This window comes from Alkalicoccus daliensis (genome assembly GCF_900103955.1).
GTDB classification, from domain to species: Bacteria; Bacillota; Bacilli; order Bacillales; family Salisediminibacteriaceae; genus Alkalicoccus; species Alkalicoccus daliensis.
Genome location: NZ_FNIL01000016.1, coordinates 1 through 57,671 on the forward strand (window position 1 = coordinate 1; position 57,671 = coordinate 57,671).

Consider the following 57,671-nt stretch of genomic DNA (forward strand, 5'->3'; position numbering starts at 1 on the left):
CAAAGGGAAGAACGGAGCGGAAACCGGCGGACGCCTGTGGAAGAACGAGCTGGGAAGATCCCACAGCGCAGCGAGGAAGCTGAGGAGCTCGTCCACGGCAAGCCTGCCGAGTTGCAGCGAAGTTTTCTCCTATCAACAATGAGTATGACTCTTACGTGAAAAAAGTGATTTTATTTTTTAGTTATTAATTTCCAGTTATTCTTGTGCTCAAAAAGCTGTGAGTAAAGGTTTGAACAGCTAAAGTAATTTGGTTAAATTTAGAAAATTTGTTAAATAAACTTTACTTTCACTAGGTTTGCGTAAGAGCCATGAGCATTAACAGAGCTTTTTATTAAATTGTATCTACGCTATTTTGTCAGTTCCATAAATGTTTCTACATCCTGCTTGATAAAATCGATCGCTTCCTGCCAGAATTCCGGCTTCGTAAGATCCACCTGCAAATGCTTCTCTGCCAGAGTCTCTACATCAAGACGCCCGGTATCCCGCAGTAATTCTGTATACTTCGCTTCAAACGACTCTCCTTCTTGAGCCGCTTTTGCATAAATTCCCATACTGAATAAATAACCGAAGGTATAGGGAAAGTTGTAAAACGGAACGCCGGTAATGTGGAAATGAAGCTTTGACGCCCAGAATGTAGGCGAGTACTCACTTAACGCATTATTGTAGGCTTCTTTCTGCGCTTCCGTCATCAGCTTATTCAAGCGATCCTTACTAACCAGTCCTTCTTTTCGTTCTTCATAAAACCGTGTTTCAAACAAAAAGCGGGAATGAATATTCATAAAGAAAGCGATGCTGCGGTTCAGCTTGTCATCGAGCAGCTGAATTTTTTCTTCTTTTGTTTCTGCCTGCTTCACCGAAGCGTCTGATACGATCATTTCTGCAAATGTAGAAGCTGTTTCAGCAACGTTCATTGCATAGCCCTGCGAAAGATACGGCAGATCATTCATTTTGTGCTGGTGATAAGCATGGCCCAGCTCGTGTGCCAGCGTTGCCACGTTGGAAGCCGAACCGTCGTACGTCATAAATATACGTGACTGTTCACGAATCGGAAAACTTGTACAGAAGCCGCCGGGACGTTTTCCTTCCCGATTTTCCGCTTCAATCCACTGATTGTCAAAAGCATGCTGCGCAAATTCTGCCATATCCGGACTGAATTTCCGGAACTGCGTTACAATCATATCTGCGGCATCATCAAAGCTCACTTCAGGAACTTTTTTAGAAACCGGAGCTCCGACATCATATATCGCCAGTTTATCTAATCCCAGCAGCGCTGCTTTCCGGTGAAGGTATTCTGTAAACACATCTTTATTTTTTGTAATGGTATCCCACATTACATCCAGCGTCTCCTGCTTCATCCGGTTAATCATCAGCGGTTCTTTTAAAACGCTGTCCCATCCTCGTGCTTCATATGTCTCCAGCCGGAACCCTGCCAGATGGTTTAAAGAACTCGTAAACAATTCTGCTTCGTTTTCCCAGGCCTGCTCAAACTGCTGGAAAACATGCTTGCGCACGCTGCGGTTTTTATCGGATAACTTATTTTCCGCCTGCCCTACTGAGTATTTTTTCTTTCTGCCTTTTTCGCGGATTTCCACTTCCATCCGTCCAACGATCGTATTATACAGCTCGCCCCACGCCTGGTACCCATCCACAGAAAGTTTTTGAATCAGCTGCTCTTTGTCTGCGGACAGCTTTTCTTTTGCATTTTTTCTTCGTTCCTCGAGATTAAATACAATTTTCTGCATGCTTTTCTGGTTGATAAAGTCTTCCCAGACAGCGTCAGTAAACTGCAGCAGCTGTTCATCCACCGCTGAAATCAGCTGACGGTACTGCGAAGCAACCCGCTTGGTTTTTCCCCCGAGCAGCTTTGCCTCTTCGTCTTTCACATCCTGGGCTGTTAAACAGCTGACGAATGCGTTTACTTCCCTGACTTTCATTCCGATCGTCTGCAGCCTTTCCACTACTGCCGCCCATTCTGTCACATCCGGCGCATCTTTTTTCGCAGCCTGCGCTACCTTTGCTTTCATCGTAGAAAGATCTGTTTCTGTATTCACTAAAAACTGACGGAACTGATTCGAGGCGCTTCCTCCTGGAAAGACCGAGTCAAGATTCCATGTAAGGCTGTATTTCTGTTCTTTCGAAGTGCTGTCTTCTGCTGCTTTTTCATCCTGATGCAGCGCCGAGTGAATTCGATGCAGATCTTCATTTTCGTATATATGGAATCCCTTGCTTTGAATTTTAGCAATAGTGCGCATTGCTTCTGCTACAGTTGCGGCTTCAATTGGCTTGAATTTGCGCAGGGAGCCCTTCATCCATCCACGCAGAGGTTTAGAGATTATTTCTGCAGACTTTTCCCCGAGCCGGAACTCGTAACGGTCTCCGGTGATAAGGGAAGGACGGATAATGTGCAGGGAAGGAAGTTCAAGCGCCATTAAAGCTTCTTCCATACTTCCCTTTACCTGGTTATAGAAAAATCTGGCATCCCGGTCTGCACCCATTGCTGAAATTACTAGTACTCGTTCGCTATGATATTTTTTTGCCATTTCCGCTATTTTCAGTGGATATAAGTAGTCAACCTGCATAAATCCTTCCCTCGATTTCACCTGTTTCATGGTGGTGCCCAAGGTAATAAAAACATCGTCTTTCCCTTCAAAGATTTTTTCTTCTTTTTCCATTTCATCAAAGGAGACTACGTGTTCTGTTACTTTTGCATGGTCATAGAATGGTGTTCTTCGTCTTGTAAGAAGGTGCACTTCTTCATACTCGCTGCTTTGCAGCAGCTGTTCTGTCAACTGTCTTCCAATCAGGCCTGTTGCCCCTGCTACTAATGCTTTTTTCACAACTTGCCACCTCTGCTCTCTTCGTTTAAGTTTATGGTATCATTTTTGGAACGGAAACTTTGGAAATCCGCTTTCTATTATCCTTTTACTTTATACCACTTTATCTTAACGGATTATCGAACTGCACTGCCCCCTTACCGGGTTTATCATTACTGCAATGGAGATTGTTTCATTGTCTTGTTATTCATAATAGACCTGTGTCATTTTTGAAAATAATATTTGATCAGCACCTGTGTGCCTGCATCTTCATATCCCGCTTCAGACATCCTCGTATACAGCGACTCTGCCAGTGCAAGGCCGGGAAGATTCAAATTCATTTCTTTTGCTGACTCAATCGCAATACGCATATCTTTTATAAAGTGTTTTACGTAGAATCCGGGTTCGAAATCCTCCTCCAGCATTCTGCGTCCCAGTTTTGAAAGGGAAAAGCTTCCGGCGGCACCAGTTTCAATTGTATTAATCACCTGTGCTGTGTCCAAGCCGGCTGCTTTTGCATAGGCAAGTGACTCACTTACCCCCATCATCGTGCTCGCAATGGCAATTTGATTTGCCATCTTGGTAAACTGGCCTGCGCCGGCATCTCCAAGAAGCTGAATATTCTCTCCCATTATTTTAAAAAGCGGCTCTGCAAGCGTAAAGGCTTTCTTGCTGCCGCCGCTCATGATTGCCAAGGCTGCATTTTTCGCCCCGATATCGCCTCCGGAAACCGGTGCGTCCAATGCGAACAATTTTCTTTTTTCGGCTTCTGCTGCTATTTTCACTGCCAGATCCGGTCTTGATGTAGTCATATCAATCAGCAGTGTTCCTTCCCGTGCATTCGATAAAATTCCTTCTTCCCCGAAATACACTTCCTCTACGTCTTTAGGATACCCAACCATTGTAATTACTGCATCACATCTGCCGGCAAGAGCTGCCGGTGTTTCATGCCATTCGGCACCTTTTTCCAACAGGTCTTCTGCTTTTGCCCTGGTGCGTGTATACAAATGAATATGATAGCCTTTTTCAAGCAGATGGCCTGCCATGCTTTTTCCCATTACTCCTGTGCCGATAAAGCCAATGTGTTTCATACAGCATTCCTCCTAAAAGATTTCGTCGGGATGTGAGCCAAATCGTCGTTCCTCGTTTAATTCGCTGAGTTTCTTCTGGTCTTCTTCTGTAAGAGAAAAATCAAATATATCTGCATTTTCCTGAATACGTGCGGGAGTAACCGACTTGGGAATGGTCACTACCCCCTGCTGCAGATCCCAGCGCAGAATAATCTGGGCCGGTGTTTTTCCATACTTTTTAGCTAGTTCCAGCAGGAATGGGTCATCCAGTTTTCTTCCCCTGGTAAGCGGACTCCATGCTTCCAGCTGAATGTGATTTTCATTGCAGTACGCATGCAGGTCCAGCTGTGTCAGCCACGGATGATATTCCACCTGATTCACCATCGGAACAATAGTGCTGTGTGGAAGCAGTGCTTCCAGATGATGCGGCAGAAAATTACTGACACCGATCGCCCGTACTTTTCCTTCTTCATAAATCTTTTCCAGCGCACGCCATGTTTCCTGGAACGTTTCTTTTATCGGCCAGTGAATTAAGTATAAATCAATTATCTCCAGCCCGAGTTTATGCCTGCTTCGTTCAAAAGCTTCCAGCGTACTTTCATATCCCTGTTCATCGTTCCAGACCTTCGTTGTAATAAATAATGTTTCACGTGGAACACCAGAGTCACGGATGGCCCTTCCAACAGCTTCTTCGTTTCCGTAAAAGGAAGCAGTATCCACACTTCTGTAGCCAACCTTAAGAGCTTCCTTCACAGCGGTTTCTACTTCTTGATCATCTGTAACTTTATACACACCCAGCCCTACCTGCGGCATTTTCACTCCATTATGCAGGGTAACAGTATCCTGAATTGAATTCATATCTATATTCCTCCTGAAATTATTTCCACTCTACGGGAAGTTCCCAGTCAATCGGAGCATCTCCCCATGCTTCCAGCTGTTGGTTAATTTTGGAAAATGGCCTGCTTCCGAAAAAACCACGGTTTGCGGAAAACGGACTCGGGTGCGGTGAGGAAAAAATCACGTGCTTTTCCTGATCCACTCTTTCGGCTTTTTCCTGCGCCGGCTTTCCCCACAGCAGAAAGATCACAGGTTTTTCCCGTTCATTTAACCGGTCAATCACTTCATTTGTAAATTCCTCCCACCCCTTTCCCTTATGGGAGTGCGGCTGTCCTGCACGGACAGTAAGAACAGAATTCAGCATCAGCACGCCTTCGTCTGCCCACTTCTGCAAAAAGCCATGCTTTGGAATTTCAAATCCTAAATCTGCATGAAGCTCCTTATAAATATTCACGAGCGACGGTGGAACTTTCACACCTGGACGAACGGAAAAACTTAATCCGTGCGCCTGATCCGGTCCATGATAAGGGTCCTGACCGAGCAGCACAACTTTTGTATCTTCATAGGCAGTGGAATGAAAGGCATTCATTACATTGTCTTTCGGCGGGTAAACAGTCTGTTCCTTATATTCCTGTTTTAAAAAGGCACGCAGCTCATGAAAATAAGTTTTTTCCATTTCATTCGTGATTTTATCTTTCCAGTCGTTTTCAAATGGCTGTTTCATTCAAATCTTTCCTTTCAGTTTTGGTCCTGCTAAGTATCTTTCCCTATTACAGCAGAAAAGAAAACTCTCTTCCTGTATTAATAGCTTTCCTCTTATAAACTATTCCTGAAAGCCTGAATTAATTAACTAAGAAAAAATATTCAGGAAAATAGAATGTGTACTTCCCTATTTAGAGGGAATACATTATAATAAAAGGGACTATTGAATCTTAAAATTAATTTTTTATAAGGTATTTAGGACTATTAAAACATTCAATATATTTATACAGGAGGATATTATGGCTAAATTACTGATAACAGACGACGCTGCATTTATGCGGATGACTTTAAAGAAAATGGTGACTGATGCTGGATTTGAAGTAGTAGCAGAAGCTGAAAATGGACTGGAAGCCGTGGATCTTTATAAAGAGCACCGGCCCGATATTGTGACAATGGACATTACGATGCCCGAGATGAATGGAATTGAAGCCCTGCAGAAAATTCGTGAATACGATCCGGAAGCGAAAGTGATTATGTGTTCTGCGATGGGACAGCAGAATATGGTAGTGGATGCGATTCAAAAAGGAGCTTCTGACTTCCTTGTGAAACCATTTGATGAATCAAGGATTAAAGAATCCCTCGAAAAAACACTCAGTAAATAATTTTCTTGTGATATGCAGAGGAAAAAGCCCGGCATCCTTCCAGCTGCGAGCTCTTTCTTCAAATTGCAGGAAGAGAGCTCATCATCCGGGCTCTCTTCTTTTTAATATGTGCCCGCGTTATGCCAGCAGTTTCTTACGATAGCTCCCAGGAACTCCATGTGATTCTTCCTTCTCCTCCGCTGATCTGCACTGTCGGAATTTCCGGATCCGGAAAAAATCTTGCAGACATAACACTTTCACCATCGTTAATAAATACTTCTATCGAAGAATGATCCAGATAGATATGCAGCCTGCTCAGCTGTGCCACACTGCAGGAACGCGTTTCTGTTGCGCCATCGCGAAAACGGGGACGCGAGAGCTGCAGTAATTTTTTCTCCGGATCATAATATAAAGAAATTTCTTCGCGGATAGACAGCTTCAGTTCTTCTGCTTCCTCACAGTCAATTTCAATTTCCGAGGCAGGTGTAAGGGCCACCTCTGCCCCGAATGCCGTATTTACTTTCATCTGCAGCGGCTCATCTCCGCGCAGTTTCTTTAATTCAGGCACTGGCTGCTGGTAAACTTTATTATTTTTTACTTCCAGCATCCGGGGAATGGTTAAACAATGAACCCATTCATTCTGCACAGTCGGCTGGAATTCCTCATCTGAATCCGGCACACCCATCCAGCCTACGAGAATCCGTCTCCCCGTATCATCCACTGTCGTCTGCGGAGCATAAAACTCAAATCCCTGATCAAGCTCCTGGAAATCACCATGAGAAAAACTCCCTGCTTCCAAGTCAGCTTCTCCCAGAAAATATCCGGATTGGTATACATTTTCAAAATCGTGTCCTTTAGTTTCCAGTCCCTGTGGAGAAACTACGAGGATATCTCTGCCGTTGAGTGAGAATAAATCAGGGCATTCCCACATATACCCGAAATCTCCGAGACCATTCAGTCCGGATCCTGCAAACGGGCCTGCATACTTCCACTGTTTGAAGTCTGCAGATTTATATAGCAGCACCTGTCCCTTTAATTCTTCTGTCTGCGCGCCGATCACAAAGTAATAGACACCATTTTCTTTCCATACCTTTGGGTCACGGAAGTGGGCAGTGTACCCTTCCGGCAGTGAATCTACTACAGGTCCTTTTTTCTCGAAACTTATTCCGTCGCTGCTTACTGCAAGACACTGATAAGACTCCCGCTCATCGTTTTCATCCTTTACGTTTCCTGTATACAGCAGTGCTAACTCGCCGTCTTTTTCTATGGCACTCCCGGAATAACAGCCATTTTTTTCATACCACTCGCTGGGTGCAAGCGCAATTTTTTCTTCGTTCCATGAAACGAGATCTTCTGATGTATAATGCCCCCAGAATTTATGTGTATGGTCCGGGCTGAAAGGATTCCACTGGAAAAACATGTGGTAGGTCCCCTTCCACTGCACCCACCCGTTTGGATCGTTTAAAAGCCCAACCGGCGGCATGAGATGATACGTCTGCCGATAAGGGTCCGCCTGCACTTTTGCTCCTTTTTGGACTACTGCCTGATATGCCTGGTCGTGAAGCTGCTTTTCATTTTCAGTCACTGCCTTGCCCTCCCTGTGCTCTGCGTTCTTTTACTTCTTCCAACGTAGGAAGTGCTGTCATAGCGCCTTTAGTTGAAGCGGCCAGTCCTCCGGACACTGCTGCAAACGAAGCCATTTCCGCTGCCTCTTCTGGAGAGATCCCTCGTATTGATCCTTTGCGAAGGTGCAGCTGATAAAGAAATCCGGATACATATGCATCTCCTGCCCCTGTCGTGTCGACTGCATTTACTTTCATCGCAGCAACCTGTACCGGCGCTTCTCCCTGGATGAAAATATAGCTTCCTTCTGCTCCCATGGTTATCAGAATGAGCGGAATATTGTAGGCATCAAGTCTTCCTACCCCTTTTTCAATATCTTTTTCTCCGGTAATGAACTCGAGCTCTTCTTCTGATATTTTTAACACATCCGCTTCTCCAAGCATACTGCTGATCTCCTGTTTTGCCAGCGCTGCAGACTCCCACAGCCCAAGCCGCAGGTTCGGGTCATAGGAAACGAGCAGTCCATGTTCTTTTGCAAGGGACACCGCGCGTTTCGTTGCTGATTTTGCGGGCTCGCTGATCAAACTGATCGATCCGAAATGCAGGAGGTTATGTTCTTTAAATAACTCTTCTTCTATTTCTTTCTCTTCCAGAAAGCGGTCTGCACTTGGATCAATATAGAATTCAAAGCTTCTTTCTCCGCCTTCTCCAAGTGTGACAAATACAACTCCTGTGCGAGTATCTTTCGTAAAAAGCATGCGGGTCGTATCCACTCCATAGCTGTCGAGCGTTTCTTTCAGGAAGCGGCCCAGTACGTCGTCTCCCACCTTTCCTAAAAAGGTGCTTTTCGCCCCAAGTCTTGCAAGCCCTACTGCTACGTTCGCCGGAGCACCACCGGGACTTTTTTGAAATGTTTCATTGTTATCGTCCAGCGGAATAAAATCTATTAATGCTTCTCCTAAACTGATAATTCCCTGTGTCATATAAATCTCTCCTCGTCTCCCAAAGTCAACCGCTGTGCAGTTATCGCAATCTACGATAAAGAAAAAGGCTACCTGTACACCATGATGGTGGTATAAGGTAACCTGTTATTATTCTTTGTTCAATTATACGTTTTCCTTGCTTAAGCGACAAGTGTCAGACGTGAAAACGGCTTGTTTTCGTCTGAAGGTCTGCACTCAAATCATTTAATTGTTCTGAGTTGCTGCCTACTTGTTCCACTGCCTTTGTCTGCTCGGAAGCCGAAGCAGAAACTTCTTCTGCAGTAGCTGCGGCATTTTCCGCTACTTCTGCAACATTTGCGATAGAAGCAGTAATATTATCTTTATATGAATTCACTGTTTCCAGATCAGAGGTTAAAGCACTGATTACACCGCGCAGAGATTCGATAGAAGTAATAATGGAGCCGAGTGATTCCCTCGTATCCTGGACTGCCTGCTGCTGTTCCTCCTGCATACTGTTTGCGCTCGTAATAGATGCTGCCACCTGCTCAGTTTCAGTTTCCACTTCTGCAAGGGTACTGTTTATTTTAGTTGTTGCAGCAAGAGACTGTTCTGCCAGCTTACGTACCTCATCCGCTACCACCGCAAAACCTTTGCCATGTTCTCCTGCTCTTGCAGCTTCTATACTTGCATTCAGTGCAAGCAGATTCGTCTGATCTGCAAATTCAGAAATGGTTTTTACGACAATGCCGATATCCCCGACCTTCTCCGTAAGTGCTGTCACCGCCTGATTTACCTCCCGGAAAACTTCTGAAGAAGCTTCGGTACGGTCCTCCAGCGTCTGCACCTGTTCACTGCCTTTCATATTCGCATCACGAATGGAATCAGATAACGTGTTCATTTCTTTAGTCTGATTGTTCGCCTGCTCCAGCTGATCAGCGAGCTGCTGCATCTGACGGTTCATTTCATCTATATCCTCTGCCTGTTTCGCAGCACCTTCAGCAACCCCATTTACCGCAAGAGACATATCGTCACTGGTAGCCACGGTTTCTTCTGAAATCGCGCTCAGCTCCTCCGACATGGCTCTGGAATTATTCGCAGAAGTCTGAATCGAACCGATTAACGCTCTCAGTTCTGCCGTCATATGATTGACAGAAGATCCGAGCTGGCCGATCTCATCTTTGCCTTTTATGGAAAGGTTATGTGTTAAATCCCCATCAGCCATCCGGCTGACATGCTCATTCACTTCTCTGATAGGTTTTGCCAGCTTTCCTGCAGCGATATAAGCAGCCGCCAGGGCAAGCAGCACAGCCAGCAGCCCTACAATGATAAACGTGTTGCGTGTACTGCTGAGTTCCTGGTATAGATCACTGTCGTTATAATGAGATAATACTGTCCAGCCAAAGTTATCTACTTCCTGGTAGTAAGCAGTCTGTCCATTCCCTTCAAGGGAACCGCTTCCTTCAGCTCCTGCCGCACCTTGCAGATAGGAGTTTTCATCTACGGTCTCACCCAGCAGCGACACATCTGTATGCGCAATATATGTGCCGGTGCTGTCCAGCAGGGCAAGCTCTCCGTTGTAGCCTATCTCGGATTCTTCCAGCGCAAGCACCATGTTATTCAGCGATAAATCCATAGCCTGTACACCAAGCACTCCGGTATTACCGGTGACAGTTTTTGCAACGGTAATAATTAATTCCTCTGTATCTATGTCTATGTACGGATCTGTCCATATGACTTCCCCTTCGGAAGCTAAAGCATCTTCATACCAAGGTCTCGTACGCGGATCAAAATCTTCCGGGAGATCGATTACCGGAGTGGTAAGCATCTCTCCTTCCTGCGTACCTACATAAATTAACTGTGCTCCCTCTTCCCTTGTCATGAAGGTTTCATGCGTAGCTGCGACTCCTGCCCACTCCGCAGGGTCTTCCTCTTCCAGAAAAGCAGCCGTTCTTTCATCTTCTGCAAGTAAATCAGTTGCCATAGAGTATTTGTCCATATATTCCTGAATAAATCGTTCTACATCTTCTACAGTAGCAGAAGCATTTTCATCTACCGACTGCGCAATGCCGTCACTTAATTGAAAATAAATAACAAGTGATGTTACCAGCATGGTCAGTACAATAAGTACCCCTGCAAATAATACGAGTTTTCCTTTAATCGATTGTACCACTTTATCTCCCCCAGATTTCCTATATGTACTCTTTTTCCTATGTCTATTATCATATTAAATTTTATAGAAAACAATGATTTTTTTGACTATTACCATTATTTTTATATTTTAAGGATTTTGTTAAGGCTTACAAACCAGATACTATATGCTCATTTCCAGCTGAAGCTTTTCATAAGTAATATCGGATCTGCACATAAATTTTTCATAGGTACATTCTTTTTTCTTTGACTCTGTTAGAGCTGGTGTTGATATAAGAAAGTACGCCTGCGGCTCCTTTTTCTTCGCTTGCCGCGGAGAAATCCTTCAGCTATCCCTTCCTTTCGTCCGGGATGATCTTCACGCTTTCTTTTTCCGCAGGCGTCTCGAAAAATCGCCTTGCCTTCTATATTCTTTAAAAAAGAAAGAGTAATTTATAAAAGCTGCCTTCCTTCTGTTTATTAAATGTAAGACGAAGCGAAAACTGGCGGACGTTCTTTCTGCCAAAATTAGTCGAGAACAAGCCCTTGGGTAAGCCGCTCCGAAAGTGAAGCAGTATGATTACTTCTTTTTAGCAATATTTTTATTTTCAGGGTAGCTTTTTCTTTTAAAATCCAATTTGAAGAAGTATTTTTATGGCCTGAACAAACGAAGCAGGTGTAAGCCGGCAGAGGAGTTCGAGCGATTATGTTGAAATGACACGCCTTCCTGCTACAATTAGAACTAGAGAAGAAAGGATGATCTGCAGATGAAAAAAGTTTATATTTTACATGAAAACCGCGAATGGACACAGCCATTGCTTGATGCATTAACTGAGCTGGATGTTCCTCATGAAGACTGGCACCTGCATGAAGGTATTGTTCCGCTGGATGAAGAGCCGCCGGATGGTATTTTTTACAATCGGATGAGTGCTTCTTCACATTCCCGCGGCCACCGATACGCACCTGAATTAACAGAAGCAGTATTGAGCTGGCTGGAGCGGCATGACCGTGTAGTACTGAATGGCACCCGGGCACTTTATCTGGAAGTAAGTAAAGTAGCTCAGTATGAAGCTTTGAAAAAGCATGGTATTCCTGTGCCCCAGACCATTGCTGCCGTAGGAGAAAATCAATTATTACAAGCAGCAGAAAAGATGGAAACACCTTTTATTACGAAGCATAACCGGGCTGGTAAAGGACTCGGTGTGCAGCGGTTCAACAGCGTCAATTCTTTGAAAGAAACGCTTGCATCCGGCGGTGTAGATCCCTCCATAGACGGTGTCATGCTCCTGCAGCAGTATATTGATGCTCCTGCTTCCACTATTACAAGATGCGAATTTATTAACGGGAAATTTATGTATGCAGTTCAAGTGGACACCTCAGAAGGGTTTGAGCTTTGTCCGGCTGACGCCTGCCAAATCGGCGACCAGTTCTGCCCCACCGATTCACCCGAGACAAAAAGCCGTCCTAAGTTTGAAATTCTGCCTGATTTTCAAAGCCCGTTAATTCAAAAATACGAAGCGTTTCTGAAAGAAAATCAGATTACTTTCGCCGGAATTGAACAGATTACAGATGCTGAAGGAAGAACTTACACGTATGATGTGAACACAAATACAAATTACAATAAAGATGCTGAAGCGGCCTACGGAGTTTACGGGATGAAAGAAATGGCGAAAGCTCTTCAGTCCTATGCCGGCCGTTCCGCGATTCGAAGTTAGAAAGGAGCACTTATTTTGGAAAAAATAAATCCTTCCCTTGTACAGGAAGAATTAAATAAACTGGCTGGGGAACCGCTTTATATACACCTGGAAACGACAAACGGAGCGTATGCAAGCCACAATGATAAGTCTATGCTTTCTGCAGGCGCTTTTATCCGCAATGTTAAGCTGCAGTATAAAATCGGGAAAATTACCGGCCCGGGACCTTACCGTGTTGGTCTTGAAACTGAAATGGGATGGCTTTACAGTGAAGGGTTAACGGAATGGGAAATAGATGAGGAAGGAAGATTGCTGCTTGCTGGACATGATGCTGTCGGCCGGCTTGCTATTGCCCTCGAATTAAGCAAAACACCTTTTCGCAAATAGACGATTGGAGGAAGTTTCTTATGGAAGAAAAGCACGTACTAGTTATTTTCCCTCATCCGGATGATGAAGCTTTTGGTGTTGCCGGCACTATCCTCTCTCATACAGACGCCGGGACCCCGGTGACTTATGTATGTCTCACACTGGGAGAAATGGGGAGAAACATGGGCAGGCCCGTAATGGCCAATAGAGAAACACTTCCGGATATCCGGCGGGAAGAACTGGAAGAAGCAGCAAGACTGCTTGGAATCGATGATCTGCGTAAATTCGGCATGCGGGATAAAACGGTAGAATTTACAGATCAAGATGCTTTGGCGAAAAGATTTCAGGAAGTTATTGAAGAAATAGAACCTACGACGATCATTACGTTTTATCCAGGATACGCTGTGCATCCCGATCATGACGCTACCGGCGCTGCAGTAGTCCAGGCCGTCCGTCAGCTGAAAAAAGAAAACCGTCCGCGTATTCATGCTATCGCTTTTGCAGAGGGAAGTGAGGAAGAAATAGGAGATCCGGACGTAGTTACGGATGTCCGTCAGTACAGAGACCGGAAGCTGGACGTTATTGGAGCACACGCTTCTCAAACTGCCGGTCTGATGGAACAAGTGCGTGGACACATGGAAGCACAGGATGAAACGATTGAGTATATGCTGCAGACAGAACGATTCTGGACTTATCCAATAGAGGAGTAGCCATTCAGAACTCCCCCCTGCAGCAAATTCATCTTATGATTTAAAACGAAAGAGAGCTGGGGATTACTCCCCTGCTCTCTTTTACATTTCTACTTCCAGTCTTGCTTCATTTGTTCTTTTGCCGAATTCTTCCCGCACTTTTGCCGGAGATGCAATTATAAAGTGAATACACCTTTTTTCGAAGGCCTGTTTATAAAGCAGTTCCATATATCCGCCTTCCACATCAAAAGAATGTACATCTTTCCACTCTGTAATAAAAGTTGTTTTATGCATATGCGGCACAAACAGTATATACGACTCCGTCATTACCAGAAATCCTTTCCAGTCAGCACGCGGCATAATAGCAGGAAGCATCGCCTGCGCGCCTTCTTTTGTCAGCTTTTCTGCTTTGTATTTGGAGAGTTGATACATTGCCGTATCCCACCCAAATGTAATCAGCAGAGCCACAATAATGCTTATAAGCGACCACCATAGCTGTGTTTCCACAAGCACTACTGGAACTAATATTCCCAGCACTAACAGCGTGACTACGTACCGCAGGTATCTTCCGATAAAGGGATTGTTATAGCGCAGCATCTTCTCACCACCCGTCATAATAAAGTAATATTCACTATTACCCTAATTCACAGGAGATTAAACTTATTTTTTCTAAAAAAAGGAAAGCAAAAAGGAGAATGGTTATAAGTACTCACTTACAAACATCCTCCTTTTGATTACATTTCCTCTTCGTTAAAGAAACGCATGAGATCTCCATAGATTATCTGATCCGAATAGTAAAGCTCATCTTCTCCTCGCTCTGCGGCTTCTACGCATTCCCCAAGTTCCAGTTCTTCCCCGGACTCGGCATCGTAACAGAGTTCCCCAGTATAAACCACTTCATCTGTTACCACACTTCCATTACGAAGCACCGCAAAATCTTCACGCTCTTCTGCGAGCAAATCACTCCCGAACATAATATGTTTATCCTGAGATAAACCTAACAGATTCACAAGGGTAGGCATAATATCTATATGTCCTCCCACTGTCTCAATTGTTTCTGCTTCCTCTTCCATGCCGGGAATATGAATAATTAAAGGCACCCGGTCCAATTTTACAGTTTCATATGGATCAATTTCTTTATCCAAAAAACTTCCAAGTTCTTCGTAATGACTTTCCGCAATTCCGTAGTGATCCCCATATAATATAAACATGGTATTTTCATAAAGACCCGCTTCCTCAAATCGGTTGAATAAAAGGCGCACCGCTTCATCTGTATATCTGACAGCAGGAAAGTACCGATTCACAATATCACTTTCTGTTTCTGCAGGATCAATAAAATAGTCTTCCGGGTCCAGTTCATAGGGAAAATGATTTGTCAGTGTTAAAAAAGTAGCGTAAAAAGGCTGTTCCATATCTTCAATATGGGGCATAGACTGTTCAATAAAAGGCATATCTTTCAATCCCCAGCCCACAGAATTCTCATCAGTTACGTCAAAGTAGTCTAAACCAAAATAGTAGTCATAGCCAAGGCGCGGATAGACCTCGTTACGATTATAAAATGTCTCGCTGTTCGCGTGAAAGACAACGTTATAATACCCTTCTTCGCTCAATGCCCTCGGAAGAGGCGTCATTTCAATTTCCGGATGTGTATGAAACACTGCCCCGCGGCCAAGTGGATACAATGAATTATTCACCATAAATTCTGTGTCAGAAGTTTTCCCCTGGCCTGCCTGGTCATACATATTATTAAAATAGAAACTGTCTTCAATCAGCTCATTCAGAAAAGGAGTAACTTCCTGGCCATTGATTGTCTGTTCCAGAGCCATTGTTTCTACTGACTCTAAAGAAACTACAACTACGTTCATATCCTCAGCCTTTGCAAAAAAATCTGCATTTGGATCGACATGGGTTTCCTGTAGGTGTTCCTGGATGTTATCCATATCTTCCCGTTCTGCAAAAGCAGGCTGTGCACCTGTAGTAAAGTGCAGATACACATCGTAAAAATAGAAATTATAAATTCCGAGACTTTTTATTAAATGCTGTCTGTCAAAAGAATGCGCAGGAGTTTCTGCTTCTCCGACTTCCACTCTTCCCAACAGAATAATTAAAGCAGAAAGCACCAGCACTGCAAGGTATTTTCCTTTGGAGTCTCTTAATCCTGCTCTTGTGGCAGGGAGTGCAGATGGTTTTTTCACCATCGTATACCCGATGAATACTAAATCTAAAAAGAAAATAATATCCCACCATTGAATCAGTTCAAAAATACTTGTACTAAGGTCGCCCACATTTCCACTCATCACAAGCATTGGCAGCGTAATTATATCTGCGAATTCTCTAAAGTATACGGCGTTAGCATAGAGAATAGAGGTGAGTACAAGGCTCATTATAAAATAGTAGGGACGCTGCCATGATGGTTTCAGCAGCATGCCGAGACTAAAGATAACTAAAAGAAAAGCCAGTGGATTCACTATAAATATTACTGCTTCCAGCCAGTGCGTAATGACGAGATTGAACGTGAGAAACGAAACGACTACCGTCTTTAACCACATCAGTGATAGACAGAGCAGCATAAAGCGGTGCCGATATATAAATTCCCGCATTCGCACCCATTCCTTTCAAAATTATTTAGCCGCTTTGTATATATTATATTTATATAGTTGCATATGAATGATTTTATAAAACGGGATCGAAATATGATAAGCGAATGTTGTGAAGAGCTGCCACTCCAGACCTTTTCCTAAGGTCCGTTGAAAACAATCAAAAATTCTAATGAGGGAGATTGTTTCCACCATTCTGCTTTCTTCTATTTTACAAAGGGCTTGTCTTTGATACTTCCTCTCTCAGCAATCTATCACTGGAATCCAGAGGTTTTAAAACTTCGCGGATTCTATCGCTTCCGCAGCCACGAAGCTGAGGATGTCGTCCACCGCAGGTCATCTGCAGAGTAGTTTTCTCCTATCCACAATGAATATTAACAGAGACACTCATGCAAAATTTTTGCACCATGAAGTATGGAAATTAATACTGCTGTGTAAAGAAGGAGGGGACGCACGAGCGCCGTTCGAGAATCCAAGTGGCCTGGTCACGAAGCACGAGCGGAATCGATCCTGGTTCTTCAAGACAGCATGGCGGTCTCTGCCCTGCTGTCTGTGGATCGATGGAAGCCGCGCCCCGGGAGAGAAATTAGTCGAGAACAAGCCCCTGGGTAAGCCGCTCCGAAAGTGAAGCAGCAGTATTACTTCTTTTTAGCGGAACTTTTATTTTCAAGGCAGCTTAAATAATGATCTTTTTATATCAGCTTAATATTTGATTTATATCTACTTTAATAAACATTCATGAATCCCTCTATATCCATTCGCTATTTTACATGATTTTGTACAAAAAGATATCATTATATCATTCCCTCTTTTGTATATTATTAATCTTTCATCTATTTAGCCCCTCGAAGTATTCAACATTTCTGAAAACTGCTATACTACAAAGGGAATTCTAATACAGAAAGGAAGATATAGATGACTAGTTTTGCTCAAAAACTTGATAAATATGCTGAATTAGCTGTAAGAGTCGGAGTAAACGTGCAGAAGGACCAGACGCTTGTTGTAAACGCGCCGATTACTTCCGCAGATTTCGTCCGCTCCGTAGCCAAAAAGGCGTACGAAGCCGGCGCAAAAAATGTACATGTAGAATGGAATGACGACGAGCTGACCCGTCTGCGCTATGATGAAGCTCCGTTGGAATCTTTTAAGGAATTTCCACAGTGGAAAGCTAAAGGATTTGAAGAGCTTGCGCAGAATGGCGCTGCCTTTATGACAATTAAATCAACTGACCCTGACCTTCTCCAGGGAGTGGAAGGCGAAAAAATTGCAACGGCAAACAAAGCGGCCGGACAGGCGATGAATACGTTCCGCAAATATATTCAATCTGATAAAGTAAGCTGGCTTGTAATTTCTGCTCCATCTCCTGCATGGGCAGCGAAAGTATTCCCGGATACTCCGGAAGAAGAACAGGAAGATAAGCTTTGGGAAGCAATGTTTGAAGCAACACGAATTAATACCGAAGATCCTGTAAAAGCATGGCAGGAGCACGATGACCTTCTGCAGACAAAAGCAAAAGAGCTTACACAGAAAAAGTATAAGCAGCTTCATTACACTGCCCCGGGAACCGATTTAACGATCGAACTTCCGGAGAATCATATTTGGATCGGCGGCGGCGGACCAAACACTGATGGCGTGCACTTTATTGCCAACATGCCGACAGAAGAAGTGTTCACTGCACCTAAAGAAGACGGTGTAAATGGAACAGTCCGTAATACAAAGCCACTCAATTATGGAGGTAATGTAATTGACGATTTCACCCTGACTTTTAAAGATGGAAAAGTAGTCGACTTTTCTGCTGGACAGGGAGAAGAAACCTTAAAAAATCTGCTTGATACAGATGATGGAGCAAGAAAACTTGGGGAAGTAGCTCTTGTGCCGCACAGTTCCCCTATTTCGCAGAGCGGCATCTTATTTTACAATACGCTGTATGACGAAAATGCATCGAATCATATCGCTCTGGGAAGCGCATATTCCACCTGTGTCGAAGGCGGCGCAGATATGAGTGAAGATGAGCTGAAAGAGGCCGGTTTAAATACAAGCATCACACATGTAGATTTCATGATCGGCTCCGCTGAAATGAACATTGACGGTGTTAAAGCTGACGGAACTTCTGAACCGGTCTTTCGTAACGGCGAATGGGCTTAATAACGAATAATTGTATGTACGAAAAACCTCGGGAGATTTCATCTCCCGAGGTTTTTCTTATTTTCCAAGGCTACTTTGAAAATAAAAGGTTTGCTAAAAAGAAGCAATAATACTGCTTCTCTTTCGGAGCGGTTTACCCAAAGGCTTGTTCTCGAATAATTTAGGTGGAAATCAAACTGCGCTCGTGCGTCTTCTCCCTCGTTACATTGCAGTATAATTTTCCTCTTTTTATGCTCCAGATTTTTTACATGAAGGTCTCTGTTAAGTCTGGTGTCAGGAAGAGGGTCCTGCGGTTCCTTCTTCAATTGCTGCTGAAAAATTCTTCAGCTATCCCTGACGTCCAGGATGATCTTTAAAAGTATTTTATCCATAATTCCATCTTGATTTTGCCGGAATATTCTGTATTTTATAGATGTAAGATTTTTTTACAATATTTTTTCCTTCATTAAAGCTAGTTATTTCAATATATTTTCTGTTTACTGACTAATTTTTTTCACATAAAGTTCACAATTTTGAAATTCCTGCTTTTTAATTCTAATTTTTCGGAATATAATGAGAACATACATATAAAAAGGGGGTAGTTTTTGTGCAGGATTGGTTCATGAATATTTTAGGTGCGATTAGTGATGTCGTATGGGGCGTTCCGACGCTCGTGTTAATTGTAGGTACAGGATTATTTTTAACCATTCGATTAGGATTTCTTCAATTTCGGACGCTTTTTTATGGTTTGAAGCTTGCTTTCAGTCCAAGTAAACAGGATAAGAAATCAGAGGGTGACATCAGTCACTTCGAAGCACTGACAACTGCTCTTGCTGCAACAATCGGAACTGGTAACATTGCCGGGGTTGCTACCGCAGTGGTGCTTGGTGGACCAGGGGCCGTTTTCTGGATGTGGATTAGTGCATTATTCGGAATGGCTACCAAATATGCCGAGGCCATTCTCGCAGTAAAATACCGCGAGAAAAACAGCAGAGGAAATTTTTCCGGTGGTCCAATGTATTACATAGAGAAAGGGCTCGGATTAAAATGGCTTGCAGTACTTTTCGCCATCTTTGGTGCGTTTGCTGCTTTCGGAATTGGAAACATGGTACAGTCCAACTCTGTATCTGATGCGCTGAATGAATCTTTTAACGTAAATGTATATATAACAGGTATTGTGTTAACTGTGTTAGCTGGGCTTGTTATTCTCGGCGGCATCCGTACGATCGGACGCGTGACAGCTTATATTGTTCCGTTTATGGCTTTATTTTATGTAATTGCAGGTATTGTTATTATGATAGCAAACTGGGAACTCGTCCCTGCTGCAGTCGGATTTATCTTTACTGATGCTTTCACCGGAGAAGCTGTGGCTGGTGGTGCTATCGGTGCTGTTATCCGCTGGGGTGTAGCGCGTGGCGTATTCTCCAACGAAGCTGGACTTGGTTCTGCTCCAATTGCTGCTGCCGCTGCGCGTACAGACTATCCGGGGCGCCAGGCGCTTGTTTCTATGACCCAGGTGTTTATTGATACGATTATCGTCTGTTCGATTACAGGTATCGTTATTGTTATGGGTGATATGTATATTGGCGGACCGGAGGGTGCAGCATTAACTTCCGCTACTTTTGACTTCTTCCTTGGAGGCATCGGAGGTACAATTGTTGCTATCGGTATTGTTTTCTTCGCCTTCTCCACCATTCTCGGGTGGTCCTACTACGGCGAAAAATGTTTTGGATATCTTTTTGATGATAAATTCATCCCTTACTACCGCGGAGCATTTGTAATTGCTATCTTCTTCGGTGCAATTGCGGAACTGAACCTTGTTTGGGCGCTTGCAGATGTTATGAACGGTTTAATGGCAATTCCAAACTTAATTGGTCTCCTTGGACTTTCCGGCGTAGTCGTTGCAGAAACGAACAAGTTCCTGAAAGTAGCCCGGGCAGAAAAAGAAAGAGATCTGCAAAGCAGATAAATAAATATACAAAAATTATGTATGGAAGAGCCGTCCCGGATTTTATTTTCTGTGTGGCGGCTGCTTCTTTGATTAATTATGTAAGCGCTTTATTATTTACTGAATATTCTTAATACAAAGTAAACATGTCTCTTAAAGCTCTACATCAAGCGGATTTATCATTTTCTATTCTATTCACACTGCTGGGAAGTAATTTTTTTAATAATTAAGATTGATTTCCTGTTCGTTATCTATTAAAATGAATTTCTGTGAATAAATATAACAACAAGAAAGAGCTGATACAGATGAATGAACGTTCGCCTATTAAATTTATAGTATTCTCTTTACTCGGTGTCCTTTTATTTATGACACCCATACCTACGGGAGAAGGTTTCACTATTCCAATTGCAGTTCTATCCAGCTATGCGCAGGATCTGCTTGGAAATGCGCTCCCTATTTTATTGATCGTCATAATTTTAGCCAGTTTTATCGGAAGTGCAGTGCAAAAATTTGTGCGGCCTGCTTCTATGGTAAATAATACATTTTTAAGCAGACTGTTTGATGTTTCCTATTTTTGGTTTGCCGTGCGGCTAATTGCTTCGGTGCTTGCTCTCATGACCTACTTTCAGATAGGCCCGGAATTTGTATGGAGTGAAAATACGGGTGGGCTGCTTTTCGGAGAGCTTCTTCCTACCTTGTTTACGATTTTCTTTTTTGCGGGGTTATTCCTTCCGCTGCTGCTCAACTTTGGGCTGCTTGAATTTTTCGGGGGATTGCTCACAAAAATCATGCGTCCTTTATTTACACTTCCCGGACGATCTTCTATTGATTCCCTTACCTCCTGGCTTGGAGATGGGACGATCGGGGTCATACTTACAGATAAACAGTATCAGGAAGGCTACTATTCGCAGCGGGAAGCTGCGGTAATCGGAACCACCTTTTCGGTCGTGTCGATTACCTTTGCACTCGTCATTATTGAATATGTGGAATTACAGGACATGTTCTTTCAATTTTATGGCACGGTGATCGCAGCTGGTTTTATTACTGCGCTGATCATGCCAAGAATTCCGCCGCTTTCCAGAAAATCAAATCAATACGCAAACGGACAGGAAAATCAGCTGGATGAAACGCTGCCGGAAAGCTACCGCGGAAAAAGCTTTGGTCTTGTCCGTTACGGATACGACCTTGCTATACAGCGGGCAGCGAAAAATAAAAGCGCAGGCAGCTTTTTTTCTCAGGGAGGAAAAACTGTTCTCGAAATGTGGCTGGCTATTGCTCCTATTATTATGGCGTTTGGAACAATTGCTACGATACTTGCAGAATTCACTCCGTTATTTTCCTGGCTCGGTGCTCCTTTCGTACCGATCCTGCAGTTAATGCAGGTTCCGGAAGCGGCGGAAGCATCTGCAACGATGGTGGTCGGCTTTGCTGACATGTTCCTTCCTGCAGTATTTGCAGCAGGCATTGAAAGTGATATGACTCGTTTTATTATTGCCTGTGTTTCGGTGACACAGCTTATCTTCCTATCCGAAGTCGGCGGTGTACTGCTGGGCTCCAAGATACCGGTATCGTTCCTTGATTTATTGATTATTTTCCTGGAACGTACGCTTATTTCTCTGCCAATTATTGTAATGATCGCGCACCTTATTTTTTAATCCTTTGCCGCTTCGAGGTAATTTAATCAATATACTTTCAAAGTGAATGGAGCGCCTTTCATTAAAAAAGCTTCCCGAGATGACACATCTTGGGAAGTTTTTTTATGCGCGTGTTTATTCTTTTACAGCAATGACTTCTACCTCTACAAGCGCCCCTTTAGGCATTTTGGAGATTTCTACTGCGCTTCTTGCAGGGTATGGCTCTGTTAAATAGGAAGCATAAATATCGTTTACTAGGCTGAAATCTTCCATATCCTGCAGGAAAATCATTGCTTTAACGATTTTACTGTTATCCAGACCTGCAGCCTTCAAAATAGAAGATACATTTTTCATGACCTGATGTGCCTGTGCTTCCACTCCTTTAGTCATTTCCCCTGTTTCAGGATCAAGGCCAATCTGGCCGGAAGTGTATACAAATCCATTTACTTCTACTGCCTGTGAATAAGGACCAATTGCTTCCGGTGCCATATTCGTATGAATAATTTTTTTAGTCATCTGTCTATTCCTCCTAAGCAAGCGTTACTTATATTTTACGCATTTTAATTTGATTTACCAAGTGGTGTCCGCCTTTTCGCAGGATTAAATCTGCTCTGTTTTTCGTCGGGCGGATATTTTCTGTTAAATTTTTATGGTTGATGCGGTCCCAGATATCTTTTGCAAAATCATATGCTTCTTCGTCATTCAGATCGGCATACTTGCGGAAATAGGAATGTGGATTACGAAAAGCTGTTTCCCGCAGCTTTTTGAACCGCTCAACATACCATTTAAAAATATCTTCTTCATCTGCATCTACATAAATGGAAAAATCAAAGTAGTCGGATACTGCCACTTCCTGCTCCTCTTCTTCCACCTGTCTTCTCGGCGGCTGAAGTACATTAATTCCTTCGATGATCACGATATCCGGCTGTTCTACAAGCTGTGTTTCCTCCGGCAGCACATCATAGGTGAGGTGGGAATACACGGGAGCTTCCACCTGCGGCTTGCCGGATTTCAGTGCTGCGAGAAACTCAAGCAGCGCCTGCACGTTGTAACTTTCCGGAAACCCTTTTTTGTTCATAATTCCTCTTTTTTCAAGCTCTTCGTTTGGGTATAAGAAGCCATCCGTTGTTACCAGGTCTACCCGGGGATGCCGGTCCCAACGCGAAAGAAGAGTGTGCAGCACTCTGGCAAGCGTACTTTTGCCAACTGCAACACTCCCTGCAATTCCAATTATATATGGGACCTTTTTTTCCTGATTCTGCAGAAAAATAGAGCGGCTGCGGTATAATTCCTGGGAAGCAATCGCGTGCAGGTGAATAAGCCGGGTTAACGGAAGATAGATATCTGCTATCTCCTCCATATTTAATACATCGTTCACACCTTTGAGCTTATCAATTTCTTCTGCTGATACTTCCATCGGATAAGATTCGCGCAGGGCCGCCCATTCATCTCGTGTAAATGTAGTAAACGGCGTAACGTTTTCAGTTACTTTCATCATCATGTACCATCCCTTGTTCAAAAATCACTGTTCGCCGTATTTTCTCACATTTTCACGGCTGATGACCAGTATTTACGAATGTTTTATTGTAATCGCTTTCCTGATTATATCTTTCTGCATTCGAAATATCCAGTCTTTAAATGAAAACGGATGTTTCATTCTGTTCAAGCAGCTGGACACTGACACTGACATCAAGTGTATGCTGGCCACCCCGATAGACTCCTTCTACCGGACTCGTATCCAGGTAGTCTCTTCCTACTCCGACACGAATGTGCTGTTCCAGTGCTTCCAGATTGTTTGTAGGATCCAGTCCTACCCATCCGATGCCAGGTACCATCATTTCCACCCATGCATGCGTGGCAGAATCTCCGACGAGGGCAGAATCTTCTCCTACGTATAAATATCCACTGACATAACGGGCTGGAATTTTACGTGCTCTCAGCACTCCCAGCATGACGTTGGTTAAGTCCTGACATACGCCGCGTTTTAAATCAAACGCATCACATGCTTTTGTTTCCACAACAGTTGCATTTCCATCGTAGGTAAACCGGTTGTAAATATAGTTCATCGCAGCAAGCGCATATTCTACCGGATTTTCTATGATTCCTATCTCATTATTTAATTCTTCCAGCTGTGCTTTTTTAATATAGGTGGACTCTGTATCAGCTAAAAACGCGAGGTAGTGCTTATGAAAAAGATCTGATTCATAAATTTTCCGCATTCCATCAGAATAATCGACCATCCGGATAAACGGACTTTTTTGTATGCTTACAATTGATTTTGTTTTTACCGTCAGCTTCTGGTGCGGTTCGGCAATAAAAAATGTTTCGACGGTATTCCCCCATATATCTGTGTGCTCTTTCGTCATGGATACAGGGGTAATCTCCGGCTGATAGGAAAGCAGCCGCTGGCACTCATCCGTTCTCGGCTTCAGGCGGATACGGTTTAAGCTTTGGTCTACGAGCGTTTCGTAGTTAAATTCATTCACATGATCAATTTGATATTTCATAGTTCCCACCTCTGATGATGTATTATTATGCAAAATAATAGGTATTGGCAAAAACTGAACTAATGCGGTTGCAGTCGTTTTGGAACCTGTCGAGAAACGGTCCCATTTCTTTCGTGGACATCTCTTTGAATTTAATTTTCATAAATTCGTTCGTCACATTATCCAGCGCGCTGAAAAGATCTTCGGAATAATGTGAAACCTGTCCATCTTCCAGCTTCATTACTACTTCTTTGACATGTTCAATACAATATTCTATCGAACGCGGAAACTGTTCATGTGAGATTAAAAACGATAGTACGTGCCTTGGCTGCATCGTAGGAGGATATCTTTTTAAATAAGCACTGTATCCATTCGCAAACTGCAGGGCGCTCAGCCAGTAATAATAGTGATCCGTATGCGTTTCTTCTTCGGCTTCCAGTGTCTTTTCGCAAGTCACATTTAATATTCTGGCAGTTTTTTCTGCACGCTCTAACCATTTTCCCACTTTAATGAAATAATAAGCCTCTTCCCGCAGCATACTGGATTCAATAATTCCCTGCAGGGCAAGCGAAAGCAATTTCACTTCCTGCAGGAAGGTATGCACCTGCTTTGTACTCCAGTTGGAAAATTGCTCTGACTGGAAAGAAATATAGTGTTCGTTTAACACTTCCCACAGTTCTTCCGGTATATTGTCTCTTACCGCTCTTGCATTGGCGCGGGCATTTTCAAGACAGTTGATAATAGAGTTTATATTATCACGGTCAAAAGATAAATAATAAGAAACAAGCTTGGGTTCGTACTCTTTATGTTTCGCCTTATAATCATCTGCCGAGGCACAGATTTCCAATACTGCTTCCCATTCCTGATCAGCTACAATACCATAATCGGAAATTTCCAGTGCATTGATCAGACGGGACTCGAGTACCCGGGCATTACTTTCCGCCCGTTCAATGTTGCGTGCCATCCAGAATAAACTTGAAGCTACGCGGCTAAGCATACTGATCACTCTCCTTCAGCACCCAGGTATCTTTACCTCCGCCCCCCTGGGAAGAGTTCACTACAAGAGATCCTTCTTTTAAAGCTACTCTGGAGAGGCCTCCAGGCATAACGTGGACATGATCACTGCCTATGGCATATACCCGGAGGTCTACATGGCAGGGATAGAAGCGTTCTTTTTGAAAAGCAGGGGCTCTCGAAAGCTGTATCGTCGGCTGTGCAATATACTGCTCCGGTGTTTCCTCTATTTTTTGTTTGAACAGCTCAATTTCTTCTTCCGTCGCCTGCGGTCCAATCAGCATGTCATATCCGCCGGAAGCACCGACATTTTTTACGACAAGCTCGGGCAGTCTGCTTAACACATCTTTTCTTACTTCGGGATCGCTTAAAAAGTAAGTATCTACGTTTGGAAGGAGCGGTTCTTCTCCAAGGTAATAACGGATCATGTCCGGCACGAAAGCATAGATTGCTTTATCATCTGCCACTCCATTGCCCACGCCGTTTACGAGTGCCACGTTTTCTTTCCTGACCGCTTTCATTAAACCTGCCACTCCCAGTGCTGAATCTTCACGAAATTCTTTCGGATCGATAAAATCATCATCAATCCGGCGGTAAATAATATCCACCCGCTGCAGGCCGCGCATTGTTTTCATATATACTACGTCACCTTTTACAAGCAGGTCCTGCCCTTCTACAAGCTCAATTCCCATCTGCTGGGCCAGAAAGACGTGATCGTAGTAAGCAGAGTTATACATGCCGGGAGTAAGCAGCACTGCTGTAGGATTGTCCTGTTCCTTCGCATTTGCTGGAATATGGCTTAACAGTGCGGAGTGCAGATGCAGCATCTGGTGCTCCAGTGTTTTAATCGCATGCTCAAAGAAAAATTCAGGAAATACTTTCCGCATTACAAAACGGTTCTGAAATACGTAGGAAAGGCCGGAGGGGTTGCGCAGATTATCTTCAAGCACCCGGTAAACCCCATTGTCGTCACGGATAAGATCAATGCCGGCAAGGAAAATGTGGTTTTTATGCGGCATTACTATGCCTGCTGCCTGCTCTTCATAATAATACTGATTTTGTTCCACAAACTCTCGGGGGATAATATTATCTTTTAATATTTTTTGTCCGTTATATACGTCTTCCAAAAAGTAATTCAATGCTTTGACCCGCTGTTTTATTCCTGCCTCAATATCCTTCCACTGATCATCCGGAATAATAATGGGCACGAGGTCAAAGGGCATTGTTCTTTCAGTGCCGCCTTCTTCATGATAGACAGTAAAAGTAATCCCCTGTCTTAAAAAGCTCAGCTGGGCAGTTTCATGCTTTTCATGCAGCTCTTCTTTTGTCATCTGGTGCAGAATCTGGTGAAATTTTTCATAATGAGGACGAGCTTTTTTCGCATTCTCCATCATCTCATCATAAAAAGTGGAAGTCTGGTAGTTCTGGAGCATACTTATCGCCTCTTTCACTATAAAATTTTGAATTTTCTTTCTTTTATTATACACATCTTTTATTCTTTCTCCTACTAATATCTGGCTGATTGGTTGTACATACAAAGAGCGTGCGATAAAGTAATGGAATAGAAATGATGAAGGGAAGAGAAAAATTTATGAAGGAAATAATTCAGCAGCATATAGATGCAAACCAGGAGACTTTTTTTGAAGTCAGTCAGTTTATTGGACACCATCCGGAACTGGGAAACGAAGAATTTCAGGCAAGCAGCCTTCTTTCTGATACATTGAAAGCACATGGATTTGAAGTAAACAACAATGTTGAAAACCAGCCTGAAACAGCGTTTATTGCTGTAAAGTCGTCAGGAAAACCGGGTGCAGAAATCGGATTCATGTGTGAGTATGATGCCCTCCCCGGTATCGGCCACGCGTGTGGACACAACTTGATCGGCACCCAGGGAATAGCGGCTGCAATCGGCTACGCGGCCGTGCTCGATGAAGTCGGCGGCAGTGTATATGTGTACGGCACGCCTGCGGAAGAGACGAACGGCGCAAAAGTGACAATGGCGGAAGACGGCATATTTGATCATCTTGACGCGGCTTTAATGGCCCACCCATCGTCCGAATTTGTAAAAAGCGGTACCTCTTTAGCGATGGACGCGCTGGAGTTTTCTTTTTATGGAAAAACTGCCCATGCAGCCGCGGCTCCTGAGGAAGGTATTAATGCACTGGATGCAGTGCTTCAGACCTTCCAAAGTATCAATGCCCTTCGGCAGCATGTGACAGATGATGTGCGGATTCATGGGATCATTCCTAATGGCGGCTCCGCTGCAAACGTTGTACCGGAGTTTGCTTCTGCGCAATTTTATGTACGTGCCGATTCCCGGCAGACAGTCAATCCGGTTGCTGAGAAAGTAAAAAATTGTGCGCGTGCTGCAGCTCTTGCTACAGGTGCACAGCTGGAAATCAATAATTATGAGTATTCCTATGACGATATGCGTACAAACGCTGCACTGTCTGATTTATTTACCAAGCAGCTCCTGGCCCTCGGTGTTCCGGCAGAGGAAATTTATGAACAGGAAAGTGGCAGTGGCTCTCTTGATATGGGAAATGTAAGTCAGCGGTGTCCTTCTATTCATCCTTATATTAAAATCACTTCCAAACCTCTTACACCGCACACAGTGGAGTTCCGGGATGCTGCCCTGAGCGAGGAAGGTTTTGCTGGAATGATGCTCGGTGCCAAAGCACTCGCACTGACCGCATTGGATATAACACAAAATCCAGATATGCGTGCAAAAATAAAGCAGGAATTTCAAGGCGTTTTATCTATGAATTAATATATCCATTTTTCCCCATAATGAATATAATATGGTTAAAGATCCGGAGGAGGATGACTGAATTATGCCCACACACAAAAGGCACGAACCATTCCGCTATGAATTTAGAATTCCGCATGATACAAGCTTTTATATCAGTAAAGTGAGTGGCAGGGAATCTCACTCCAAAAGTGGAAAAGGCGTGTTAATTAACATCAGCCCCGGCGGCCTCCGGATGAAAACCTCATTTGATCTGCCGGAGAAATGTGAACTGACTTTTGAATTTATCATCGCGGAAATGACGCTGCAGCCTGTCGGAGAAATTGTCTGGAAGCGCTCCAGCGGCAAAGAATATTTATACGGCGTAGATTTCACAAGCGAAGCAGAAGCAAAAGACATCCTGAAAGCATTGAAGCTTTATGCAAAGAAATAACAAAATGCGGAAAATAGGCCTTGTGGGAGGAATGAGCTGGGAAACTACAATGCAGTACTACAGCCGGATACAGCAGAAAGCAGCGGAAGTTCTGGGTCCGAACCATACGGCCCCCTGCTTGATTTATTCCATACCTTTTCACGAGCTGATTGCTTATCAGGAGGCTGGAGACTGGAAGTCTGTTGGAGCAATGATGGCAGAGGCAGGGCAGGCACTGGAGAGATCCGGCGCAGAAGCAGTCGCTTTCTGCTCCAACACTGTACACAAAGAAACACATTATATTCGCAGCCAGCTCCAGGTCCCGATGCTTTCTATCGTAGATGCTGTCAAGGCGTCCCTGCCTCCCGGGATAAAAAGACCTTTCCTGCTCGGTACCGCTTTTACAATGCAGGCAGGGTTTTATCAGAATGAATTTGCAGCTCATGGAATTGAGATTGCTCTTCCGCAGCAGGCAGACCAGGAAAAACTCCATCAGCTGATTTTCGGAGAACTTTGCAGAGGAAACGTAACTCCGCAGGCGCAGCAGTGGGTTACAGATTTACTCGGAGACGCAGCAGCATCCCAGCAGGTTGATGCAGTCATTTTCGGCTGTACAGAACTTGATCTGCTGCATGTAAAGGATGCAGGGATGCCTGTTATTTCTTCCACACAGGCACACATTCAGCAGATAACAGATTTTGTGTCTGGGCATGTTTAACCTTTTCTTAAAAGGGGAATTTGCTTACTTGTAGTAAGTGAACGAATTTGAAGGAGGTTTCATTCATGACGAAAAAAGTATTAATTGTAGTAACAAGCGCAGATAAAATCGGCGATAATGATACGGGGCTCTGGTTAGAAGAGTATGCAGCTCCTTATGTGAGTTTTGTACGTAAAGGATATGATGTCATCGTAAAAAGTATAGAAGGCGGTCAGGTACCGCTTGATCCCAACAGTCTTCCGGAAGACGAAAATCTGACTTGGCAGGAAGCGCAGTCGAAACTTGCGAATACAGAAAAGCTGTCTGAAGATGATGTGAAAGCTGATTATGATGCTGTTTATCTTCCCGGCGGCCACGGTACTGTATTCGACTTCCCGGACAATCTTTTACTGCAGCGTGTGATTCGCGCCCATGCAGAGAATGATAAAGTCATCGGTTCTGTATGTCATGGTCCTTCCGCCCTTGTACATGTCACTTATACTGACGGTACACCGCTCGTAAAGGATAAAAAAGTAAGTGCCTTTACTGACGAAGAAGAGCGTGAGATGGGTCTTGAAAATGCAGTGCCATTCCTTCTGGAATCTACGTTAAAGGAAAAGGGCGCAATTATTGAAAAAGGTGACAACTGGAGCGAATTTTCTGTACGTGACGGTAACCTTGTGACAGGACAGAATCCTATGTCCAGCCAGGGTGTTGCGGACAAAGTAATTGAAGCTGTAGAAGGAAAATAATAACTTATAATAAAGGCCTGCTCCCTTATAGAGAGAGCAGGCCTTTTCAGTTTGTTTATAAAGCAAGAAAGCATGTATATTTATGATTTTTTCTGTATAGGTTCTCCTTCGCTTCTCGGCGGAAGCTTGCCTTGGGGCTTGTCTTCAGCTATTTGAAATGCCTGCCGGCATTCCAAAGGATCTTCAAACTGCGCTTGAACCCCACAGGCGTCCCCGCCGGACGCTTCGGAGATAAATTGTATTTATGGAATACTTCTTGTATATTGTTGCTTCCCCTAAAAAAATCTATGTCTATTACATACATGCTGCAGTCGCAGAAGGCCGACTCCAGGAGGAATTAGAACGATTCGAAGATCCATCTGCCAAAGGCAGATTAGCTGAGAGAGTTCCCTCCGGAAAGCGTGCCTTCGGAGACAAAAGCATAGAACCGTATACTTATACAGAAAAATTACTTTTCAACAGCCTGTAAAGACCTGCTCACTTAGAGAAAGCAGGCCTTTTTTGTTTGAAATTATTACAATCCTTATAACACTACCAGATTTTAATAAAGTTAATATTCAAAGAAGTTGTGCTTAAAGTTTAAAAGAACTCTTCAATCCAACGATGCGGTTAAATATGAGCTTTTCTTCTGTACTGTCCTGCGGATCTACATTGAAGTAGCCGTGTCGGAAAAACTGAAATTTGTCATTTGGCGCTGCCTCTTTCATATTCGGCTCTACAAATCCATGCTGTACAGTAAGCGATGCTTCATTTACATGATCAAGGAAGTTGTTCCCTTCAGCTTCATCATCGATCAGCGAATCATACAGACGGAATTCTGCAGGCACCGCCTGGGAAGCTTCTACATAGTGCAGCGTTCCTTTAACTTTACGTGCGTTAAAGCCGGAGCCGCTCTTTGTTTCCGGATCATACGTACAGTGAAGCTCTGTGATTTTACCATTTTCATCTTTCACGAAATCATGGCACTTAATGAAGTATGCATGCTTAATGCGGACTTCGTTTCCTGGGAAGAGACGGAAATATTTTTTCGGCGGGTCTTCCATAAAGTCTTCTCTTTCAATATAAATTTCTTTCGAGAATGGAATTTCCCGCATACCCATTTCATCGTTTTCCGGATTAATATCTGCAGGCAGCCATTCTACGTGGCCTTCCGGATAATTTGTAATGATTACTTTAATCGGATCAAGCACTGCCATTGTCCGTGGTGCTTTCAGCTTCAAATCTTCGCGCAGAAAATGTTCCAGCATCCGGAAATCTACGAGGTTATCCGCTTTTGAGACACCAATTTCCCGGCAGAACTGCTTAATGGATTCCGGTGTGAATCCGCGGCGGCGCAGGCCGGAGATTGTCGGCATCCGTGGATCGTCCCAGCCGTCTACGTAATTTTCATCCACCAGCTGTTTCAGCTTACGCTTGCTCATTACTGTATTTGTTAAATTCAAACGAGCGAATTCAATCTGCTTCGGTGTGCTTTCCAGATTCGCATGAGCTATTACCCAGTCGTACAACGGACGCTGATCCTCGAATTCCAGTGTGCAGAGAGAATGTGTCACTCCCTCAATCGCATCCTCCAGCGGATGAGCAAAAGAATACATCGGATAAATGCACCAAGTATCACCTGTATTATGATGCTCGGTATGGGAAATGCGGTAAAGAATTGGATCTCGCAGATTAATATTTGGAGAACTCATATCGATCTTCGCCCGAAGGACTTTTTCTCCGTCCGCAAATTTCCCCTGGCGCATCTGTTCAAACAGCTCCAGGTTTTCTTCTATGCTTCTTGTACGGGAAGGACTTTCTTTGCCCGCTTCGGTCAGTGTGCCGCGGAGCTCGCGAATTTCCTCCTGGGAAAGATCCTCTACATAAGCCAGCCCTCTTTCTATCAGGCTTACAGCCTGCTTGTACATATCTTCAAAATAGTTCGATGCAAAGCGGAGCTCTTCCGGCTCATATCCAAGCCATTCAATGTCTGTTTTAATTGCATCTACATATTCTTTATCTTCTTTTAGAGGGTTTGTATCATCGAAGCGTAAATTCGTACGGCCGTGAAACTCGTCTGCGAGCTCAAAATTCAGGACGATTGATTTTGCGTGGCCGATATGAAGATAGCCGTTCGGTTCCGGTGGAAATCTGGTTACTACTTCTTCATATTTCTTTTCTTCCATATCCTTTGTCACGATGTGCTTAATGAAATGGGTATTATTTTCACTCATAAGAACTCACCTTTCTGTTTTTGAAGTGTCATTACTCGTGTGAAGCTGCTCTAGGCACTATGTTAATTTTTTTATAAAAAATACTTTCAGGTAATTCCCTTCGGCAAAAGAAGAATGTGTAACAAAATCCTCCGGCAGAGAATAAGATTCCTTTATTTCGTATTCATGCCCGTTTTCCTTAAATGCCTGGTCAATAAAAGAAAGAAATTTCTTTTTGGATAAGCCTGCATGATTTGTAGAAGCGATAATGAGTCCTCCGCTGTTTGTGATAGGAAGTGTCTGTTTTATCAGTTCCCCATAATCCTTCGAGGCACGGAAAGTCGTTTTTTTCGTCCTGGCAAAGCTTGGCGGGTCCAGTATCACAATATCGTAGTTTTCTTCCCGTTTTGCAGCTCTGCGGTAATAGGCAAACACATCATCCACAATAATTCTGTGCGCTGCGGGATCAAGTCCGTTCACACGGAACTGCTCTTCTGTTTTTGCTTTGCTCCGATTTGCAGCATCAATACTTGTGGTATGAGAAGCTCCTCCAAGCGCCGCAAATACAGAGAAGGCACCCGTATAAGAGAAAGTATTCAGCACCGTTTTCCCTTGGGAGTATTTATCCTTCAGCGTTTTTCTTACTTCCCGTTGATCCAGAAAAACGCCTGTCATGGCGCCGTCATTAAGGTAGACTGCAAAAGTAACACCGTTTTCTTTTACGAGAAGCGGGCTCTCTGCCTTCTCTCCCGTTACAAAGTCTTCATCTTCCACATACTTGCCTTCTTCTGCAAAGCGTTTTTTCTCATAAATTCCTTTTGCATCAGTGGAATTTAAAAGGAGGTTAATAATCGTTTCTTTAAAGGAATATATGCCGGCACTGTACCATTGCAGCAGATAGTAGCCGTCGTAGTAATCGATGATTAAACCGCCGAGCCCATCGCCTTCTCCGTTCAGCATGCGGAATGCAGTCGTATCTTCAGAAGCAAGGAGCTCGCTGCGTCTGCCAAGTGCAATCATCAGTTTTTTCTCAAACAGTTTTTCATCGACTGCTTCTTTTTCTTTCTGTGTGAGAATCCACCCTACGCCTTTGTTCTGCTCGCCGTAGTAGCCGCGGCCGATAAATGTACCGTCTTCCAGTACAACTTCCAGGAGCTGTCCTTCTTCCTGCAGCACGTGCGGATTGGCGACAGCTTCTTTGAGCAGCAGCGGAAAGCCTGCCTGATATTGTTTTTTATATTTCTGCTTTATTTTCAGCGTAGTCAGTTCCATACATCTTTCCTCCTCCGGACACAAAAAAACCGCATCGATCCCAACGTTTGTTGATTCATCACTGCGGTTCCATGTGAAATAGCTCTCCCTTTTTCGCTTTTTTAAAATCGAAAAGGCAGAGCTAGTTCTGTTGTTGAAGTTGTAGGCGGGCATTCATCATATCGCGCCATCCTCCTGCTTTTTAAACTTCTATAAAATTATCATAGACCAAAAAAGATTGCAACTCAGTCTTCGACGATGCGCTCTGGATGGGTGTAGACATTAAAACGGTTCTTGCGGATAAATCCAACGGCTGTAATACCGAGATCCTCTGCGAGATCCAGTGCCAGTGTTGTAGGTGCAGATTTGGACAATACAACTCCTACACCTATTTTAGACACTTTTAACAGCACCTCTGAAGACAGACGTCCGCTGAAAACAATTACTTTATCCCGAAGCTTCACTTTATTTCGGACGCAGTAGCCAAAGACTTTATCGAGCCCGTTATGCCGGCCGATATCCGACCGTGTTAACAGCAGTTCCTCCGGCGTAGCGATACCCACATTATGGAGCCCGCCGGTATCGTGAAAGTCCTGGGAGTTTTCCTGCATATCCCGCATTCTCGCCATGATCTGCTGCGGCGTAATCGTCACATCTGTTGTGACTGTTTTTGCAGTTCTGCGGTCATTTTCAAAGTAAAACTGCCTGCTTTTGCCGCAGCAGGAGCCAATGACCCGCTTCGATACCCCGAGCCGGTCCAGCGGGCGCATTTCTGTAAGCTCTGCATAGACGAGCCCTTTTTCTTCCGAAATGTTTAAAGAGGTCACGTCAGATGCTTTTCTGATAATACCTTCAGATAATAAAAAACCGTAAGCCATATCTTCTATATAAGAGGGCGTGCATAAAAGTGTAGCGAATTCTTCCCCATTTACGTACATTGTCAGTGGTGCTTCCACCGCTACAAAATCCTTCGGCTGTTCCCATCCTGCCTCGTTGTATGTTTTTATTGTTCGCTTGTTTCGCACTGATTCTGCCTGTAATTTTTCATGATCGATCATGAAACTCATCCCCATTCTTTGAATGCTGCCTAGAAAATAAAAGTTTCTTCAAAAAGAAGTAATACTGCTAATATACTTTCGGAGAGGCCTACCCAAGGGCTTGTTCTCTCCTTCGTTCCAAAGCAGTGTTAATTTTCATCTTTCATGGTGCAGTTTTATTACATGAAGGTCTACCTTGAAAATAAAAGTTTTACTAAAAAGAAGTAATCATACTGCTTCACTTTCGGAGAGTCTTGCCCAAGGGCTTGTTCTCGACTAATTTTGACGGAAAGAACGTCCGCCAAAATGGATTCTCCAACTGCGCTCATCCTTTGGACGTCCTCTCCTTCGTTACACAGCAATATTAATTTTCATAATTCATGGTGCAAAAATTTTGCATGAGTGTCTCTGTTAATTTATGTATTTTTTAAATTCCAGCTGAGGTTTAACTTCTATAAAAATAAAGGTGGTTCTAATTGCGTTCTACTCTCGGCGTCCTTCTCTTTGTTCCCCAGCAGAGCAGTTTCTGTGTCTGCAGGAAAGCCTTTATAGCTTCATAGGCGGCTTCGCTCTTCACTTTATAAGTGTAGCATGAAAGAAAGCCTTTACAAAAAGCTTTTGCATCGAATTTTTGGTTTCTGCCTGCCGCTTAGTTTTTCTGTTTTAAATAGGTGACAGCTGGAAGAAAACAGTGCTGCTTTTAATTTTCAGGAAAAAGCGATAAGATAGGTGAGAAGTTTTTATATTAGAAAGGAACGATTTCTTATGGCACATAATCGCGAAGAAGAAGTGAACCTGCTTGGAAATACAAATGTAGAATATAAAATGGACTATGATCCATCGATTTTAGAAGCTTTTGAAAACCGTCACCAGTACCGTGACTATTTTGTGAAGTTCAACTGTCCAGAATTTACAAGTCTCTGTCCAAAAACCGGGCAGCCTGACTTTGCTACAATTTACATCAGCTATATTCCCGGTGAAAAAATGGTAGAGAGCAAGTCGCTGAAGCTTTATCTGTTCAGCTTCCGCAATCATGGAGATTTTCATGAAGACTGTATGAATACTATTTTAAATGACCTGGTTGAATTAATGGGACCCCGTTACATTGAGGTGCTGGGTAAATTTACACCACGCGGCGGCATTTCTATTGACCCTTATGTAAACTATGGTCAGCCGGGCACGAAATACGAAAAAATGGCGGAACACCGTTTAATGCAGCATGATATTTATCCGGAAAATATAGATCACCGTTAAAACTAAAAAACCAGCAGCTTCGCAAAGCTGCTGGTTTTTTTTGCGTAAATTTCCCTTAAAAAGGATTTAGATTTCTTCCTCTGCCGGAAACAAAATATCTCCTTTGTGGCTGCGGTACTCCTGGATGAAGTTCAGCAGTGTCCGTGATAAATCCTGCGGCGGATACGGCTTGGTCAGGTACTTCTCAATTCCGTACTGGCGCATTTTTTCATCAGATCTGTCCAAGGCAGAAGATATTACTATTGGGATATCCTGTGTTTCTGCATTTTCCTTCAGGCGCTGTACCAGATCCCATCCGTCCACTGTGTCTCCCAGCATGAGGTCGACCACTACCGCGGAAGGCTGCTGACGTAATATATCTTTATAGGCGTGGTCCGGATTTAAGTGGTGAATCACTTTAAACCCGTGTGACTTTAATTCTTCCGACAGCAGCAGCGCCAGGCTCGCATCGTCTTCTACGATAACTGCAGATGCTCCGTCCGGATGTCCTTCCGGCAGGGTCACTCTTGGCCTTGCATCATCGTGCGGCTGCATTGGAAGCCGGAAAGAGAAAGTAGACCCCTTTTCCTCCACCGACTCCACCCAGATTCGGCCGCCGTGCCTTTCAATGATTTCTCTGCAGATGGCAAGCCCCAGACCAGTGCCGCCGATGTTTTTCCTGTCCCCTTGATCAATTCGCTGAAATTTATTAAACAGCGTGGATATAGAAGCCTCTGGTATCCCTAAGCCTTCATCTTCGATCGCAACGACAATATCTTCTCCTTCATTGCGCAGATGCAGTGTGATCTCTCCTCCTTCCGGAGAAAACTTTACTGCGTTGCTTACCAGATTTGTAAGCACCTGCTGCAGCCTTTCCCGATCTGCTTTTACAAGCGCTGAACTTGTCTCATCGATGAAAGAGAATTCATGTTTTTCATTTTTAAACTGATAAATAATTTCCATCGCCAGTTCATCCAGTGAGGTGTTTTCCATATGGTACGGCTGGCTTCCTGCTTCCATTCGCTGCAGATCAAGGAAATCGTTAATAAGATTGGTCAGTCTTTTTGCCTCTTTGTGAATGGTGGACAGGTAGCGTTTCTGCCTTTCCGGCTTCAGCTCTTTTGTTAATAACAGTTCCGTAAACCCGAGTACACTGGAAAGCGGCGTGCGCAGTTCATGACTTACAGTGCTCACAAGCTCTGATTTCATCTGATCTAATTCGTATTCTCTTGTCATATCCCGATAGACAAATACAGTTCCCAGTTTTTCTTCTTCATCATACACTGTGGTTCCGTAGGCAATGATTACTTTTCGTATATTCTCTTCCGTCATTTCAAACTGGCGCGATTTGGTTCCTTCATAGTGATTATTTAAAAATTCATTAAAGAAATCCTGCAGCGATTCAGGGTCTTCCACTTTATCCAGTAAGCTCTGTTCCCATTCGCTCCGCTCCAGATCGCCTGTTTTCTGCAGGAACCGGCTCATAGAGCGGTTCATCTGCACTGTCGTTCCTTTTGCAGAAACAAACTGAATCGCTTCATTTACATTATCAAGAATATCCTGGCTCAGCTTGCGGGAGCGTGCTATTTCTTCGTAAATCACAGAACGTTCAAGCCCAAGACCTACATGACTCATTACGGCTTCAATTTCTTCCATTTCTTCTTCTGTATAGGATTCACCAATCTTAACAGAAGTAAAAATCGCGAAAATCTTGTCATTGGTATCTTTAATGGAAGTGTAGTAATCGTACACCATCACTTCCTCGTCTGCGACACCTCTCTCACTTTGTGTCCCGGGACGCTGAATTAACACATGCGAGGATTCCCGCAGGCGCTGGATCCATTCCGTTTTATCGGCATTCTTCCAGTTTTGTATATTCTCCTCTGTCATCCCGACCGCACGGTATTCTTCGTCCTCCAGCATATAAAGAATACTTTTATCACTCGGATAAAGTTCATTAATATATTGAAAAATGGAAGTGAGAAATTCTTCTTTTTCCAGCTTTGTGGACATTGTCTGGTTCAATTCACTGTATCGGTCAATTTTCATTTTTTCCTTTTGAATTTCATCCAGGGAATCTTCCAGCATTTCCTGCTGGGCATGGAGCTCTTCATTCTGTGCTGTAAGCTCTTCCTCATTCCGCTGCATTGTATTTACCATGTTTTTAAAGGCGAGATTCAATACTCCAATCTCATCATTCCGATTGGATCCTTCCAGCCTCATTTCTTTTCCTTCTGCAAGATCATCTGAAGCAAGCGTTAATTCCTCGATAGGTTCCACCAGTTTATTCAGCATACGCAGAGAGCCGATAATCATGGCTGTAAAACCAAGTGCCCCGAGAAGCATTGCCAGAAGAATGTTACGGTTGCTCTCCGTCATGGCTTCTGCATACCCATCCTGCAGTTCTTCAAATGCCTGGTCACTTAATGTATCAGCCTGATTCAGCAGATAATCAATCTGTGCTGTGGAGCCCTGGACTCCGTAATTTTGCAGTCCCTCATAATCGTTCTCCTCCACAAAACTTAACGCTGTCGGGAGAATCGTACTCTGGTATCGTATAAGGAAAGATTCGAGTTCTTCAATAAACATAAATTCTGATTCTTCCAATTCACGATCCCGGTAATTGGAAATAGCCACTTCTATTCGCTCTATGACATTATCTATAGACGCTAAATCATTCTCCTGCCGGTACGCAAAGTAAGCACGCGAATGATAAAATAAGCGGTTTAATTCATCACTGACGTCGTTCGTTGCTTCTAATTGCGCGCTTAAATTTTCCTGTTCCTCCATCTTCTGCTGCTGATCAATAAAAATATAAATCGTTACTGCCAGTGCTACCGCTGCAATGACGGAAATAAACAAAATCGTTCTTCTTATAAAGTCTCTGCGGATACTGCCTTTTTTCTTCTGTCCCTCTTTCATAAAATACCGCCCACCAGACTTTCAAGCTCCTGCGGACTGAAAGGTTTGGCCACAAAGTAGCTGGCTCCTTCCGACAAGGCGCGCTGTTTATCCTGATCCTGCGCTTTGGCAGTCAGCATAATAATGTATGTGTTTTCTTTTATGTCGGAAGAAAGCGCCTGCAGCACTTCCATTCCGGTCTTTCCAGGCATCATATAATCTAAGATAACAAGATCGTAGTTTTCTGCCTGCAGCTTCGTCAGCGCTTCTTCTCCATTTTCTGCTTCTTCAATTTCGTAGCCAAGGTCCTCCAGTGTATCTACAATCAGCATTCTCAGAATTTCTTCATCGTCTGCGACTAAAATTCTTTTCATATTCTATAACTCCTTTTCTTCGTCTTCACTAATTCCGGTACGCTTCATCTCTCCCCACGTTTGTTTCTTTTTTAAAACGGAGAAGAACCCTACCACCCGGCACCATACCATAAAGGGACGGTACCAAAAAGATTCCGTCAGCGCCCAGCCGTACAGGACCACTACGCTTTTTAAATCCCGATATTTATGATAGGTCCATTCTTCCAGTAAAATTGCCAGGGCGGAAAGCAGGGAACCATACAGCACCGTTACAATTACCATCAGCAATGTCACCTGCGGATTGACCAGGCCAAAAAATATTCCCAGAATGATAATCGCATAGCCCAGCAGCTCGAACACCGCACTCAGCAGTTCCACGAATAAATAGTAGGGCATGGAAAATAACCCAATACTTTTATATTTTGGATTGAACATCATCTTTTTATGGCGCCATAAGGTTTCCGCCAGCCCTTTTTGCCAGCGGATCCGCTGGGATTTCAGCGATTTTATATCAGAAGGTGCTTCTGTCCAGCAGACCGGGTCCTGGATATATTCGATCCGCTGCTTTGATTTTTCATCTTTCAGCATGCGGTGAATGCGGACTACAAGCTCCATATCTTCCCCGATAGTTTTGGTTTCATATCCGCCGGCACGAATTACCCGTTCCTTTTCAAATACTCCAAACGCCCCGGAAATAATCAGTAAGGCGTTTACCCGGCTCAAGCCCAGGCGCCCGATAAGAAAGGCCCGGAAATATTCAACAATCTGCATAATTGCAAGCGGATGTTTCGGAAGCGCAATTTGCTCGACGACACTTTGCCTTATTTTTGAGCCGTTGGCAATGCGAACTGTGCCTCCCGTAACCGTTACATTTCCGTTCGAATCGATAATCGGCTTCATCGTTTTCAGCAGTGCATCACGTTCCAGAATAGAATCTCCATCAATCGCTGCGAAGTATGGATATTTGGAAATGTTTATTCCAGCGTTCAGTGCATCGGCTTTCCCGCCATTTTCTTTTTCCACAAGCACTACGTTTGGGTAAATTTCTGAATGGTAGACAGCAACGACTTCTGCTGTTGGAAAATGCATTTTAATTGCAGAATTCACTTTTTTCATCTGAAACGCTTTGATCATTTTATCGTTTGTAGCATCCTTTGACCCGTCATTCACTACAATTATTTCAAACTGGGGATATTTCAGGGCGAGTAAAGAACGCACCGTTGTGACTACCCCCACTTCTTCATTGTAAGCAGGTACGAGAATCGAAACAGGATAGGTATCCTGGCTTTCCTGCAGCTCTTCAATCGGTTCCTCTCTATGGAGCCCATGCTCCCGGTGAATTTTAGGGCTTGAGAATAGAAAAAGTGCCACATAAATTACACAAACAATAATCATATAAACAATAATTGCATAAGCCATGATAGTTAACAGCAATGACACCCAGTCCATTATTTATTCACCTCTGTAAATGTGGTAAGCATCTGTGCTGCCATATCACGTCCATATCGATCCTTGTGATTGTTTTTCGCATACTCCAGGATGATCATTCCATCGGAAAAAGTATTTAATGCCTCTGCGGCTGCAAAACGCACCCACCACTCTTGGTCGCCGAGCAGTTCCATCAGCTCCTCACGCCACGTCTCTTTGGAAAGCGCAGCGGTCACTTTGCAGGCATACATTCTTTCTTCCCAATACGGAGAAGTCATAAATACTTTTATTTTTTCCGGATGCATCATAAACTGGTAAAAAATAATGCTTTTCATGGCCTTTAACCTTATTTCCTTGGAGTCACTTTCCAATGCTTGCTCGACGTCTTCCAAAAAATTTATTAAGTGCCGTTCTCCAACGTGTACCAGAAATGCCTGCAGCAGCAGCTCGTTGCTTTCTTCAGAAGCATCCAGCGCTGTCTTCAGCTCATGCAGCTGGTCTTCATCAAATCTCCGGAGAATTTCTTTGATAAACGTGAGACTGATTCTATTGCAGTTCATTATTAATTCTACTGTTCTCGGATCAGAAAGCGTGGCAAGAGTTCTCATTGCCTGCCTGAATTCATCCTGCTCCTCACTTAACCTGCGTACATGCAGATAGATATCATCCTGCATTTCCTGCAGTGCAAAATCCTCAATAAAGTACAAAGCATTCATGCGTGCAGACCAGGAACCTTTCAGCAGCATCTTTTTATAAAGAGGCTGTAGTTCTTCCACTGCCAGCTGATGCAGACGTTCCTGCTCTCTGGATTCCTGTGTTATCGTAGATAATCGGCTTAAAAGAAGTTCGAGCACTTCCTTCCTCAATTTTCTGTCTTTCGGCAGATCCGGCAGCGCTGCACTTTCTTCTGCGGAATATGCAATTACTTCAGGGAGCAGTTCATCAAAAAGCGTATCCAGCTTTGCCTCATAACGAATGCTCCTTGCTTTCGACACTAAAAGATATGCCAACAATACAATCTGTAATAACAGGAAGATGCCTATCATCCACCATGCCCAGGTCATCAGCTAAACACCCTTTCCATCAGTCTTTCCATTCTCGCCATTACTTCTCTAACGCGGAAAGGTTTTACCATATAATCATCTGCACCAATCTCCAGCGCACGCGCTACTTCAATTTCCCCTTTACGGGCTGTAAGCATTGCTACAAGAATGTTTTCTTTTTCATATTTTTCCCGTACTTGTTTCAGCACTTCTATGCCGTCTATTTTTGGCATCATGCCGTCCAATAAAAGAAAAAAGTAATCTCCTTCCACATACCACTCATCCTCCAGAAAAGCAGCCCCGTCCTGGTAGCTGTGGAACCGGATGACTTTCCCTGCCATTTCGGTGCGTCTTTCAATATAATGACGGATAATATCGCGGACAACTATATCGTCATCCACAATAATAATATGCACTACACCTTTTCCTGCTGAATCCTCCATGGAAGAATGATAGCTCAGCGTGGAATTTCTTCCGCTTTTTTTAGCAGCATAAAGGGCTTTGTCGGCTTTTTCAAGGATTTCTTCCGAGTGAGGTGCTTCTCCAAGAACTTCTATTAAACCTGCAGAAAACTGAATTTTTAAATCTTTTGTTCCTGGAACAGCTTCTTTTTCCAACAGCGTTCTCAATCGTTCTGAAGTTCGATAAGCTTCTGCTTCTGTCGTATTAGGAAGTACTAAAACGAATTCTTCCCCGCCATAGCGGCAGACGAGATCACCTGGCCCGGACACTTTAAGTAATTCACGTACAAAATGGCGCAGCGCTTCATCTCCAATTACGTGCCCGTAAGTATCGTTTACTTTTTTAAAGTGGTCCAGATCAAGCAGCATGAGTGTAAAGCGTTCTACTTCGCTTCGCTCCATTTTTTCTTTTAAGCTTTTCATTTCTCCTATCATAAACTTGCGGTTTTTTGCGCCTGTAAGTTCATCCTGAAGAGCGGAAGTCCAAATCCTCTCCTGCAGCGCAAGACGATTTTCCACAAACGGAAAAAACAGCTCCCGCTGAATTGGTTTACTAAGAAAATCCATCGCCCCAAGCTGATAGGATTTTATTCGATTTTCCTGTGTAGCATTTGCACTCAGCATAATAACGGGTGTAAAGTCATGCTTAGCTTTTTCTGTGATCTGCGCTAAAAGCTCCACTCCATCAGCATCCGGAAGACAATAATCCAATATCACCAGACGAGGGCTGAATTCATAGTACAGCTCAATTCCTTTTTCTCCATTAAGTGCAATCAGTGCCTGATAGCCATTGTCTTCCATTAAATCCTTTAGAAATGCAGCGAATTCAACATCATCATCTATGATTAGGATCAGGGGCACAGAGGGTTCTGCTTTAGTTTCTTCCAGCTTCTCTTCCTCCACCGGTTCTATTTCCTCGACAGCTGCGTAGGGCAGCAGTTCACTGAGGAGAGGCTTCCATTCTTTCTGTGTCCATTTTCTCTCTGAGTCTTCAGCCAGAAGATTTAATTTTTCTTCGGCTGTATCATGTATCCCGCTCATCCCTATTGTTCCAGCGGTCCCTTTAATATTATGGAAAAAGCGATAAAGTTCTTTCTCCCGAATATACTCTGCTGTAAGCCACCCTTCATAGGTGGATTCGATTCTGCTGTAAATCATCTGTTTATATTTTTCCATGTAAAGATGTCCTCTCCTTATCGTTCTGCCCAATTTAAGGATTTTTCTCCTATAACGTTACAACTATTATAGGCTTTATTTCAAAAAAAAACGAGAAAAAATAACACTTGTAGACTATATTCACTTATTGCATTAGTTGAAACAGGGAATTTTTTCTATACACCTTAGGAATATTCTTTTCGTTTTATTCTATTCAAAATAATTCTTGATTATCCGAGGGCTATGCTATGAAAATTTCACATGGCAGTTATATAAAAATTTCTTGCCAGGTGCATTGTTTTCAGATGCTGCAAAAACAAAAAATTACCCTACAAAAAAACGGACAGTTTTATTCGTTGTTCCTCTCACAGCGAAGACTTATCGAAGGGCTTATTTTCGCCAAAAGAAGAACGAAGCGAGGAAGCGGAGGAGCCCGTTCACAGAAGGTCGGTTGCAGCAAAGTCTTCTCTTATTAAAAATAAGTATTAAAAAAGATACTCATTCAAAATTTTTGCACCATGAAGTATGAAAATTAATACTGCTGTGTAACGAAGGAGAGAACAACCCCTTGGTAAGCCTCTCCGAAAGTGAAGCTGAATAATTACTTCTTTTTCTTCTTCAGTAAAACTTTTTATTTTCAAGATAGTTTAATTTATAAACAGCCTGAATTCTTTTGCCGGATGGAAAGCATGCAGGGATATCATGCTTAAAGTAAGCGCATACAGCAATTTAATAGGTTTTTTTAAAGATCTTCTGTTGTATTCTATATCAAACCCCTCTATAATGTCCTTTATACAAACACATTTGTACTGTAAATAGAGACATTCAGGAGTGATAGTTGCATGGCACAAGTAATGAACGTAGGATTGCTCGGTTTTGGGACAGTAGGCACAGGCGTGCTGGAAATTATCGAGCAGCATCAGGATAAATTATCGCATCAGATCGGTGCTGAAGTACGGGTAAAAAAGATTCTTGTGAACGATTTGGAAAAAGACCGGGGGAATCTTGTAAAACCGGAACAATTAACGAAAAATGCTTCAGAGGTACTGGAAGATGATGAAATTGATGTTATTGTAGAAGTAATGGGCGGCATTGAAGAAGCCCGTAACTATATGAAGCAGGCTTTGTTAAACGGAAAGCACGTAATCACAGCAAATAAAGATGTCATGGCGCTTTATGGCAGTGAACTGCTCCAAATAGCTAATGAGAAAAACTGTGACTTGTTTTATGAAGCAAGCGTTGCCGGCGGTATTCCTATTCTGCGAACGATTGTGGAAGGACTCGCTTCCGACCGCATTACGAAAATGATGGGAATCGTCAACGGAACAACGAATTACATTTTGACGCAGATGACGAAAGAAGGCAGACTGTTTGATGATGTATTGAAGGAAGCGCAGGCGCTCGGCTATGCAGAAGCAGATCCTACCGCGGATGTGGAAGGCCTCGACGCTGCGAGAAAGATTGCGATTCTTGGAACACTCGGCTTTTCAATGCGGCTGGATTTAGACGACGTAAGTGTAAAAGGTATTACAGACGTTACTTCCCAGGATCTAAAATATGGAGATCAGCTCGGATACACGATGAAACTCGTCGGTATTGCAAACCGTACCGGCGATAAAGTGGAAGTCAGTGTACAGCCTACACTTGTCCCACACGAGCATCCGCTCGCTTCCGTAGATGATGAATTTAATGCAGTCTATGTATACGGGGAAGCCGTGGGAGAAACGATGTTCTACGGACCAGGTGCCGGTAAGCTTCCAACTGCGACTGCTGTCGTATCCGACCTGGTGGAAGTCCTGAAAAATAAAAGGCTCGGCGTCAGCGGTAACTCTGCGGTGATTCCGCAGCACGAAAAGAAATTAAAAACAGACGAAGAAATCCATTCTAAATATTTCCTCCGTCTGCACGCAAAAGACCTGCCGGGTACATTTGCTGCATTAACAGCACTTTTCCATGAAAACAATGTAAGCCTGGAAAAAATACTGCAGGTTCCTTTGAATGAAGGAAAACTCGCAGAAATTATTTTAGTTACCCATGAGGTATCAAAAAAGGATTACGACATTTTGCTCAAGCGCCTTGAGGAAGAAGAGGTAGTAATTGAAGTGAAGAGCAGCTATCGTACGGAAGGAGAAATGAAGTAATGTTATGGCGCGGATTGCTTGAAGAATATAAACAATATTTACCTGTAACGGAGGAAACTCCGATGCTTTCCCTTCAGGAGGGAAATACTCCATTACTTCCATTAAAACACCTTTCAGAAAAATTAGGAGTAGAGCTGTTTGTGAAATATGACGGCGCAAATCCCACAGGTTCCTTTAAGGACCGTGGAATGGTAATGGCAGTTGCAAAAGCAAAAGAATCCGGAAGCGAGGCAATCATGTGCGCTTCTACGGGAAATACTTCTGCGGCGGCTGCGGCCTATGCAGCACAGGCAAAAATGCGCTGTCTCGTTGTAATTCCTGAGGGGAAAATTGCAATGGGCAAGCTGGCACAGGCAGTGGTTTATGGCGCTGAAATCGTCAGCATCGCCGGGAACTTTGATAATGCCCTCCAAATGGTGCGCAACCTGGAGAAACAGTCTCCTATTTCCCTGGTGAACTCCGTCAATCCTTTCCGTATTGAGGGTCAGAAAACGGCTGCATTTGAAATTGTAGATGCACTTGGAAGTGCGCCGGATATTTTAACAATTCCAGTAGGGAACGCAGGAAACATTACTGCTTACTGGAAAGGATTTAAGGAATACCATGAAGCGAAGCAGACCGGCCTTCCACAGATGCGCGGCTTTGAAGCAGAAGGCTCCGCTGCCATCGTGCAGAATAAAATCATTGACCAGCCGGAAACACTTGCTACTGCGATCCGTATCGGAAACCCTGCCAGCTGGGATAAAGCAGTAAAAGCTTCCGAAGAATCCAACGGAAAAATTGATTTTGTTACAGATGAGGAAATTGTAGAAGCGTACAAGCTTCTGGCAAGAGAAGAAGGCGTATTTGCAGAACCAGCTTCTGCTGCGTCAATCGCCGGACTGATCAAGCAGATTAATTCCGGAGAAATTAAAAAAGGCTCCCGTGTAGTATCCGTCCTTACAGGAAACGGTTTAAAAGATCCGAATACTGCAATCGACACTGCACCGGTGCAGCCGGTAAAACTGCCTAACGATGAGCAGGTGGTCTTTGATCATATGCTCGGGCGGGTGAAATCTTCATGACAAAAGGCTGGAAAATCCGCGTCCCGGCAAGTACCGCTAATTTAGGTCCTGGCTTTGATTCCGTAGGGATGGCGTTAAGTAAATATTTAACTTTATTTGTTACACCAGCAGCAGAATGGTCTTTTACCGGCCATTCCAGGCACCTGGAGGGAATTCCATCCGGAAAAGATAATTTAATCTATATTATTGCGGCATGGGTAGCTGAAAAGTACGAAGTAACCCTCCCAGCTGCAAAAGTGGAAATGGAAAGCGACATTCCCTTATCCCGAGGTTTTGGAAGCAGTGCGACGGCGATTGTAGCAGGTATAGAGCTTGTAAATGAACTGTGTGAATTAAAGCTTACGAAAGAAGATAAAGCCCACTGGGCGAGCCTGTACGAAGGGCATCCTGACAATGTCGTTCCTTCTATTTATGGAGGCCTTGTGATCGGGAGCCAGTTTGAAGAAGATACCTATCTGGTTCATGCCGGCGTGCCGACGGTGGATCTTGTTGCTGTTGTTCCTTCCTATGAACTCAGTACAAAAGAGTCCCGGGATACCCTTCCGGAAGGATTCACTTATAAATCAGCAGTCGCCGCAAGCAGTATTGCAAATGTGCTGGTCGCAGCTATTATGCAGGATAATTGGGAACTCGCGGGAGAAGTCATGCAAAAAGACCTTTTCCACCGTCCTTACAGACTCCCCTCTATTCCGGAATGGCAGCGGGCAGAACTGCTCGTAAAAGAACTTCCTGTTTACGGGGCTACTCTGAGCGGCGCCGGACCGATTATCCTTTTCTTTGTACCGAAAGGAAAAGGAAAAGAAGTACAGCTGCAGCTCCGCTCTCATTACCAGGAACACGTAGTGGAGCAGGTAGAGGTGGATACCGAGGGTGCTGTCACTGAAGTGCTGCAGAAAGATCATTCTTATGTAAATTCGGGAAAGCAATAAGTTTACCTTCATAATAAGAAAAGCCCTGGTATAAGGTGATGCCTTATACCAGGGCTGCTTTTATATGGTGAATTAGAGTCCGCCTCGCTGCGACTCTGCATCCTGATCTGGGTACATATGCGTATTCCTAGTATTGTTGTCTCTGAATGTTGTATACACATCAGATTCCTGATTTTCATCTGCTTCTACCAGCACTACAACATTGCCGTCTTTAATATACTGGTCATATTCTTTTGCGTCCTCTTCGTTAATACCGGCTCCTGTAAGCGCACCAACTAGTCCGCCGCCGCCGGCACCAAGAACGCCGCCTTCAATCGCTGCAGCAATAGGTCCGATTGCGAGGAATGGTCCTGCACCAGGTACTGCTAATAAACCAAGCCCTGCTGCACCACCGAGTACTGCACCGGAACCTGCGCCAATACCGGCACCTTTACCTGCTTTTTTTCCTTTATTATCATCGTCAGTAGAGTCTGCTACATCAACGTCTGTTTTGTCTCCGATCGCGTCTGCATCATCTCCCTGTGCAAACACAGAGAAGTCATCTCGCTTGAAACCCTGGTTTTCCAGAGCCTCAATTGCTCTTACTGCTTCCTCTTCATTTGAAAATACTCCGCCTACAATCTTTTTTTCCATGATTATAACCTCCTATAAGTTTTAATTATTATCCTGTTCTATAGGAGCCATACCCAGCAGCAGAAATCATTAATCATAAAATCGGGTGATTTTATTAAATTTCGTGACTTTTTCATAAGGCTTAAGATGATAGAATCCTTGTCATAAGCCTTTTCTCATCAATTTAATCTTTAACATATATTGGCTAAAAAATATTTACCGCGCCGATGAAGGTAGAGACATTCTATCGTATATTTAGCAGCAAAATTTTATTTTGCCCAGCTTAAAGCCCCTCGAAAAAATTCGAGGGGCTTTAATTATGCTGCTTTTGTATATTTTCTATGAGGAAGACGATTTTTCAGCCATTCACGCTCTGTGAAGCTTGCTTTAAGGTAAGGAAGCACCCAGCGGTCTCCGCCGAATCTGCCGGCATTTGCTCCTGCAGCGAGAAGGAAAATTGTGAACAATACGAGCCAGGGATTGCTGCTGATGGTACCGGCGAACATAAACGCGAAATTCATCATGATCCCGAAAAATGCCGCTGCGGTAGTAAAGACACCTAGAATCAAACCGAGTCCTACGAGCAGTTCTCCCCAGGCTACCATGAAACTGAACAAGCCTGCATTCGGAACTGCAACATTTTCAATAAATGCATGATACGTTGGGTACTGTGTCATTACTGCTTCATTAGCGACTACGCCCTGGAGGTAACCACCTGCATCAAAACCCCCCATTACTTTTCCCCATCCGGCAGTTAACCAGGCATACCCTACATAAAGACGAATAAAAGTAAGTATTCCAGCTGCCACCTTATTATTTCTTAAAAAGTCCATAAACATGAGAAGTTCCTCCTTCAAAGTTTTAAGTTAGGAAGAAAGGCTGCTCATGCATGCGCGCCTTGATTCACTGCATCATCTGGGGATATTGTGAAATCATGAGCAACTTTTCTATAGTCTTAATATATCACATCATGTGAAATTATGAGCAATTACTTTGTGAATAAATTGTGAAATTATTCACATGTATAATTCAACTGTATTCGGCTGACTTTACAACGTTAATTGCAAATATGGGCTCACAGGCTTGATCCGCTCTTCTGTTTAACCATTATTTGAAAAGGGTATTTTGTAAGGAGAGTGATACTTTTACTGACTTTAAACATAACAGGAGGAATTTCAAATGAAAAGAGCAGTCTTACTACTTTCCCTGAGCACCGTCTTCGCGCTGGGTGCCTGTGGAAATAATACAGATCATAATGAAAATAATACTGCAAACCCTGACAATGTACTGAATGATAACGCTCCTGAAGCAGATGAAGACAATATGGAAGATGTAAACGCCGATGATGCTACACAGGATACAAGCAATATGGAAGAAAACAATGGGAATCTGAATGATGGAGCAGAAGAAGATGGAAATAGTAATATTGATGGAAGCGGAAATGCAGAAGAAAGCGAAGTCGACAACGAAATGCATACTGATGATAATGAAGGGCAGAACAATAACGTAGAAGGCGTAGAAGAGGAAGAAGTAGAAAATGAAGAAAATACAGATGAAGAATAAAGAAAGCACCCGGAGGATTTTTCCGGGTGCTTTTTAAAGTATGTATGGCGACCCTGAAAGGATTCGAACCTTCGACCTGCCGCTTAGGAGGCGGCTGCTCTATCCTGCTGAGCTACAGGGTCCTGAGAGAAGGAGAAGTATTTCTTCTCCCTATTTAATTAATGCAAACTGACGCAGTGCTTTCACAATCCCATCGTCATTAACATGCGCTGTTTCAATCGCTGCCGCTGCTTTTGCCTGCGGTACGGCATTTCCCATGGCTACACTGTTTTCTGTAAAAGAAAGCATTTCTACATCATTCGGCCCGTCTCCGAACACATATACATCTTCTTTTTTCATCCCCAGTTTATTCATGATAATTTCAATCCCGATAGCTTTTGAACCTCCCGCGGGCAGAACATCTGTAGAGACTTCATGCCAGCGGATAAAATCAAACTCCGGAAATTCTTTTTCATAGGGGACTTCCTCTCCATCGGTACAAAAAAGAAGTGTTTGATAAATATTCCGATCCTCCAGGTAAGTTTCATCTAATTCCGGATGGTCAAATTTTAAGGAGCCTAGACTTTCTTCTATGTGAGGATGGTGCGGAACGTTTGCTTTCATATCCAGATGATCCAGATAAACAACTGGATGATCGTTTTCTGCTGCAAATGCGGTAAACCGCTTGAGTTCTTCCGGATTTAAAGACTGCTTATGTACCGCTTCGCCTTCAAACTCTACGTAAGAGCCATTAAAGCTCACAAATGAATTAATCTTGAGTCTTTCCTGCAGTTTGGAAAACATAAACGGCGCCCGTCCGGTAGCAATCACTACATAGTGTCCTGCTTCTTTTAATTCTGCCACGGCAGCTTCTGTTGAAGCGGGAAGGTGTTTTTCTTCATCCAGTAAGGTTCCATCAATATCAAAGAAAATAAGCTTGCGTCCTGACATCCTGACTACCCCTCTCTTTTTTCAGCTCCCCCTATTATAATTGAAATAGAAAGCATCGTACAGCGTATCAAACCAATGATTTTGCAGGAAGCGCTTACAGTTCTTGGTCATGGAGAGAAAAGCATTGTAGATTTCCTGCCAGTTGTTATAATAGAAGTTATCAGAATTTTTGCTTCTTAAGGAGGGTGTTTTGCAGTGCCGATCAATGTACCGAAGAACCTACCGGCTAAGGATATTTTAGAAACAGAAAATATTTTCGTAATGGAAGATGAACGAGCTACACTGCAGGATATCCGGCCGTTAAATATAGTTATATTGAATTTGATGCCAGAGAAAGAGAAAACAGAAGCACATTTACTGCGCCTTCTTGGTAACTCACCGCTTCAGGTAAACATTACTTTTTTACGTACGGTTACGTATGAACCTAAAAATGTAAGCAAATCCCATCTGGAAGCATTTTATAAAGACTTTGAAAGTATTAAACACCATAAATTTGATGGAATGATTGTTACCGGGGCACCTATCGAACATTTAACTTTTGAAGATGTGCTCTACTGGAAAGAAATCACGGAAATTATGGACTGGGCGGAGGAAAACGTCACTTCCAGCCTTCATATCTGCTGGGGCGCACAGGCAGCACTCTATCACTTGTATGGCATAGACAAAGTACCTCTCGAAGAAAAATGCTCGGGTATTTTCCGTCACCGTATCGATCCGATCATGAAAAAAATTGAGCTGCTGCGCGGCTTTGACGATGAATTTATTGCTCCTCACTCCAGACATACGAATATAGCGATCGATGTTTCTGAAGAGCACGATGAACTGCTGCTTTTGGCTGCTTCTAAAGAAGCCGGACCGTTCCTGCTGATGTCAAAAGACGGAAAACATGTTATGGCGACAGGACATCTCGAATACGATACTGTTACATTGAAAGAAGAGTATGAACGCGATCTGGACCGTGGATTAAGTGTGCAGATTCCAGCACATTATTTTCCTAATAATGATCCTACTGAAGCACCAATGAACCGGTGGCGCTCTCATGCCCATCTTTTATTTTCCAACTGGCTGAACTATTATGTGTACCAGCAGACTCCTTATGAATGGAGATAGAAAGTGCAGGAAAAGTTTTATGGAAAGACTGCCTTGAAAATAAAAATTTCGCTAAAAAAAGTAATCATACTGTTTCACTTACGGAGAGGTTTACCCAAGGGCTTGTTCTCGACTAATTTCTCTCACAGGGCACGGCTTCCATCGATCCACAGGCAGCAGGGCAGAGACCGCCATGCTGTCTTGAAGAACCAGGATCGATTCCGCTCGTGCTTCGTGACCTTCCAGAAGGACACTTGGATTCTCCAACTGCGCTGGTGCGTCCTCTCCTTCGTTACACAGCAGTATTAATATTTATACTTCATAGTGCAAAAAATTTGCATGAGTGTCTCTGTTAAATTTCCTGATTGGTAATGGCAGAAAACTCCGCCTCCAACTCGGCAGGCGAAATTAAAGGAACTGCAGGCGTGCCTTTCTTATTAAAAAGTCATGGGAGATTCGAGCGTTTCCCATGACTTTTTTTGTGTTTCTCATTTTATATAGATGTTGTATTTGTTTGCTCCTTTCTTTCCGGGGGTATAGATAAGATATTCTAATTTAAAGGGGGGCTTCAATTGGCGGATTTACCAGAAAATAGAACGATGATGCAATTTTTTGAATGGCACCTCCCGAACGACGGCGAACATTGGAAGCGTCTTGCAGAGAGAGCAGAGGAACTGAAAAGCAAGGGCTTTGATTCTATATGGATTCCTCCCGCAGCAAAAGCCATTTCACAGGATGATAATGGTTATGCTACATATGACGTTTACGACTTAGGGGAATTTGATCAAAAGGACACCGTCCGCACCAAATATGGTACAAAAGAAGAGCTTCTTGAAGCTGTGGAAGCATGCCATGAACATGGTCTGCAGGTATATGCGGACGTTGTAATGAATCATAAGGCCGGAGCCGATGAGACAGAAACATTCGAAGTAATAAAAGTAGACCCTGATAATAGAGAAGAAGAAATTTCCGAACCTTTCGAAATTGAGGGATGGACTTATTTTAATTTTCCTGGAAGAGACGGAAAACACTCAGATTTTGTATGGCATCACCACCATTTTAATGGTACAGATTATGATGCTGCAAATGATGAAGAAGGGATTTTCCGTATTCTCGGGGATCATAAAGAATTTACTGATCACGTAGTAGATGAATTTGGGAATTATGATTTTCTTATGTTCGCCAATATTGATTATCAGCATCCCGAAGTAAAAGAGGAAATGATTCACTGGGCCAGCTGGTTTGCAGAGGAAACCGGGGTGGACGGTTTTCGGCTGGATGCAATTAAGCACATTAACCATCTTTTCATTGCTGACTTTATAGGAGCGGTAAAAGAGGCCCACGGAGATGATTTTTACATTGTAGGGGAGTTCTGGCAGCCGGAGCTGGAGATAATCGAAACTTTCCTTGAGTATGTTGACTATGGAATGAACCTGTTTGATGTTACTCTCCATTATAAATTTTTTGAAGCTTCAAATCAGGGCCCTGACTTTGATTTAACAACGATTTTTGAAGATACACTTGTAGGCACTCATCCGCTGCAGGCAGTAACTTTCGTAGATAACCATGATTCCCAGCCGAACGAATCTCTGGAATCCTGGGTGGATGACTGGTTTAAACCACTGGCTTATGCCCTGATTCTGCTCCGAGAAGATGGCTATCCCTGCGTATTTTACGGTGATTATTATGGGATTGATGGCGAAGCGCCCCAGGACGGAAAGCAGGAAATGCTGGACCCGCTGCTGCATGCAAGATCTCATTTCAGCTACGGACCGCAGGAGGACTATTTTGATCATCCTAATACGATTGGCTGGGTGCGGTTCGGAGAAGAAGAAAAACCAAATTCCGGCTGTGCGGTTATTATGTCCAACGGCGAGCCTGGTGCCAAGGTGATGCATGTAGGAGAACACAGAGCCGGGGAAACATGGCATGATATGACGGGTACGATGGACAATAAGATCACGATCGGGGACGATGGAAATGCAGAATTCCCTGTCGAAGGTGGAAGTGTTTCTGTGTACGTGCAGGAAACTGAGTAAACATAAGCTTCTTTACATGTGAGGACACCTTTCTTTCTTCCCATAAAAAATGCCTTTCTGACCAGCTGGCACACAGCTGAAAAGAAAGGCATTATATATTTCTAATAATTCGGCTCTGTTAAAGTCTAATGTTGACATAAGAATATTACGCTTGCGGCTCCTTTTTCTGCGCTTGCCGCGGAGAAATCTTTCAGCTATCCCTCCCTTTCGTCCGGGATGATCTTCACGCTTTCTTTTTCCGCAGGCGTCTTGAAAATCGCCTTGTCTCCGTTTTGTTGATAGAAAAGCTTGTAATAGAAACAATCTTTTTCTTTTGTTTCGCAAAGGAAAGAACGAAGCGGAAACCGGCGGACGCCTGTGTAGAGAGTGAGCATTGCTCCGCTCGACCAGCAGTCATCTTCACCAAGAGCGTGAAGCTGACTTTAAGATCATTTGGTCGGCTGCGCAAATGCTTCCGGCGGTGAAAGTGCACAAAACCTCTGGAAGAACGAGCTGGGAAGATCCCGCAGTGCAGCGAGGAAGCTGAGGAGCTCGTCCACGGCAGGTCAGTTGCAGCGAAGTTTTCTCTTATCAACAGTGAGCATTAACAGAGCTAATAACTTTAAGCTTTCGCTTTTGCAAAACAGGCATTATATAAGCTCGTTACTGCAAGGTCCGCTTCGGATGCATTTACGCCGAACATCATGCTCACCTCGGAGGATCCCTGGTTGATCATCTTAATATTTACTCCTGCTTCTGCGAGGGCAGTAGTCGCTTTCGCTGCTACCCCTACTGTTTTTGCCATTCCTTCTCCTACGACCATCACCATTGCAAGCTCCCGCTCCACATGAACTTCTTCTACATCCAGTTCCTTTTGAATCCGCTCCAGAATTTTCTTTTCTGCTTCTTCGTTTAAATATTCTTCGCGCACAATTATAGACATATTGTCTATTCCAGAAGGTGTATGTTCAAAGGAGATTCCTTCTTCTGCAAGAATATGCAGCAGATGCCTGCCGAAGCCCACTTCTTTATTCATTAAATACTTTCGTACATTGATAGAAATAAACCCTTTATCACTGGCAATGCCGATCACAGGAAGCCCACGCTGTTCTCTCTCATCCACGATATACGTTCCGGCTGCCTGCGGGTGGTTGGTATTTTTAATGCATACAGGGATTTTTTTCTTTACTACGGGATGAAGTGCTTCATCATGAAAGACCGAAAAACCTGCGTAAGCAAGCTCCCGCATCTCCCGGTAAGTAAGTTCTTCCATCTCGTGCGGTTTTTCCACTAAAGAAGGATTTACTGAATAAATAGAATCTACATCAGTAAAGTTTTCATACAGGTCCACTTCTGCTCCTGCCCCGATAATTGAACCCGTAATATCTGATCCACCGCGGGGGAAGGTTACAATATGTCCTGTTTTTGATACACCGAAAAAGCCTGGTATAACCAACCTGCCGGACCGCTCCCGCAGCTTGGCAATTTTCTCGTAGGATTCCGGCAGAATTCTGGCATTGCCGGGATCATCCGTCACAACCATGCCTGCTTCCTCCGGAGACACGTAATAAGCCTCTTCGCCTAGCTGCTGCAGATATGCCGCCATCAGTTTGGCATTTTCATTTTCCCCGCTTGCCATTAACGCATCATACAATCTTGGGTGATCCTCCTGATACGTTTCAATTAATGAAATAAGCTGTGCTTTAAGCTCTGCAAGCAGCTGTGAGGGTAAAGAAAGGCTTTCCACGATAGCTGTATAGCGTTCTATTACCTGCTGGAGCTCTGCATCATAGTCTTTCTTTTCTGCAGCAGCATCCGCTAAATGAATAAGTAAGTCTGTGGTTTTAATATCTTCGGCAAATCGTTTTCCTGGTGCTGATACGACAATAAGACGGCGCGCTTCTTCCTCGCGGATAATTGCGGCCACCTTTTCAAACTGTTTTCCGTCTGCGACAGAACTTCCGCCAAACTTTACAACTTTCACCATGAAAACGCCCCTTCTTGTGTATTCTCTTGAAGTACAAATGCTCTCTCTAAAAACACATAACGATAGTATACTAAAATTTCCGCTTCCAGACAATACCTGACAGCTTTCTCCCGGATTGCTCAAAAAAAACGCCCGGGAGAGTCCCGGGCGTTCGCTTAATAATTATTGTTCGATTGTTACATCACGTAACTGATAGATACCGTTTGGATGCTTCCAGAAGCCTTCTACTTCATCACGTACACCTACAAGGTAGTCTGTGTGGTAAAGGTAAAGCATTGGAGCTTCTTCTACAAGAATTTCCATTGCCTGCTCGTAAAGGTCCTCACGAGTAGCTTCATCCGGCTCGCGGCGAGCTTCGTCAAGGATTTCATCAAGCTCTGCGTTGTCCATGAATGAACGGTTACCAGCAGCACCCTGCTGTTCAGAATGGAACAGTGCATACATACCGTAGTCAGCATCTGCTGTTACAGTAACCCAGCCAAGGATGAACATGTCATGCTCACCAGCAGCAGTGTTGTCTAAGTAAGCACCCCACTCAAGAACTTCGATCTCAGCGTTAACGCCGATTACAGAAAGCTGTGCCTGAACAAGTTCTGCAACTGCAATACGCTCGTCGCTGTCATTTGTCCAGATAGTAGTATCAAATCCGTCTTCATAGCCTGCTTCAGCAAGAAGCTCCTGCGCACGTTCCGGATCATAATCTAATGCATCAATTTCGTCAGAGAAACCAAATACCTGCTCCCCGATTGGACCAACTGCAGGTGTTGCAGCTCCTTCATATACACCTTCAATCAGGTCATCTTTATTGATTGCCATAGACAATGCCTGGCGGACCTGCTGATCATCAAGCGGTTCTTTCTGCATGTTAAAACCGATATAAGCAAGGCTTAAGCTTTCCTGCTCATACATATGGATGCCATCTGTTTCTTCGATTCGTGAAGTATCACTTGGGCTTACAGGATAAATAATATCTGCAGCGCCTGTTTCAAGCTCACCAATACGCGTCAGGCCTTCAGGAGACACGCGGAATGTTACCTGCTCTACTCCTGCAGTATCGCCCCAATAGTCATCATTGCGGGAAAGTACGATTTCCGTACCCGGGCTCCACTCTTCAAACTGGAAGAAGCTTGTACCGATTGGATTTTCATTCAGATAATCCCCAGGCTGTCCTCCGTCTTCCATTGCTGCGTAGTCTTCTTCAATAACTTCCGCACTCATAATGGATCCACCAGTATGTGCAAGGTGTGATGGGAATGGTGCAAATGGGTATTCAGTGTGGAATTCTACAGTGTAGTCGTCCACTACTACTACTTCTTCTACCATTTCATATAGAAAAGCACGCTCAGAAGCTACATCTTCATCAAGCACGCGGTCAAAAGTAGCCTTTACATCATCTGCAGTAAAGTCTGATCCGTCATGGAATGTTACGTCCTCACGAAGCTGGACTGTCCATACGTTATCTTCTGTTGCTTCCCACTCTGTAGCAAGAAGCGGCTCTAATTCTGCTTCTTCATTTTGTGAAATAAGTGTTTCAAAAATATTGTGCTGTACAGCACTGGAAGGAACATCATTTGAACCGTGCGGGTCTAGAGAGTTTGCGTCAGAAAGAGTGGCAATTACAAGGTTGCTTGGATCCGCGTCTTCATCTGAAGCTTCTCCGCCTTCACCTTCGTTATTTGTATTGGTGTTATCAGCGTTACCATCGTTTACTTCTGCATTGTTGTCATTCGCCGGTGCATTATCTCCGCCGCCGTTATTGTCCGGCTCGCTTGCACACGCAGTGAAAGTCAACGCAACTGCTGCTGAAATAACAGCTGCTTTCAGTGACTTGCTTCTTAACATAATGTTTCCCCCTTGATTTCATAATTTTACAAACTTGTTCCATACCAATTTACAATAGTCGGGAAAAAAAGACAAGCAATATTTAGAATATTAATTTAATGTATAATTATTAGTTCAATATAATTTCATTAGCCCTTTACAGCACTGCAGTTTTTGTGCACTGAATCACGAGGATGTCAGTGTTTCTGACAAGGATTTTACTAAGATATGGAATAGATCCTGTTTCTTGTTTCATTATATTGTGAAAATATTCGCCTTTTTGTAAATTAGGACTTGTGAAAAAGTGTGGGGATGATATAATTTTTTCGTATCGTCCGTTAAATTTCCTTTATATAAGGATATATCTGGAAGAAGATTCTAGGTTTTATACCAATATAAATATGAAAGAGAGGTTTAATTACATGTCAGAAACGACGGCTAACGTTTCCAAGGAAGAAAAGAAACGTATTAATCCGCAGATTGAAAGTTTGAAAAACGTTTGGCGTAAACTTAAAACAAACTACCTTGCAATGGCAGGCGGCATATTAATTATCTTATTCATAATTACCGCTATCGTAGGCCCATGGCTTACCACCCTCGATCC

General features: G+C 43.6%; 47 protein-coding genes and 1 tRNA gene (1 of these 48 running past the window's edge). 20 read left to right on the forward strand and 28 right to left on the reverse strand.

Annotated elements, in window-relative coordinates; genetic code table 11:
• Nucleotides 1–347: 347 nt before the first annotated feature.
• From BLP92_RS16330 to BLP92_RS16345, 4 genes are all read right to left on the reverse strand, one after another.
• Nucleotides 348–2,837 (reverse strand): M3 family oligoendopeptidase, encoded by a 2,490-nt coding sequence (locus BLP92_RS16330; protein WP_090844032.1) that lies wholly within the window; start codon nucleotides 2,835–2,837, stop codon nucleotides 348–350.
• A 200-nt stretch (nucleotides 2,838–3,037) separates the two neighbouring features.
• On the reverse strand, nucleotides 3,038–3,904 hold the full coding sequence (locus tag BLP92_RS16335; RefSeq protein WP_090844033.1) for an NAD(P)-dependent oxidoreductase: 867 nt from the start codon (nucleotides 3,902–3,904) through the stop codon (nucleotides 3,038–3,040).
• Nucleotides 3,905–3,916: 12 nt separating this feature from the next.
• Complete coding sequence (locus tag BLP92_RS16340; protein ID WP_090844034.1) at nucleotides 3,917–4,741, reverse strand: aldo/keto reductase; 825 nt, start codon at nucleotides 4,739–4,741, stop codon at nucleotides 3,917–3,919.
• A gap of 19 nt (nucleotides 4,742–4,760) precedes the next feature.
• Nucleotides 4,761–5,444, reverse strand: coding sequence for a uracil-DNA glycosylase (locus BLP92_RS16345; protein WP_090844035.1), 684 nt, complete (start codon nucleotides 5,442–5,444; stop codon nucleotides 4,761–4,763).
• A gap of 274 nt (nucleotides 5,445–5,718) precedes the next feature.
• Here BLP92_RS16345 and BLP92_RS16350 point away from each other — a divergent pair, with 274 nt between their 5' ends.
• Nucleotides 5,719–6,084: a response regulator gene (locus tag BLP92_RS16350; RefSeq protein WP_244516914.1), complete on the forward strand. Its 366-nt coding sequence runs from the start codon at nucleotides 5,719–5,721 to the stop codon at nucleotides 6,082–6,084.
• Between the two features lie 133 nt (nucleotides 6,085–6,217).
• Here the strand turns inward: BLP92_RS16350 and BLP92_RS16355 are convergent, their stop codons facing one another.
• From BLP92_RS16355 to BLP92_RS16365, 3 genes are all read right to left on the reverse strand, one after another.
• The gene (locus BLP92_RS16355; protein WP_090844038.1) at nucleotides 6,218–7,648 is read right to left on the reverse strand and encodes a sucrose-6-phosphate hydrolase; all 1,431 of its coding nucleotides are present in this window, start codon (nucleotides 7,646–7,648) and stop codon (nucleotides 6,218–6,220) included.
• Nucleotides 7,641–8,609 carry an aminoimidazole riboside kinase gene (locus BLP92_RS16360; protein WP_175444334.1) on the reverse strand — a complete coding sequence of 323 codons (969 nt, stop codon included), beginning with the start codon at nucleotides 8,607–8,609 and terminating at the stop codon, nucleotides 7,641–7,643. Before BLP92_RS16360 ends, BLP92_RS16355 begins: the two co-directional genes overlap by 8 nt.
• A gap of 154 nt (nucleotides 8,610–8,763) precedes the next feature.
• Nucleotides 8,764–10,740, reverse strand: coding sequence for a methyl-accepting chemotaxis protein (locus tag BLP92_RS16365; protein WP_090844042.1), 1,977 nt, complete (start codon nucleotides 10,738–10,740; stop codon nucleotides 8,764–8,766).
• A 724-nt stretch (nucleotides 10,741–11,464) separates the two neighbouring features.
• Here BLP92_RS16365 and BLP92_RS16370 point away from each other — a divergent pair.
• From BLP92_RS16370 to bshB2, 3 genes are read left to right on the forward strand one after another with little or no spacing between them, the layout of a single operon-like run.
• Nucleotides 11,465–12,412 carry an ATP-grasp domain-containing protein gene (locus BLP92_RS16370; protein WP_090844044.1) on the forward strand — a complete coding sequence of 316 codons (948 nt, stop codon included), beginning with the start codon at nucleotides 11,465–11,467 and terminating at the stop codon, nucleotides 12,410–12,412.
• A gap of 15 nt (nucleotides 12,413–12,427) precedes the next feature.
• Nucleotides 12,428–12,778 carry a YojF family protein gene (locus tag BLP92_RS16375; RefSeq protein WP_090844046.1) on the forward strand — a complete coding sequence of 117 codons (351 nt, stop codon included), beginning with the start codon at nucleotides 12,428–12,430 and terminating at the stop codon, nucleotides 12,776–12,778.
• Nucleotides 12,779–12,798: 20 nt separating this feature from the next.
• Nucleotides 12,799–13,467, forward strand: a complete 669-nt coding sequence (bshB2, locus tag BLP92_RS16380; RefSeq protein WP_090844047.1) for a bacillithiol biosynthesis deacetylase BshB2 — start codon at nucleotides 12,799–12,801, stop codon at nucleotides 13,465–13,467.
• An 81-nt stretch (nucleotides 13,468–13,548) separates the two neighbouring features.
• Here the strand turns inward: bshB2 and BLP92_RS16385 are convergent, their stop codons facing one another.
• Nucleotides 13,549–14,043, reverse strand: coding sequence for a hypothetical protein (locus BLP92_RS16385; RefSeq protein WP_090844048.1), 495 nt, complete (start codon nucleotides 14,041–14,043; stop codon nucleotides 13,549–13,551).
• A gap of 137 nt (nucleotides 14,044–14,180) precedes the next feature.
• Entirely contained in the window at nucleotides 14,181–16,046 is a 1,866-nt protein-coding gene (locus BLP92_RS16390; protein ID WP_090844050.1) for an LTA synthase family protein, read from the reverse strand.
• Between the two features lie 912 nt (nucleotides 16,047–16,958).
• On the opposite strand from BLP92_RS16390, the gene BLP92_RS16395 reads away from it, so the two are divergent.
• The 3 genes from BLP92_RS16395 (at nucleotide 16,959) to BLP92_RS16410 (ending at nucleotide 21,770) form a co-directional block, all read left to right on the forward strand.
• A complete protein-coding gene (locus tag BLP92_RS16395) occupies nucleotides 16,959–18,188 on the forward strand; it encodes an aminopeptidase (RefSeq protein ID WP_090844051.1) in 1,230 nt (409 codons plus the stop codon).
• Between the two features lie 601 nt (nucleotides 18,189–18,789).
• Nucleotides 18,790–20,136, forward strand: coding sequence for an alanine/glycine:cation symporter family protein (locus BLP92_RS16405; RefSeq protein ID WP_090844148.1), 1,347 nt, complete (start codon nucleotides 18,790–18,792; stop codon nucleotides 20,134–20,136).
• Between the two features lie 284 nt (nucleotides 20,137–20,420).
• Complete coding sequence (locus tag BLP92_RS16410) at nucleotides 20,421–21,770, forward strand: YjiH family protein (protein ID WP_090844056.1); 1,350 nt, start codon at nucleotides 20,421–20,423, stop codon at nucleotides 21,768–21,770.
• Nucleotides 21,771–21,884: 114 nt separating this feature from the next.
• Here BLP92_RS16410 and BLP92_RS16415 read toward each other — a convergent pair whose 3' ends face one another.
• The 5 genes from BLP92_RS16415 to BLP92_RS16435 form a co-directional block, all read right to left on the reverse strand.
• Nucleotides 21,885–22,265 (reverse strand): RidA family protein, encoded by a 381-nt coding sequence (locus BLP92_RS16415; protein ID WP_090844058.1) that lies wholly within the window; start codon nucleotides 22,263–22,265, stop codon nucleotides 21,885–21,887.
• A 28-nt stretch (nucleotides 22,266–22,293) separates the two neighbouring features.
• On the reverse strand, nucleotides 22,294–23,244 hold the full coding sequence (coaA, locus tag BLP92_RS16420) for a type I pantothenate kinase (protein WP_175444338.1): 951 nt from the start codon (nucleotides 23,242–23,244) through the stop codon (nucleotides 22,294–22,296).
• Nucleotides 23,245–23,383: 139 nt separating this feature from the next.
• Nucleotides 23,384–24,256: a transglutaminase family protein gene (locus BLP92_RS16425; protein WP_090844062.1), complete on the reverse strand. Its 873-nt coding sequence runs from the start codon at nucleotides 24,254–24,256 to the stop codon at nucleotides 23,384–23,386.
• A gap of 25 nt (nucleotides 24,257–24,281) precedes the next feature.
• Nucleotides 24,282–25,232, reverse strand: a complete 951-nt coding sequence (locus tag BLP92_RS16430) for an alpha-E domain-containing protein (protein WP_090844063.1) — start codon at nucleotides 25,230–25,232, stop codon at nucleotides 24,282–24,284.
• Nucleotides 25,225–26,682: a circularly permuted type 2 ATP-grasp protein gene (locus tag BLP92_RS16435; protein ID WP_090844150.1), complete on the reverse strand. Its 1,458-nt coding sequence runs from the start codon at nucleotides 26,680–26,682 to the stop codon at nucleotides 25,225–25,227. The genes BLP92_RS16430 and BLP92_RS16435 overlap by 8 nt, the downstream gene beginning before the upstream one ends.
• Nucleotides 26,683–26,840: 158 nt before the next feature.
• Between BLP92_RS16435 and BLP92_RS16440 the strand changes: the two genes are divergently transcribed.
• From BLP92_RS16440 to BLP92_RS16460, 5 genes are all read left to right on the forward strand, one after another.
• A complete protein-coding gene (locus BLP92_RS16440) occupies nucleotides 26,841–28,019 on the forward strand; it encodes a M20 family metallopeptidase (RefSeq protein WP_090844153.1) in 1,179 nt (392 codons plus the stop codon).
• A 64-nt stretch (nucleotides 28,020–28,083) separates the two neighbouring features.
• Nucleotides 28,084–28,431: a PilZ domain-containing protein gene (locus BLP92_RS16445; RefSeq protein WP_090844065.1), complete on the forward strand. Its 348-nt coding sequence runs from the start codon at nucleotides 28,084–28,086 to the stop codon at nucleotides 28,429–28,431.
• Nucleotides 28,432–28,435: 4 nt separating this feature from the next.
• Nucleotides 28,436–29,128: an aspartate/glutamate racemase family protein gene (locus BLP92_RS16450; protein WP_280138107.1), complete on the forward strand. Its 693-nt coding sequence runs from the start codon at nucleotides 28,436–28,438 to the stop codon at nucleotides 29,126–29,128.
• Nucleotides 29,129–29,193: 65 nt separating this feature from the next.
• The gene (locus BLP92_RS16455; RefSeq protein WP_090844069.1) at nucleotides 29,194–29,859 is read left to right on the forward strand and encodes a type 1 glutamine amidotransferase domain-containing protein; all 666 of its coding nucleotides are present in this window, start codon (nucleotides 29,194–29,196) and stop codon (nucleotides 29,857–29,859) included.
• A 244-nt stretch (nucleotides 29,860–30,103) separates the two neighbouring features.
• Nucleotides 30,104–30,328 carry a hypothetical protein gene (locus BLP92_RS16460; RefSeq protein ID WP_090844071.1) on the forward strand — a complete coding sequence of 75 codons (225 nt, stop codon included), beginning with the start codon at nucleotides 30,104–30,106 and terminating at the stop codon, nucleotides 30,326–30,328.
• A gap of 103 nt (nucleotides 30,329–30,431) precedes the next feature.
• Here the strand turns inward: BLP92_RS16460 and BLP92_RS16465 are convergent, their stop codons facing one another.
• From BLP92_RS16465 to fdhD, 3 genes are all read right to left on the reverse strand, one after another.
• On the reverse strand, nucleotides 30,432–32,072 hold the full coding sequence (locus BLP92_RS16465; protein WP_090844073.1) for a glutamine--tRNA ligase/YqeY domain fusion protein: 1,641 nt from the start codon (nucleotides 32,070–32,072) through the stop codon (nucleotides 30,432–30,434).
• Nucleotides 32,073–32,129: 57 nt separating this feature from the next.
• On the reverse strand, nucleotides 32,130–33,323 hold the full coding sequence (locus tag BLP92_RS16470) for a class I SAM-dependent rRNA methyltransferase (RefSeq protein ID WP_090844074.1): 1,194 nt from the start codon (nucleotides 33,321–33,323) through the stop codon (nucleotides 32,130–32,132).
• A gap of 224 nt (nucleotides 33,324–33,547) precedes the next feature.
• Nucleotides 33,548–34,360 carry a formate dehydrogenase accessory sulfurtransferase FdhD gene (gene fdhD / locus BLP92_RS16475; protein WP_090844076.1) on the reverse strand — a complete coding sequence of 271 codons (813 nt, stop codon included), beginning with the start codon at nucleotides 34,358–34,360 and terminating at the stop codon, nucleotides 33,548–33,550.
• Nucleotides 34,361–35,104: 744 nt separating this feature from the next.
• Between fdhD and queF the strand changes: the two genes are divergently transcribed.
• Entirely contained in the window at nucleotides 35,105–35,593 is a 489-nt protein-coding gene (queF, locus tag BLP92_RS16480; protein ID WP_090844078.1) for a preQ(1) synthase, read from the forward strand.
• A gap of 66 nt (nucleotides 35,594–35,659) precedes the next feature.
• Here the strand turns inward: queF and BLP92_RS16485 are convergent, their stop codons facing one another.
• From BLP92_RS16485 to BLP92_RS16505, 5 genes are read right to left on the reverse strand one after another with little or no spacing between them, the layout of a single operon-like run.
• Nucleotides 35,660–38,494, reverse strand: a complete 2,835-nt coding sequence (locus tag BLP92_RS16485) for an ATP-binding protein (RefSeq protein ID WP_090844079.1) — start codon at nucleotides 38,492–38,494, stop codon at nucleotides 35,660–35,662.
• Nucleotides 38,491–38,847, reverse strand: coding sequence for a response regulator transcription factor (locus tag BLP92_RS16490; protein ID WP_090844081.1), 357 nt, complete (start codon nucleotides 38,845–38,847; stop codon nucleotides 38,491–38,493). The genes BLP92_RS16485 and BLP92_RS16490 overlap by 4 nt, the downstream gene beginning before the upstream one ends.
• A 3-nt stretch (nucleotides 38,848–38,850) precedes the next feature.
• Entirely contained in the window at nucleotides 38,851–40,275 is a 1,425-nt protein-coding gene (locus BLP92_RS16495) for a glycosyltransferase family 2 protein (protein ID WP_175444336.1), read from the reverse strand.
• Nucleotides 40,275–41,318 (reverse strand): HEAT repeat domain-containing protein, encoded by a 1,044-nt coding sequence (locus tag BLP92_RS16500; protein ID WP_090844084.1) that lies wholly within the window; start codon nucleotides 41,316–41,318, stop codon nucleotides 40,275–40,277. Before BLP92_RS16500 ends, BLP92_RS16495 begins: the two co-directional genes overlap by 1 nt.
• Nucleotides 41,318–42,934 (reverse strand): GGDEF domain-containing response regulator, encoded by a 1,617-nt coding sequence (locus BLP92_RS16505; RefSeq protein WP_090844087.1) that lies wholly within the window; start codon nucleotides 42,932–42,934, stop codon nucleotides 41,318–41,320. The genes BLP92_RS16500 and BLP92_RS16505 overlap by 1 nt, the downstream gene beginning before the upstream one ends.
• Nucleotides 42,935–43,755: 821 nt before the next feature.
• Between BLP92_RS16505 and BLP92_RS16510 the strand changes: the two genes are divergently transcribed.
• Genes BLP92_RS16510 through thrB form a run of 3 tightly spaced genes read left to right on the forward strand, consistent with a single transcriptional unit; the run spans nucleotide 43,756 to nucleotide 47,047 of the window.
• Nucleotides 43,756–45,054: a homoserine dehydrogenase gene (locus BLP92_RS16510; protein ID WP_090844090.1), complete on the forward strand. Its 1,299-nt coding sequence runs from the start codon at nucleotides 43,756–43,758 to the stop codon at nucleotides 45,052–45,054.
• A complete protein-coding gene (thrC, locus tag BLP92_RS16515) occupies nucleotides 45,054–46,118 on the forward strand; it encodes a threonine synthase (protein WP_090844092.1) in 1,065 nt (354 codons plus the stop codon). Before BLP92_RS16510 ends, thrC begins: the two co-directional genes overlap by 1 nt.
• Nucleotides 46,115–47,047: a homoserine kinase gene (gene thrB, locus BLP92_RS16520; RefSeq protein ID WP_090844095.1), complete on the forward strand. Its 933-nt coding sequence runs from the start codon at nucleotides 46,115–46,117 to the stop codon at nucleotides 47,045–47,047. The genes thrC and thrB overlap by 4 nt, the downstream gene beginning before the upstream one ends.
• A gap of 72 nt (nucleotides 47,048–47,119) precedes the next feature.
• Here thrB and BLP92_RS16525 read toward each other — a convergent pair whose 3' ends face one another.
• Both BLP92_RS16525 and BLP92_RS16530 read right to left on the reverse strand, forming a co-directional pair.
• On the reverse strand, nucleotides 47,120–47,680 hold the full coding sequence (locus tag BLP92_RS16525; protein ID WP_090844098.1) for a general stress protein: 561 nt from the start codon (nucleotides 47,678–47,680) through the stop codon (nucleotides 47,120–47,122).
• 296 nt (nucleotides 47,681–47,976) lie between these two features.
• On the reverse strand, nucleotides 47,977–48,498 hold the full coding sequence (locus tag BLP92_RS16530; protein WP_090844100.1) for a DoxX family membrane protein: 522 nt from the start codon (nucleotides 48,496–48,498) through the stop codon (nucleotides 47,977–47,979).
• Nucleotides 48,499–48,838: 340 nt separating this feature from the next.
• Between BLP92_RS16530 and BLP92_RS16535 the strand changes: the two genes are divergently transcribed.
• Nucleotides 48,839–49,222 carry a hypothetical protein gene (locus BLP92_RS16535; protein WP_090844103.1) on the forward strand — a complete coding sequence of 128 codons (384 nt, stop codon included), beginning with the start codon at nucleotides 48,839–48,841 and terminating at the stop codon, nucleotides 49,220–49,222.
• 45 nt (nucleotides 49,223–49,267) lie between these two features.
• On the opposite strand, the gene BLP92_RS16540 is transcribed toward BLP92_RS16535, so the two are convergent.
• Nucleotides 49,268–49,344: transfer RNA gene (locus BLP92_RS16540), tRNA-Arg, on the reverse strand.
• A gap of 28 nt (nucleotides 49,345–49,372) precedes the next feature.
• The gene (locus BLP92_RS16545) at nucleotides 49,373–50,152 is read right to left on the reverse strand and encodes a Cof-type HAD-IIB family hydrolase (protein ID WP_090844106.1); all 780 of its coding nucleotides are present in this window, start codon (nucleotides 50,150–50,152) and stop codon (nucleotides 49,373–49,375) included.
• A 195-nt stretch (nucleotides 50,153–50,347) separates the two neighbouring features.
• On the opposite strand from BLP92_RS16545, the gene metA reads away from it, so the two are divergent.
• Together metA and BLP92_RS16555 are read left to right on the forward strand one after the other, a co-directional pair.
• Nucleotides 50,348–51,262, forward strand: a complete 915-nt coding sequence (gene metA / locus BLP92_RS16550; RefSeq protein ID WP_090844109.1) for a homoserine O-acetyltransferase MetA — start codon at nucleotides 50,348–50,350, stop codon at nucleotides 51,260–51,262.
• Between the two features lie 578 nt (nucleotides 51,263–51,840).
• Nucleotides 51,841–53,280: an alpha-amylase gene (locus tag BLP92_RS16555; RefSeq protein ID WP_280138108.1), complete on the forward strand. Its 1,440-nt coding sequence runs from the start codon at nucleotides 51,841–51,843 to the stop codon at nucleotides 53,278–53,280.
• Nucleotides 53,281–53,881: 601 nt separating this feature from the next.
• Here BLP92_RS16555 and BLP92_RS16565 read toward each other — a convergent pair.
• Nucleotides 53,882–55,243, reverse strand: a complete 1,362-nt coding sequence (locus tag BLP92_RS16565) for an aspartate kinase (protein ID WP_090844162.1) — start codon at nucleotides 55,241–55,243, stop codon at nucleotides 53,882–53,884.
• A gap of 165 nt (nucleotides 55,244–55,408) precedes the next feature.
• Entirely contained in the window at nucleotides 55,409–57,088 is a 1,680-nt protein-coding gene (locus tag BLP92_RS16570) for a glutathione ABC transporter substrate-binding protein (protein ID WP_090844113.1), read from the reverse strand.
• Nucleotides 57,089–57,489: 401 nt separating this feature from the next.
• Here BLP92_RS16570 and BLP92_RS16575 point away from each other — a divergent pair, with 401 nt between their 5' ends.
• Nucleotides 57,490–57,671, forward strand: the 5' end (the start) of a protein-coding gene (locus BLP92_RS16575; protein ID WP_090844116.1) for an ABC transporter permease. Its footprint extends 715 nt past the window's final position; only the first 182 of its 897 coding nucleotides appear in the window; it begins with the start codon at nucleotides 57,490–57,492; the stop codon falls past the right edge of the window.

Excerpts from the sequence above, each read along its gene's own strand:
- BLP92_RS16335 (WP_090844033.1), bottom strand. The coding sequence starts at position 3,904 with ATGAAACACATTGGCTTTATCGGCACAGGAGTAATGGGAAAAAGCATG.
- BLP92_RS16340 (WP_090844034.1), bottom strand. The coding sequence starts at position 4,741 with ATGAATTCAATTCAGGATACTGTTACCCTGCATAATGGAGTGAAAATG.
- BLP92_RS16345 (WP_090844035.1), bottom strand. The coding sequence starts at position 5,444 with ATGAAACAGCCATTTGAAAACGACTGGAAAGATAAAATCACGAATGAA.
- BLP92_RS16360 (WP_175444334.1), bottom strand. The coding sequence starts at position 8,609 with ATGACACAGGGAATTATCAGTTTAGGAGAAGCATTAATAGATTTTATT.
- BLP92_RS16370 (WP_090844044.1), top strand. The coding sequence starts at position 11,465 with ATGAAAAAAGTTTATATTTTACATGAAAACCGCGAATGGACACAGCCA.
- bshB2 (WP_090844047.1), top strand. The coding sequence starts at position 12,799 with ATGGAAGAAAAGCACGTACTAGTTATTTTCCCTCATCCGGATGATGAA.
- BLP92_RS16385 (WP_090844048.1), bottom strand. The coding sequence starts at position 14,043 with ATGCTGCGCTATAACAATCCCTTTATCGGAAGATACCTGCGGTACGTA.
- BLP92_RS16390 (WP_090844050.1), bottom strand. The coding sequence starts at position 16,046 with ATGCGGGAATTTATATATCGGCACCGCTTTATGCTGCTCTGTCTATCA.
- BLP92_RS16395 (WP_090844051.1), top strand. The coding sequence starts at position 16,959 with ATGACTAGTTTTGCTCAAAAACTTGATAAATATGCTGAATTAGCTGTA.
- BLP92_RS16405 (WP_090844148.1), top strand. The coding sequence starts at position 18,790 with ATGAATATTTTAGGTGCGATTAGTGATGTCGTATGGGGCGTTCCGACG.
- BLP92_RS16410 (WP_090844056.1), top strand. The coding sequence starts at position 20,421 with ATGAATGAACGTTCGCCTATTAAATTTATAGTATTCTCTTTACTCGGT.
- BLP92_RS16415 (WP_090844058.1), bottom strand. The coding sequence starts at position 22,265 with ATGACTAAAAAAATTATTCATACGAATATGGCACCGGAAGCAATTGGT.
- coaA (WP_175444338.1), bottom strand. The coding sequence starts at position 23,244 with ATGAAAGTAACTGAAAACGTTACGCCGTTTACTACATTTACACGAGAT.
- BLP92_RS16425 (WP_090844062.1), bottom strand. The coding sequence starts at position 24,256 with ATGAAATATCAAATTGATCATGTGAATGAATTTAACTACGAAACGCTC.
- BLP92_RS16430 (WP_090844063.1), bottom strand. The coding sequence starts at position 25,232 with ATGCTTAGCCGCGTAGCTTCAAGTTTATTCTGGATGGCACGCAACATT.
- BLP92_RS16435 (WP_090844150.1), bottom strand. The coding sequence starts at position 26,682 with ATGCTCCAGAACTACCAGACTTCCACTTTTTATGATGAGATGATGGAG.
- BLP92_RS16440 (WP_090844153.1), top strand. The coding sequence starts at position 26,841 with ATGAAGGAAATAATTCAGCAGCATATAGATGCAAACCAGGAGACTTTT.
- BLP92_RS16445 (WP_090844065.1), top strand. The coding sequence starts at position 28,084 with ATGCCCACACACAAAAGGCACGAACCATTCCGCTATGAATTTAGAATT.
- BLP92_RS16450 (WP_280138107.1), top strand. The coding sequence starts at position 28,436 with ATGCGGAAAATAGGCCTTGTGGGAGGAATGAGCTGGGAAACTACAATG.
- BLP92_RS16455 (WP_090844069.1), top strand. The coding sequence starts at position 29,194 with ATGACGAAAAAAGTATTAATTGTAGTAACAAGCGCAGATAAAATCGGC.
- BLP92_RS16460 (WP_090844071.1), top strand. The coding sequence starts at position 30,104 with ATGGAATACTTCTTGTATATTGTTGCTTCCCCTAAAAAAATCTATGTC.
- BLP92_RS16465 (WP_090844073.1), bottom strand. The coding sequence starts at position 32,072 with ATGAGTGAAAATAATACCCATTTCATTAAGCACATCGTGACAAAGGAT.
- BLP92_RS16470 (WP_090844074.1), bottom strand. The coding sequence starts at position 33,323 with ATGGAACTGACTACGCTGAAAATAAAGCAGAAATATAAAAAACAATAT.
- fdhD (WP_090844076.1), bottom strand. The coding sequence starts at position 34,360 with ATGATCGATCATGAAAAATTACAGGCAGAATCAGTGCGAAACAAGCGA.
- queF (WP_090844078.1), top strand. The coding sequence starts at position 35,105 with ATGGCACATAATCGCGAAGAAGAAGTGAACCTGCTTGGAAATACAAAT.
- BLP92_RS16485 (WP_090844079.1), bottom strand. The coding sequence starts at position 38,494 with ATGAAAGAGGGACAGAAGAAAAAAGGCAGTATCCGCAGAGACTTTATA.
- BLP92_RS16490 (WP_090844081.1), bottom strand. The coding sequence starts at position 38,847 with ATGAAAAGAATTTTAGTCGCAGACGATGAAGAAATTCTGAGAATGCTG.
- BLP92_RS16495 (WP_175444336.1), bottom strand. The coding sequence starts at position 40,275 with ATGGACTGGGTGTCATTGCTGTTAACTATCATGGCTTATGCAATTATT.
- BLP92_RS16500 (WP_090844084.1), bottom strand. The coding sequence starts at position 41,318 with ATGACCTGGGCATGGTGGATGATAGGCATCTTCCTGTTATTACAGATT.
- BLP92_RS16505 (WP_090844087.1), bottom strand. The coding sequence starts at position 42,934 with ATGGAAAAATATAAACAGATGATTTACAGCAGAATCGAATCCACCTAT.
- BLP92_RS16510 (WP_090844090.1), top strand. The coding sequence starts at position 43,756 with ATGGCACAAGTAATGAACGTAGGATTGCTCGGTTTTGGGACAGTAGGC.
- thrC (WP_090844092.1), top strand. The coding sequence starts at position 45,054 with ATGTTATGGCGCGGATTGCTTGAAGAATATAAACAATATTTACCTGTA.
- thrB (WP_090844095.1), top strand. The coding sequence starts at position 46,115 with ATGACAAAAGGCTGGAAAATCCGCGTCCCGGCAAGTACCGCTAATTTA.
- BLP92_RS16525 (WP_090844098.1), bottom strand. The coding sequence starts at position 47,680 with ATGGAAAAAAAGATTGTAGGCGGAGTATTTTCAAATGAAGAGGAAGCA.
- BLP92_RS16530 (WP_090844100.1), bottom strand. The coding sequence starts at position 48,498 with ATGTTTATGGACTTTTTAAGAAATAATAAGGTGGCAGCTGGAATACTT.
- BLP92_RS16535 (WP_090844103.1), top strand. The coding sequence starts at position 48,839 with ATGAAAAGAGCAGTCTTACTACTTTCCCTGAGCACCGTCTTCGCGCTG.
- BLP92_RS16545 (WP_090844106.1), bottom strand. The coding sequence starts at position 50,152 with ATGTCAGGACGCAAGCTTATTTTCTTTGATATTGATGGAACCTTACTG.
- BLP92_RS16555 (WP_280138108.1), top strand. The coding sequence starts at position 51,841 with ATGATGCAATTTTTTGAATGGCACCTCCCGAACGACGGCGAACATTGG.
- BLP92_RS16570 (WP_090844113.1), bottom strand. The coding sequence starts at position 57,088 with ATGTTAAGAAGCAAGTCACTGAAAGCAGCTGTTATTTCAGCAGCAGTT.